Here is a 55243-nt window from a genome sequence, read left to right as displayed (position 1 = left end):
TCGACGCTCGGCCCCGACGTGACACCCAGCGACCGGACGACGCTGACGCCCGAAGAGCGCGACCTGGTGCTGGAGATCCAGGGCGGTCTTCCCATCTCGGAGACCCCCTACGCCGACGTCGCCGCGGCGCTCGACGCGGAGCCCGAGTGGGTCGTCGAGACGATCAAACGGTTCGATCTGGAGGGGAAGGTTCGGCGCGTCGGCGTCATCCCGAACCACTACGCGCTCGGCTACACCGAGAACGGAATGACCGTCTGGAACGTCCCCGACGAGCTCGTCCCCGAGGTGGGTCCCGAGATCGCCTCGCTCGACTTCGTCACGCACTGTTATCAGCGTCCGCGCCACGAGGGGGTGTGGCCGTACAACTTCTTCGCGATGACTCACGGCCGCAGCGAGGAAGAGAGCCAGCGGCGCATCCAGGAGGTGCGCGAGAAGATGAGCGAGTTCTGGAACGTTGGTGAGGAGCAGTGGGACTCACTGTTCTCGACGCGCATCTTGAAGAAGACAGGTATCAGACTCGCGGACCGCGCGGAGGCCAACACGGAGTAGATGATCCCACTCGTTCACGACCTCTCCGGAGAGACGGTGCTCGTCTTCGGCGGCGGTCCCGTCGGCGCGCGGAAGGCCCGCCGCTTCGCCCGCGAGACGCGGACGGTCGTCGTCAGCCCCGCGTTCGTCGACCGCGAGTTCGGCGACGCGGAGTTGGTCAGAGCCGCGCCCGACCCTGCCGACGTCGGCGACTGGGTCGAGCGGTTCGAGCCGGCGGTCGTCGTCGCCGCCACGGACCGCGACGACGTCAACGAGGCGGTCGAACGGGCGGCCCGCGACCACGGTACGCTCGTCAACCGCGCCGACCACAGCGGCGGCCGCGACGCCAGTAGCGTCGTCGTCCCGGCGACGGTGGAGGACGACCCCGTCACCGTCGCCGTCTCGACCGGCGGCGCGAGCCCCGCCCTCTCGAAGTACCTCCGCGAGCGGATCGAGACCGAACTGGCGGGGGCGGGAGAGATGGCGGAGCTGACGGCCGACCTTCGAACGGAGTTGCGAACGCGGGACGTCTCGCCGACGGAACGGCGGGACGCGGTCCGCGCGGTTGTGCGGTCTTCACACGTTTGGAAGGCTTTACGTACGGGGGACGCAAATGCCCGCGAAGAGGCAGCGCGAGTGATCGGAAACGAGTTCGGAATCGAGATAGACGGCACGCGAGGTGAGAGACAGTGAGATACGCTGGTGTCATCACGGGTGTGACTGTCTCGCATTCGAACGCGACGATCGACGAGATCGAGGCCGCGTGTCGGGAGGACGAACGGACGTTCGTCGAGCGCCTCCTCGCCCGCGACGGCGTCGACGAAGCGTTCGTCGTCCAGACCTGCAACCGGGCGGAGGCCTACGTCGTGACGTCGAAAGCGGCGCGTGGGCGACAGATACTCGCGGAGTTCGCCCCCGACGTCCGCGACAGCGCGGTCGTCGAACTGGACCACGAGGAGAGCATCCGCCACCTGATGGGCGTCGCCGCGGGACTCGACTCGCTCGTCATCGGCGAAGACCAGATCATCGGGCAGTTGAAGACGGCGCTGGCCGAGGCCCGAGCGGTCGGCGGCATCGGCGAGATGCTCGACGAGACGCTGACGAAGGCGATCCACGTCGGCGAACGAGCGCGGACCGAGACCGCCATCAACGAGGGCGTCGTCTCGCTCGGCAGCGCGGCAGTCGAACTCGCCGAGCAGACGCTCGAACTCGACGGAAAGACGGCGCTCGTCGTCGGTGCGGGCGAGATGGGGACGCTCGCCGCTCGCGCGCTCGACGGCACCGGCGTCGAGCGGGTTCTCGTCGCCAACCGGACGGTCCCACACGCCGAACACGTCGCCAGCGAGATCGAGACCGACGCCAGCGCGGTCGCACTCGACGCGGTGCCGGCCGCTACGGCGACCGCCGACCTCGTCATCACCGCGACGGGGAGTCCGACCTACGTGCTCGACGTCACGTCGCTGACGGAGGCGGGCGAGACGCTCGTCATCGACCTGGCACAACCCCGCGACGTCGACCCGACCGTCCGGCAAGTCGACGACGTCACCTTCCACGACATCGACACGCTGGAGGCGGTCACCGAGTCGACTCGCGAACGCAGAGAGACCGAAGCCGAGAAAGTGTACGAGATGATAGACGAGGAGTTCGATCGCCTGCTCGACGCCTACAAGCGGAAGCGGGCCGACGACGCCATCAGCACGATGTACGAGAGCGCCGAGGCCGTCAAGAGCCGAGAGGTGGACACGGCGCTGTCGAAACTGGAGGCACAGGGAGAGCTCACCGACGAACAGCGCGAGACGGTGACGGCGATGGCGGACGCGCTCGTCGGGCAACTGCTCTCCGCGCCGACGAAGAGCCTCCGAGACGCCGCCGCCGAGGACGACTGGACGACCATCCAGACGGCGATGCAGCTGTTCGACCCGGAGTTCGGCGGCGACGTCCCCGAACTCCCCCGCTCGGCGACGCCGCGCGAGGGAGCGCCCGACGAGATCCCCGAAGGCGTCGACCGACCGGACCGACTGCTCGATCACCTCTCGAACGACTGATCGGGGACGGGGACCGAGACGACGAGCCAAAACTTATCCGCTCTCCGAGAGAATCGCCACGGTATGGCAGACCGATTAGACGACGACGAGATCGAACAGCGGCTTCCCGACGGCTGGGAGCGAGACGGTGACGAGATCACCCGGACCTACGAGTTCGACGACTATCTGAAAGGCGTCTCGTTCGTGACCGACATCGGCGAGGTCGCAGAGGAGGAGTTCCACCACCCGGAGATCGTCGTCGGCTACAAGGAGGTCGAGGTCCGACTGACGACACACGACGCCGGCGGCATCACCGACAAGGACATGCGCCTCGCGGACCTGTTCGACGACGAGTACTGACGCCGGACCATGACCGCCGAATACGTCTTCCGCGTTCGCTTCCGACTCGACGCACCCGACGTGCGACTCGACCCTCGGGAGTTCGAGACCGTCCTCAGACTCCCCGCTACCGACCCGGAGAGCGAGGACGACCCCGACGGCTGGCTGTTCTTCAGGGACAACCTCTGGCACGGCGAGGCCAACGACGAGCGGCATCTCCGCCAGACGGCCTCGGAGCTCCTCGGCGTCGACGTCACGAGCATCAGTTTCTCCGAACTGGCGATCGACGCGGCGGAGCTCGAGACGCTCCGTGCGGTGATCGCCGAGAACCTCGAGGAGTTCAACGCCGACGACGTCGACGAGGTGCTCCACAAGTATCTGGGGAGTTCGATCCGCGTCACCGACTGAGCGGCGACGAACGTCACGGCGGCAGGAAGCGACCCGACCCGACTCCAAGCGGAGTGGGCCGGTGACCCGCCGCCGCTTCTCGACGAGAGACAGCGGCGCTCGAGAGCGAACAGTTTTGACGACACGCTCGCTGCACCGTGGTATGCCCTCCGCGAGACCGCTCGTCGCACTGCTCCTCGTCGCCTCGCTCGCCGGCTGTCTCGGCGCCGACGCCCTCCTCTCGCCCGCGCCGTCCGTCTCGGTCGAGAACCGATCGGATGTGCGCTACGCGGTGACCGCGACCGTCGTTCACACCGACGATCCGGTCGGGACGCTGCTGCTGCAACTCGGCTATCGAGACGGGAGGACGTCGGCCGTCCCCTACCACGACCACGCCGTCGGCAACGACTTCGCCGTCCCGGCGAACGTCACCGAGGTGACGGTGGTCGGCGCCGAGCGGTCCTGGAAGACCGTCCTCGACCCCGGCGCGACAGCCGAGACACGCCTGACCGACTGGACCGACGGCGACGTGGTCGTGCTCACCTGGACGCGGCTCGACGACGGGACGGTGACGAAGGTGACGACGGTGCCGTGTCGCTCCACCGGCGTGGAGTACAGCGGACACGTCGACAGCGCCGCCGGTACCGGCGGAGCCAGCACCAGCTGTTGAACGGAACGCGTGCTGTCGAACGGCGTGTGTGCCGTCGAACGGCCCGTGTACTCGATTCCGAGTGAACTCCGTCGACACAGCCGGAAAGCACATACCGGCCCACCGCCTAGTTCAGTCTCCCTATGGTCGTCGACAGCTACGACTTCTGGCTTTTCGACCTCGACGGGACGCTCGTCGACGCCGAGTGGTCCTACACGCGCGACGTGTTCGACCGCGTCGGCGATCGACTCGGCCGACCGTTCACCGACCGCGAGGCCGAGGTGCTCTGGCACGGACTCGGCGGCGCTCGCGACGACCAGCTCCGGGAGTGGGGGCTCGAGCCGACGGAGTTCTGGCCCGCCTTCCACGCCGAGGAGGACCCGCAGATCCGCGCGGAGGCGACGTACCTCCACGAGGACGCCGCCGACCTCGTCCGGTCGCTCGAGACGCCCGTCGGCGTGGTGACGCACTGCCAGTCGTTTCTGACCGACCCCGTGTTACAGCATCTCGACATCCACGACTGGTTCGACACCGTCGTCTGCTGTACCGACGAGTTGGGGTGGAAGCCGGACCCGACGCCCGTCCGCCACGCCATCGAAGACCTCGGCGTCGACGGGGAGAGTACGGGCGTGCTCGCCGGAGACGGAGCCAGCGACGTCGGTGCGGCCTGGAACGCGGGTCTCGACAGCATCCACGTCGAACGCCACGACCCCGCCCGCCGCGGGCAGTGCGTCCTCGGCGACTACCGGGTGCAGACGTTCAGCGACCTCGGCGAGTGAGCGACGACCTCGCTACAGCGGGCGGATCGCCACGTCGCCGTCGCTCGTGACGGCGAATTCGTACCCCTCGTGCGGGAAGCGTACCTGGACGCCGGACCGTTCGTGACCCGACGGCGTCGGCCCGAGCAGATCGGCGAGCGCGTCGGCGTCGATCGCATCGAACAGCGGGACGTCGGTCCCTGCCGCCGTCACGTCGAACGCTTCGACGGCTTCGAGGACGGTCGTCCCGAGCTCTTCGGCGTCCGACCAGTCGTGGCGACCGACGATCACCCACTCGTCGCCGAGTCTCGCCGCAGGCGCGTCGAACGAACTCGTCGCGTCGACTCCTGCCGACGCCGAGCGGTCGCCGACGACCGCCCCGAGCGTGTCGCCGCTCGACTCGACAACCTGTCTGGCTCGACGCTTCACGAGTTCGATCTCCGCGACGCCCGACTTCTGGACGTAGTCGGTGACGTTCGCCGTGACGGCGTCCGCCGCGACGAGGTCCCACTCCTTGCCCGTAAAGAGAATGATCGGAACGTCGACGTCGACGTCGCGAGCCGCCGAGATGAACGGCGTCCCGTCGGCCGAGACCACGAAGTCGCTGACGACGCAGTCGACCTCGTGCGTCCGGAGCAGCCGGAGGCCGTCCTCGACGGTCGGTGCGGTCAGCGTGTCGAACGACGCCTCCCGGTCGAACAGCTGCTCGGAGAGTTCGAGGAACTCCGGGTCGTCGTCGACGTGTAGAACGGTGCACTGCGCGGTCATACCCTCCAGATGGTCGGGCTGTAGCTTAAATTACTCGTTTAACTGTATGGCAACGAATATATTGTTCAGAGGGAGGGAGTCGGTGGGCCGACGCGTACCGGTGTACATCTCAGGCGTCGCAGGTCAGCGCGTCTCGTAGCCGTCGAGCGCCGCGACGAGGCCGTCGACCTCGTCGAGCGCCGCCTCCAGCGCCCGGACCCCCGGTTTGTCGATGCGGGTCGGGTTCGCGCTGACGACGACGTCCTGCCTACCGAGCGAGACGAAGCCGAGTCCGAGTTTGGCTGCGGTCGCCCGCAACCCGAGTCCGACGTCGGCGCCGCCCGTCTGGACCTTCCGTGCGGGGCTCTCGTGGGCCTTGACCGTGAGGTCGAAGCCGTCGACGGCCTCGACCAGACTGTGCCGTTCGACGCCGCGTCGCTCGGCCAGTTCGGCCAGTGCGTTCCCGAGACTGGTTCGGAGTCCGGAGTTGGTGTCGCGGTTGACGAAGCGCAGGTCGCGGTCGACGAGGTCGGCGAGCCCGGTGACGTCCGCCGGGTTGCCCGCGGGGACGACGAGCCCCCACTCGCGGGTCCACCCGCCGAGGTCGACGGCGTCGACGTCGCGGTCGACGGGGCCGGCGGCGACGGCGACGTCCGGAACGCCGTCGCGGAGACGACGCAGCCCCTCGCGGCTTCCGACGGGGAGGTAGCGCGGGCTGTCGAGTCGGTCCAGCAGGCGCGACAGCGCCGGGTCGTCCTCGCCGACGCCGAGCAGCGACGGCGGTCTGACGTCCGGCGAGAACAGGCGGACGGTCACCGTCTCGCCCTCGGCGAGATAGCTCGTGTCCGGCGGCACCTCGACGACGCCGTCGGCCTCGACCAGACTCGTCGTCGCACCGCTCCCCTTGTCGACCGGGTAGACGAGCGTCTCGCCCGCGTCGGCGGTCCCGTCTGCGTCGTCGCCGTCGCCCGTCTCCGGCGGGCCGCTCTCGACGAGGCCGACCGGCATCAGTCGCATCCGGCCCTCCTCGTACCGCTCGCGGACGGCCATCCGCCCGGTGACGGTCGCCGTCCGCGGTTCGGGGAGCCCGGCCGCCCGCCGAATCGCAGGGGCGACGAACGTCCGGAAGATGGTGAGCGCCGAGACCGGATAGCCGGGGAGGCCGACGTAGGCCCCGCCGCCGAGCGAGCCGACGAGCATCGGCTTGCCGGGCTTGACGGCGACGCCGTGCAGGAGCAGTTCGCCGCGGTCCTCGATGACGCGGTAGATGACGTCGACGGCGCTGGCGGAGGTCGACCCCGAGGAGAGCACGAGGTCGCACTCGTCGGCCGCCTCCAGCAGGATGCGCTCCATCTCCTCGTAGTCGTCGCCGGCGTGGGGGTAGAGGCGGGGTTCGCCGCCCGCCTCCTCGACGCCCGCGGCGATGGTGTAGCTGTTGACGTCGTAGATCTGCCCGGCCCCGCTGTCGAGGTCGCCGCCGGGACGGACGAGTTCGTCGCCGGTCGAGACGATCCCCACGGTCGGTCGTCCGCGGACGGGTACCTCGTCGACACCGAGCGCCGACAGCAGGCCGATCTCGCGCGGCGTGATCCGCGTCCCAGGGCCGAGCGCCCGCGACCCGGCGGCGATGTCTGCACCGGCCAGCATCACGTGGTCGCCGGGGGCGACGGCCGTCCGGATCAGGATCTCGTTCTCACCCCGTTCGTCGGTCCGCTCGACCATCACGACGGCGTCCGCGCCCGGCGGCATCACCGCACCGGTGGAGATCTCCGCACAGCTCCCCTCGCTCACCTCGACGTCCGGGCTCGCGCCGGCGTGGACCTCACCCGCGAGCTCGAGCGCGACGGGGTCGGCCTCGTCGGCCCCGAACGTGTCGCTCGCCCGGACGGCGTAGCCGTCCATGCTCGCCCGGTCGAAGCCGGGGACGTCGAGTTCGGCGTCGAGTCGCTCCGCGAGCACTCGCCCACGAGCGTCGTCGAGCGGCACGGTCTCCGGCTCCGGGTCGAGGTCCAGCGAGGCGATGGCGGCGTGGGCCTCCTCGGGCGGAGCGAGGTCGCGGAACTCTTTCCGTTCACTCACGCCGACCACTCCCAGTTCTCGACCGCGACGGTCTCACCCTCGGCGATCCCCTCGCGTTCCTCCGGGACGACGACCCACCCGTCGGCGAGGGCGACGCTGGAGAGGACGCCCGATCCGCTGGCGCGCGTCGGCGTCGCGCGCCGTTTCGGTTCGTCGTCTCCCTCGCCGTCTCCGTCCGATTCGTCGACCTTCACCCGGACGAACGTCCGCGTCCCGGGGTCGCTCGTCACCTTCCGCGTCAGCGTCGCCTCGACGGTCGGGTGGTCCTCGAGGGGCAGCCGGCCCAGCCGCTTGAGCACCGGTCGGAGGAACTGCACCGCGTTGACGATGCAGGCGACCGGGTAGCCCGGCAGCATCAACACGGGCGTCTCTTCGACCACGCCGAGCGCGACGGGGTGACCCGGTTTCAGCGCGACGCCGTGGACCAGCACCTCGCCGAGTTCGTCGACGACCTCGGGCGTGTAGTCGCGCGCGCCGACGGAGGAGCCGCCCGTGAGCACGACGACGTCCTTCGTCAGGTCGCGCTGGATGGCCGCCCGGAGCGCCTCGGGGTCGTCGGTGACGACGTCGCGGTACGTGGGGACGCCGCCCCACCGGGAGACGAGTTTCGAGATGGTGAGACCGTTCGTCTCGATCACTTCGCCCGGAGCGGGGTCCGACTGGACGAGTTCCTCGCCGGTCGGGACGACGCCGACGGTCGGGTAGTCGTAGACCGCCACCTCGCGGATGCCGACGGACTTGAGGAGACCGAGGTCGGAGGGTCTGAGTCGGTGGCCCGGTTCGTACAGCGTCTCGCCCTCGGCGACGTCCTCGCCGACGGGGCCGACGTTCTCGCCCTCGGCGACGGCGTCGAACACCTCGATCTCGTCGCCGACGGCGTCGGTCTGTTCGATCATCACGACCGCGTCGGCCCCGTCGGGGAGTTCGCTCCCCGTGTGGACGCGGACGGCCTCACCGGGGACGACCTCGTCGTCGCCCTCGCGCAGGACGCTCGGCGAGCGGTCGGAGGAGTCGAACGTGTCCTGTGCCCGGAGGGCGTAGCCGTCCATCGCCGCCCGCTCGTAGCCGGGGACGGGGTTCGGCGCGGTCAGCGGTTCGGCGACGGTTCGACCGTCCGCTCGTTCGAGCGGGACGCGGTCGGTCCGCTCGTGTGGCGTCACCGCCTCCAGCAGCGTCTCGCGGGCGGCGTCGACGCGGGTTCGCTCTTTGAACCCGGCACGTCGTAGGTCGTCGTGGCTCATACGCGGGCGTTGCGGCCCGAAGGTGAAAGCGTCTGCCCTCGCGGAACCGCCGTCGTGACGACGCGGTCGCCGACGAGGGTGGAGACGGGTGACACGGAGCCACACACCGGAAACTGCCTCACCTACCGCGGCCTTTTTCGACCCCCGGCCCCAAGCACCGCCCATGTCAGCACTGCGTGACGCGCTGCGCGAACTCCCGGAGGCCGTCTTCGCGGACCTGCTGGAGAGTGACGACGCGTACCTCATCGTTCTCGATCTCCCCGGTGTCTCGGGTGAGACCGCTGACATCAGCATCGAGAACAACAAACTCGTCATCGAAGCGCGTCGTGAGAAATCGCTCCCCCCCGAGTTCCGCTACGTGCGCGAGGACCGCTCGCTGTTCCTCGACGCCGAGATCCCCCTCCCGCCGGACGCGACCGGTGCCGGTGCGGACGCCGACATGGAACGCGGCGTCCTCGAGATCAGACTCCCGAAGCGCGAGGCCGCCCCCGAGCAGACGATCCACATCGAGGACGCGTAAGTCCGGGGTGGTTAGCCTGGTCAATCTCCGTGCCTACTGGCGGTTCCTGCTCGTCTTCTACCAGTTCTTCCCGCTCATCGTCGCCTACACGCGTGACCGCAAGCGGTTCGTCCTCTTCGGCAGTTCCCGACGCGTCGACTCGGCGACCCGGACCCGACGAGCGGAGGTGCTGCTCGACTCGCTCTTGACGCTCGGGCCGACGTTCATCAAACTCGGCCAACTGCTGTCGACGCGGCCGGACATCCTCCCGCCGGAGTACGTCGACGTGCTCTCCAGTCTCCAAGACGAGGTGCCGCCCGCCGAGTGGGACGAGGCCGAACAGGTGCTCCGGGAGGAGCTCGGCCCCGTCGACGAGGTGTTCGACGACTTCGACAGAGACGCCATCAGCGGGGCCAGCCTCGGTCAGGTCTACCTCGCCGAGTACGGCGGCCAGAAGGTCGCGGTCAAGGTGCGTCGGCCGGGCATCGAGGAACTCGTCGAGGCCGACCTGCGCGTGATCCGGTGGTCGCTCCCCCTCGTCCAGCGGTTCATCGGACAGGGACGCGCGTTCTCCCTGGAGAACCTCGCCGACGAGTTCGCCAAGACCATCCGTCAGGAGATGGACTACAGCCGCGAAGGCCGGATGCTCGAGGAGATCCAGGCCAACTTCGCGGACAACGACGACATCCGCATCCCGAGCGTCGTCGAGGACGTCTCCAGGCCGCGAGTGCTCACGATGGAGTATCTCCCGGGCGTGAAGATCACCGACCTCGCGACGCTCGACGAGATGGGGGTCGACCGCCACGAGCTCGCCGAGCGGCTCCAGCGCATCTACCTGCAGATGATCATCGACGACGGCGTCTTCCACGCCGACCCCCACCCGGGGAACCTCGCCGTCGACGACGACGGCGCGGTCATCTTCTACGACTTCGGGATGAGCGGCCGCGTCGACTCGTTCATCCAGCGCAAGATCGTCGAGTTCTACATCGCCGTCGCCAACCAGGACATCGACGGAATCCTCGACACGCTCATCGAGATGGGGACGCTCTCGCCGGACGCCGACCGGCAGGTGATGGCCGACGTGATGGAGCTGGCCATCGCCGACGCCCGCGGCGAGGACATCGAGCAGTACCGCGTCAACCAGATCATCGAACAGGTGGAGTCGACCATCTACGAGTTCCCGCTCCGCCTGCCGCGGAATCTGGCGCTCGTCCTCCGGGTCGCCACCGTCGTCGAGGGCGTCTGTGTCACGCTCGACGAGGACTTCGACTTCATCTCGGTGGCGACGGAGTATCTCTCACAGGAGGGCTACCGCGAGGAGACGGTCAAACAGGTCGCCGGCGACGTCTCCGAACAGCTGCAGGCGACCTCCCGGTCGCTCGTCCGCGTCCCGCCGAAACTGGAGCGCGTCCTCGACCGGGTCGAACGCGAGAACCTGACGCTCGACGTCCGCATCGACGACACGAACCGCGTGTTCGACAAACTCGCGAAGCGAATCGCCTTCGCCATCTTCGTCGCCGTCGGCATTCTCTCGTCGGCGATCCTCTATGCGTTCGGCGGGTCGTGGGAACCCGCGGCGGCCGTCGCCGCGCTGACGCTCCCCGTCGTGTTCCTGCTGTACCGCTCGTTCCGGTCGAAGAAGGGACTGCGCGCCAGCCCGCAGTTCACCCGACAGAACCTCAGACAGCGCCGGGACGACTGAGGTCGAGCGTCACGGCGACGGTCGGACGCTCACAGCGTCTCTTCGAGTCGTTCTCCCGCTTCGATCCCGTTCCAGAGCGCCGCGGCGACGCGCCCGTCGCCGACGACCCAGTCGCCCGCGAAGAAGAGATTCGTGTCCTCGGCGCTCCGGACGACCTCGTCGAGTGCGCCGTCGTCCGGGAGCGCGTACCGCCATCCCTGGTCGTCCACCCAGTCGGGGTCGTCGAGTCGCTCGTCGTCAAGCAGCGCCGCGACCGTCTCGGCGACGGCGGGTGCGACGTCGTCCAGCGGGTCGTCGTAGTGTTCGGTGGACCACTCGGGACTCATCTGGACGACGAGGAGGCTCTCGCCGTCGGGGACGTGCCCCGGCTTGCACTCCTCGCGGGAGAGCCACCCGACCTCGTGTTCCTTGTCGGTGTTGACGAGCGCGTAGTACGGCGTGTCGAGTTCGAAGGGGTAGTGGAGCACGACCGTCCGGACCGTCCGGTAGTCGACCGCGCCGACGGCCTCGATGAGTTGCGGGAGCCGGTCGTCGTTCCACTTCGCCTCCGCGAGGAGACCGGCGGTCTGCGGTGCCGGGGGCGTGAGGAGCAGTCCGTCGAACGGGCCGTAGTTCACTCCCTCGGTGTCGGTGAGATACCAGCCGTCGCCGCGCTCGAAGGAGGCGATACGGGTCGGCTGGTCGACCGTCGCGTCCGTCCGGGCGAGCAGTCGTTTGGCCAACTGGGTGATCCCCTCCGTCCACGTCCACTTGTGGCTGTCGCCGCGTTGCTCGTCGCCCTCGCGGATCCGGCTGTCGGCGTCGAACGTCCAGACGGGTGCCTCGACGTCGACGAGCCCCTCCTCGCCGAGCTCGCGCAGGAGCGCCGTCGTCCGGTCGTCGGCCCCCTTGACGTAGTTGGCGCCGTGGTCGTACCGACACCCCTGCTTGCGGCGGGTGGCGGCGCGGCCACAGACCCCGCGACTCTTCTCGAAGACGGTGACGTCGACGTCGCTGTCGCGGAGGGCGTACGCCGCTCCCGATCCGGCAGCGCCCGCGCCGACGACGGCGAGCGAACGGCTCACTGCTCGACTCCAGTGCGTGAAGGTCCGGTGGTCGTGCTCATCGCTCGTCACTACGGCCGGACGACTCAAAAACGGATGCAACCCGGCACCGAGGGGAGACGACGCTCCCGCCGCTCACCTGCCGGGTCGGAGGCGGACCACGACGGTGGTCCCCTCGTCTCCGGTCTCGAACGCGAGCGACCCGCCGACGCCGCCGACGACCCAGTTGACGAACCAGAGACCCAGCCCGCTGCCGTGGTTGAGCGGGTCCTCCTCACCCCGTTCGATCACCGCGATCTCCTCGGGCGGGATGCCGGGACCGTCGTCCGCGATGCGGATCTCGACCGGGTCGGTCGCCGTCTCCGGGGTGTCCACGGCGAGCGAGATGCGCGGTCGGTCGCTCTCGGTGTGGTCCGCCGCGTTCTTCAGGAGTTGGTAGAACGCCTCGGTGAGCGACGGCGACCCCAGCGCGGTCACCGACGCCGGGACGTCGAGGTCGACCGTCACCGACGGGTAGGTTCGTTCGAACGTCTCGAGCGCTTCTACCAAGAGTGCGTCGACGGCGACCGGTTCGACGTCGTCGACCTCGCCGACGATCTGCTCCATCTTGCGTGCGGTGTCGCTCAACTCCGAGAGCTCGCTCGCCGTCTCCGCGACGACGTCAGCGTACTCCCGGAGTTGGGAGTCGGCGTCGACGCGGGCGGCGATGAGGTCGGCGTACCCGCCGACGATGTTCGATCGGGTGCGGATGTCGTGGCGGAGCACGCGGTTGAGCACCGTGATCCGCTGCTTCGAGCGCTGAAGCGTCTGGTGCTGTCGTTCCTGCTCTGTGACGTCGACGCCACAGTCGACGACGTACTCGACGCTCCCGTCCTCGTCGAAGACGGGCGCGGCGTTCAACGAGAGCCAGCGTCTCCGACCGTCGGCCGGTTCGATACCCCGCTTCACGCCGTAGACGGGACGGCCCGTCTCGAAGACGTGGTCGCTCAGGAGCTGTGGCTCGTCGAGCGGCGTCCCGTCGGCGTCGAGCAGCGTCACGCGCTCGCTGTCGGTCAGTCGAGTGACCGAGTCGACGCCGATCGCGTCGAGCAGTCGTTGGAGGTGGCCGTTCTGCTGGACGACCTCGCGGTCGCTGTTCATCACGAAGATCGCGACCGGTGCGGTCTCCAGGACGCGAGCGAGCAGCTCCCGTTCCTCGTCGCGCTGTCGTTTCATCCGCTGCCGTTGTCGCCGCGTCCGTCGTTCCTGCGTGACGTCGACGCCCCGCGACACGATCGCGTCGACCGACCCGTCGTCGGCGAACGCGGGCCACAGCGAGACGTGGAGCCACCTCCCGTCGGCGAACGCCCGGTTCTGGACCTCGAGCTGGGCGAGTTCGCCGTCGGCGGCGGTGGCGAGCGCCTCGCGGATCCGTCCGCGTGCGGCGTCGGACCAGCCGGGGAGTTCCGGGAGCGACTGGCCGACGAGTCGCCGCTCTTCGACCTCCAGCGACTCGAGCGTCGTCCGGTTGACGCGGAGGATGGTCCCGTCGGGAGCGAGGAGACTCACCATCCCCACCGGGTCGCGGAACAGCGCGTCGAACCAGCGACCGGTCTGAGAGACGTCCGGCGGTTCCCCGCCGAGTCGAGTCGAGTCGCTCCGGCAGTCGTCGTCCACTACAGGGGAAGGGACGGTGACGTCGTATAAGTTTATCTCTACTTTCGCTACTAATATTTAGTAGAGACCGGACGAGCGAGGCGTCGGCCGTGACGGTCCAGGGACGTCGAAGCAGGTGATAGAGCGGGGTCCGTCGGCGACGAGACCCGGACGTCGAAACGGGTTTGAGCGAGCGCGCCGTCTATCGTCTCGTGACATACGACGCGGTCCTCTTCGACAACGACGGCGTGCTCGTGACGCTCGTCGAGTACGAGGTGCTCCGTCGGGCCGCCGCCGAGACGTTCGCCACCCTGAACGTCGACCCTCGTCCCGACCACGTCGACGACATGGCCGTCGGCGTGACGCCCGACGCACTCCAGCGGGTGTGTGAGACGTACGATCTCGACCCGACGGAGTTCTTCTCGCTGCGCGATCGACACTCCTCACAGCACCAGCAGGCAGAGATCAGGGCCGGACGCAAGACGCTCTACGACGACTTCGAGGCGGTACAGCGTCTCGACCATCCGCTCGGTATCGTCAGTTCGAACCAACAGGAGACGGTCGACTTCCTGCTCGATCACTTCGGCGTCGGTCACCTCTTCGAGACGGCGTACGGCCGCGAACCGACCCCCGAGAGCCTCCACCGCAAGAAGCCGAACACGTACTATCTGGAGCGGGCGCTCGCCGACGTCGAGGCCGACACTGCCCTCTACGTCGGCGACAGCGAGACGGACCTGCTGGCCGCCCACGACGCCGGACTCGACTCGGCGTTCATCCGACGGCCTCACCGGGCGGACGCCGACTTCGACACCGAACCGACGTACGAGATCGACAGTCTCGCCGAGATCCCGGAACTCGTGACCGGACGGTGAGGGCGCGTCGAGTGCCCACAACGCATTACCGTTGGGGGTGAGAACCAGAGCATATGGCTATCATTCTCGAGTTCTCCCTCCCCGCGAGTTCGTTCGCGCTCGGAGATGCACTCGAGGCCGCCTCGAACGTCGAGGTCGAACTAGATCGCGTCGTCCCCACCGAACAGCGGACCCTCCCGTACCTCTGGGCCGAAGGCGAGGAGCTAGAGACGTTCGAACGCCACGCAACGTCCGCGTCGACCGTCGAGCAGTTTCGACTGGTCGAGTCGATGCCCGAGCGACGGCTCTACGAGGTCGAGTGGACCGGCGCGGTGACGCGCATGGTCGAGGGAATCGTCGGCGCCGAGGGGACGGTCCTCGACGTCCACGCCGCCGGAGACGAGTGGGAGTTCAGACTCCGGTTCCCCGACCGGAGCCACGCCAAGCAGTTTCAGTCCCACTGCATCGAGACCGAGACGCCGGTCGACCTCTCGAAACTGTACGACCTCTCGAAGTCCGGGTTCAGACAGGAGTACAGCCTCACCGAGAAACAGTACGACGCGCTCCAGTTGGCCTACGACCGCGGCTACTTCTGTGAACCCCGCGAGGCGGACCTCGCGGATCTCGGCTCCGATCTCGACATCTCGCCGCGCGCCGTCTCCTACCGCCTGCGACGGGGGCTCGCGGGACTGGTCGAGCACACGATCACGACCCCGATGCAGTCCCCTGACGACGAGCGAACATAAACGCCTGCACAGTCGAAGCAGTCGCCTGTTACGAGTAGACGTGGTAGCCAACCGTGGAGAGCCACGGGCACGACTCTTGCCCGGAGTGGGGAGTCGGCGGTACGTGCGTTTTAGCCTCTACGTGTGTCCCGTCGACGACGTCCCGACGTTCCGTGATGTTCTCCCGTTTTGGCCACTCGGACACCGAACCCGGTCGTCTAAGTGTGACGGCCGTGAGACGACGGTATGGACGAACGGCTCTCTCCGGTCGGTCTCGGGACGATGGGGCTGGAGTTCCCCACCGGCGCCGAGACGGTCGCGACCGCTCTCGACGTCGGCTACCGCCACCTCGACACGGCACAGATCTATCACAACGAGCACGTCGTCGGCGCGGGGATCGCCGGAAGCGACGTCGACCGCGACGAGGTCTTTCTCGCCACCAAGGTCTGGGCCGACAGCCTCACGCCCGACGCCGTCCTCGCGAGCACGCAGGCGAGTCTCGCTCGTCTCGGCGTCGACGCCGTCGACCTCCTCTACGTCCACCGGCCCATCGAGAGCTACGACCCCGACGCGACGCTGCCGGCGTTCGACGCGCTCGTCGACGCCGAGAAAGTCCGCCACGTCGGCGTGAGCAACTTCACCGTCGAGCAACTCGACGAGGCCCGCGAGACGCTCCAGTCGCCGCTCTTCGCCCACCAGACGGAGTACCACCCGCTGTTCCAGCGACCCGACCTGGTCGAGCACGCCCGGCGACACGACTACGCGCTCGTCGCCTACTCGCCGCTGGCGGGCGGGAAGGTGTTCGACGTCCCCGAACTGCAGGAGATCGCCGCGAAACACGACACCACCGAGGCCGCCGTGAGCATCGCGTGGCTCTGTTCGATGGAGAACGTCGTCGTCGTCCCCAAAGCCTCCAGCGAGGCGCATCTCCGCGCGAACTTCGAGGCACAGGAGTTGGCGCTCGACGACGAGGACGTCGCGGCCATCGAAGCCATAGACGAGGAGGTCGAACTCTATCCGGAATGAGTGACCGAGACGACCGAGCCGACGCAGCAGGTGGAGCTGATGGAACCGACGAAGCCGGTGGGATCGACCGAGCCGACGGAGACGATAGAGCCGGCGAGACGATCGAGTTCGACAAACTCGTCCGCGACCGCATCCCCGACCTCGTCCGCGAGAGCGGCGACCGCCCCGAGACCCACGTCGCCGACGACTCGGAGTACCGCCGACGGCTCCGCGAGAAACTGGTCGAGGAGGCCACCGAGTTCCGCGAGTCGGGCGACGCCGAGGAGCTGGCGGACGTCCTCGCCGTCGTCGGCACGCTCTGTCGGGTCGAGGGGATCGACCGCGAGGAGGTCGAACGCCTCGGCCGCGAGAAGACGCAGGAGCGCGGCGGGTTCGAGGAGCGGATCGTTCTCGAACGCGTCCGGAAGTAGACGCCGACGGGCAACGTCTATCCGCCTTCGGCCCCTGTCGTCACGTATGAGTGACTCCAGCGGTGAGAGCCAGCGACTGCCCCAGACCGACGAGGAGTGGCGCGAACGGCTGTCCGACGAGGAGTACCGCGTCCTCAGAGAGAGCGGCACCGAGGCGCGGTTCTCCGGCGAACACGTCGACCGGACGGACGAGGGCGTCTACACGTGCAAGGGCTGTGGGACGGTGCTCTTCGAGTCGGAGACGAAGTACGACTCCTCCTGCGGCTGGCCGAGTTTCTACGCCGCCGAGGACGCGAACATCGAGACGCAGACCGACACCAGCCACGGGATGCGTCGCATCGAGGTCCGGTGTGCCACCTGCGACAGCCACCTCGGACACGTCTTCGACGACGGTCCCCAGCCGACGGGCAAGCGCTTCTGTATCAACTCCGTCGCGCTCGACTTCGAACCGGCAGACGAGTAGCGCAGGCGAGGCTATTTTTGTTCCCGCTGTGAGCGCCCGGTCGTGAGCGACCCACTTCGACTCCTGATCCCGCATCACGTCTCGCCGGACCGCACCGACGACCTGCTGTCGGCCCTCGACGGGGTCGTCCCGGCCGAACACGTCGTCGTCGCCGACACCCCGGCGGAGTCGTTCGAACACGCCGAGACCGTCGCGGGGATCGTCACCTACGATCTCGACGACGACCTGCTCGCGGCGGCGACGAACCTCCGGTGGATCCAGTGTCTCAGCGCCGGCGTCGACCACTACGACCTCGAGGCGCTCCGAGAGCGAGAGATCGTCCTCACCAACTCCTCGGGCATCCACGCCGAACCGATCGCCGAGCAGACGCTCTGCTATCTGCTCATGTTCGAGCGCGGGCTCGTACAGGCGACCCGCCAGCAGGGGCGCGGCGTCTGGGAGCGGTTCGAGGGCGGCGAGCTGCGCGGCAAGACGCTCGGCGTCGTCGGCGTCGGTGCCATCGGGGCGCGAGTCGCCGAACTCGGCGCCGCACTCGGGATGACCGTCGTCGGGACCAAGCGGGACACGAGCGAGTGTCCCGCCGCCGTCGACGACCTGTTCGCCGCCGCCGACTACCACGAGGTGTTGCGACGGTCGGACTACGTCGTCCTCGCCGTCCCGCTCACCGAGGAGACCCGGGGACTGCTCGGCGGCGAGGAGTTCCGCCTCATGTCGTCGGACACCGTCCTCGTCAACGTCGCCCGCGGCGACGTCGTCGACGAGGCGGCGCTCACGGAGGCGCTCCAGAACCGCTCCATCAGGGGGGCCGCACTCGACGTGTTCGAGACCGAACCGCTGCCCGCCGACTCGCCGCTGTGGGACCTCTCGAACGTCGTCGTCACGCCTCACATGGCCGGGTCGACGGCGAAGAAACCCGAGCGGTGGCGGGAGCTCATCCGAGAGAACTACGAGGCGCTCGCCGCCGGCGACCTCGACGCGATGGTCAACCGCGTGGTGTGAGTCGCCCGATCCCAGAGCTGACCGTCGGCAGCTACTTCAGCCACCAGCGCAGGTCGTTGACGCGCAGTTTCTGTCGGACCGGCAGTTGGTGGACCGACTCCCGGTCGGGGAACAGTTCGCGGTCCATCTCGTAGCGGTCGTAGACGTCGTCGCGGTCGGGCCACGCGGACTCGAACGGTTCGAGCACCGGCAGTTTCCGGCGGACGAACCGCTCGATCTGGTTGAGCTGCGTCGACGAGTAGGGCTGGCTCGGCGGGCGATGGTGGAAGATCGAGGGGTCGATCCGTTCGAGCGCCTCCCAGAACGTCCGGTCGTGGCGGTGTTCCGGCGGCGTCTTCAGATGCCACTCCAGCAGGTCGACGTCGGCGGCGATGAACGACTCGTAGTAGTTGTCCGCCAGATGCGTCCGGAACGGGAGTACGGGTTGGTTCTTGATGACGAGGAGGTCCATCGCGTTGTGGACCGAGTCGGTCCGCGACCAGCAGTGCTCCAGCTCCGTCCCGAGTCGTCGCCGGAGGAAGTCGTAGGGGTCGTCGACCGTGATGTCGCCGAACAGGTCGCCGACGGCGTCGGGGATGCGCTCGCTCGCGTCGGGGAAGAATCCGAGCGTGTCGAGCAGCGAGTCGACGGGGTTGGGGTTGGGGTGGAGCCGTTTCGAGGGGAGTTTCGACCCGAACAGTTCGACGCCGTCGCGTTCGAGGAAGTACCCCTTCAGGAGCGTGTCGAACAGCGCGCCGTGGTACATCGACGCGACGTCGAACTCGTCGTCGTACCCCGCGTGGTGGATGTGGAGCGACTCTTTGATCCCCTGTGCACACCGGATCTTCTCGTCGCCGCCACGGAGATAGCGGTCGTCGGGTGCCAGCACGTCGTGGGCCGCGCCGTACTGTGCTGCGACCTTCCGGGCGGCGCGGACCTCTCGCGACCCGGGCCTGCCGACGGTGTAGCAGTGATCGATGTCGAGTTTCGAGAGCAGGACGCGCGAGTCCTTCCCTCCCGAGAGCAGCAGTCCGCGCGGTCCAGGCAGCCCCGCACGGCGCGTGATCGCCTCCTCGAGTCGCGTCGCGAGTTCGTCGACGTAGTCGAAGCTCCGAGGGTCGTAGGTGAACCGCGAGAGTTCGGCCGTGTCGCTGGCGGTGAGATAGCCGTCGAACGGGACCCGGTTGATCTCCTCGAACACCGTCGACGTCCCGAGGACGGTCCCGAGGTGGAGGAACTCGAGGACGGAGTCGCGGTCGACGGCCGAGTCGTCGACGAGTCCGGTCAGCGTGCTCGGGTCGGTAGAGAACACGCGGACGCCGCCGACGTCGGCGTAGAAGCACTCCCAGGAGCGAAGCGGGTCGGTGATGACGACCGTCTCGTCGTCGTGGTCGATGACGACGAGATACGACCCGTTCAACCCGGTGAGTGCGGCGAACCCGTGGCGAGCGTACCGCTCGAGGAGCCACTTGGCCGTGTTGTCCGTCCCCGTCGGCGGGATCAACTCGCCGAAGACGACGCACATCCCCTCGGAGCCCTCGTACAAGGCGCTCCGGGTCGGATGGTCGAGCGACGAATCGCGGATTCCCACCGTCGCGTCGTCGCCCGACAGGACGTCGTCGAAGGACTCTGCCGACCGGAATCGGTCGAACGCGTCGCGGTTCCCGAACACGCCGAACAGTTCACGGTTCATCTGTGTCTCCGTCGTCGCGGTCGCGGTCGTCGTCGCGTTCGACTCGAAACTGCTACTCATCGGACGTCACTCCCGTCGGAGTCTCCGTGGCCCCGTCGGTGGCGACAGTGTCGGTACTGGAGGTAGAACGTGTGAGAGCGGCGTGAGCACGTCGTGTGGCGGGCATGTTGAGTATCGTCAAGAGCGAGTAGAGCACGGTCTGGTTGTTGGTTCCGTCGAGGTGGTCGTCGTAACACCGCACTGCTCCGTCGAAGTCGAAGAACTCGAAGTCCTCGAGGAGTCGTCGGCGCTCCGAGAGCGTCTCCTCGGTGAACGACTGCGCGCGGATGAGTTCCTGACGGTTCGGCCACGGCGTGTGCGTCAGATGCGGCTCCGGCGGCGACTCGTCGCCGACGTGCTTCCGCCAGAAGCCGTAGACGTTGTCTCCGAGGAAGGAGACGGGGAACGGATACTTCAGCGGGACGCCGGTTCGAGCGTGCGGGATCGCCGCGAGCGCGGGATCGAGTTCGGTGACCGCGGCGTCGACGAGGTTGCGACGCAGGAGGTGGCGAACCGGGATCTTCTGGGCGAGTTCGAGCAGTCGGTTGTCGAGGAACGGCGTCCGGTAGGGACGCATCTGCATCAGCGTCCGCGAGAAGACGGCGTCGGTGTCGCCACCCATCGGGTAGAAGTCGCCGTACATCACGAGATCCTGGAGCGACCCGTAGCGGACGCCGTGGCTGACGACGCCGCCGTCGTCGTGTCGGATGTTCGACCCCAGCACCGACCGCAGCGACAGCGACTCGTCGAAGTACGGCAGCGGTTCGACCGCGTCCTTCGTCTGGAACTCGATGTACTCGTCGATCGAGTCGATCGACCGACGCAGGGGGAGCGACACCGTCCCGAGGTCACCGACCGAGAACTGGTACGTCGCGAGGGGGTTCCCCCCGAACAGCATATCTGCGTAGAGGCCGGCGACGAGGACGTCGCACTCGGCGACGATCTCGTCTTCGAAGCCGGAGAAGTACGCTTGGTCGAACCAGCCGCTGAAGTTCGACAGCGAGGGTGCCTCCTCCAGCAGCCGAGCGTCGTACTCCTCGTCGCGTTCGAGGAGGCGGAACTCGTCGCCGCTGATCGTCGCCGCGCGTCGGGCGACTCTCGCCTCGCGGCTCATGAAGTCGGCGTTGTGGAAGGCGGTCGTCGGCTGGTCGATCGCCGCCTGGATGAGTCGCGAGTCGCTGCCGCCGCTCAAGAGCAGTCCGTAGTCGAGGTCGTCGTCGGTCCACTCTTCGAGCACTTCGGTGACGGTGTCGACGAACTCGTCGAGGTACGCCGAGAACGGCTTGTCGACCGGCTCGTACGAGGGCGTCCAGTAGGTCCACGTCTCCGTCGACAAGTCGTCGAGGTCGACCGTCACGACGGAGGCCGGTGGGAGCTCTTCGATCCCCGTGAGCGGCGTCTTCACGCCGAACACGCGGCGGAGTTGGAGATACTCGTAGAGGTAGGGGAGATCGAACGTCGCGTCGACACCGGGGTAGGTCGTGAGCGTCTGTGACGCCGACGAGAAGACGAACGTATCGTCGTCGGGACGAGTGTAGAAGACGGGGCGAGTCGCCAGTCGGTCGGTGACGAACGACAGCGTCTCCTCGGCCGCGTCGTGGACGACGAGCGCGTAGTCACCGTTGAGTCCGGCGACGAACCGCATCCCGAGCGCGTCGTAGAGACGCGCACAGAAGTCGGCGCTCCCGCCGCGACCGTTCGAGCGCGCGACGTGCTCGGAGCCGGTGTCGTAGCCGTAGACGTCGCCCCAGACCCAGATGCGGACGTCGCCGTCGGCGGCAGTCGCTGGCTGCTCGCCCGCGAGCACGGAGTGGAACGACCCGTGGAGGGTGAACTCGCTCTCCTCGACGGCGACCCGCGTCTCCTCGTCGCGGTGGCTGACCGACTCAGTGAACTCGGGCGGGAGCGCCGCGTGGTCACCGAGTGCGCCACAGATGCCGACCATTACAGATACCCCAACTCCTTGAGCTGATCTTCGACCCCGTCGTCGAACTCCATATCCTGTTCGTCTGCGGCGGCGGCCGACTTGTATTCTTCGAGTGACGTGTCGAACAGCGCGGTCACTTCCGGCGGCGGCCCGCTGTGGGTCGCGACCTCGCGCTGCCACGACGGGCGGTCGGCGTCGAGTTCGTACTCGACGCAGTCGCCGAGGGAGTCCCACTCGAGTTTGGTCTCGCCCTCGTAGGCGACGCGGATCATCCGGTTCCAGAAGGCGTGGTCGGCCTCCGAGAACTCGTGGCCCCACGTCCGGTCACCGTGACCCAGCAGGCCGATCGTCTCGGCGACCACGTGGTCGTGCCCGAAGTCTTCGGGAACCGGTTCGTCGGCGGCGAGTTTCGGGATCAGGTCCGTCAGGTGGATATGCGAGACGTAGTCGGTGATCTCGCTGGCGGAGCCGTCGGGAGCGTTGATGATCTCACAGGGCGTGTGCTGGATGCCCTCCGACATGCTCCCCGTGTGGTGGAACAGGCCGTCGTCGGCGTCGTAGCCGAGGTTGTGACCGTGGTCCGAGATGACGACGAACGTCCACTCCTCGTCGCTCTTGGCCATCAGTTCGACGACGAACTGCGAGACGACGCGGTCGAGGTAGTCGATGGAGGCCGCATAGAGCTGGCGGTAGTTCTCGGTGTACTCGGGCGTCGCCGCCTTGTCCTTGTTGAGTTCCCACTTGTCCAGTTTGCGCGAGCTCCAGTCGTTCGGCACCGAGTGCAGCGACTGGTCGTACTGGAGGAGGTTCCGCAGCGGCGTGTGCGCGTCCATGAAGTTCGCGAAGAAGAAGACGGAGTCGTCGGCCGCGGTCGCCCGCTCGGTCGCCGTCTTCGTGATGTTGCTCGCGCCGTCGTCGACGACCTCCGGGACGGGGAGGTCTTTGACTGTGTGGCCGACCTGCGACCAGACGCCGTTGGCGACGCTCTTGAGCGGTTTGTCGTGTTCGGCGCAGGCCTTGAGGAAGCCGAGGTAGCGTTTGACCGCGTTCGGTTCGTCCGTCGACTTCATGTACTCCTGGACGACCATCCCGTCGGTGAACAGCGTCTCGTTCGTGTGCGAGCCGATGGAGAAGTCGTAGAACTCGTCGAACAGCGTGTCGAACCCGAACGTCGTGTTGATGTAGGAGTTGGCGCTCAGGCCGACGGTGCGGTGGTCGGGGAGGTCGCCGAGGAACGTGTCGTCGACGTCGAACTGACCGAAGTCGAACGAGGCGTCGAAGCTCTCGGAGTGGACGCCGTGTTCAGAGGGGAGCTCGCCCGTGAACAGGCTGGTGTGACTCGGCGTGCTCCAGGAGCTGGCGGCGCGACACTGCGTCATCGAGGTGTCCGACAGCGCCTGCAGCCGCGGGGCGTACTCGTCGAAGTAGTCCTTCCGAACGGTGTCGAGGACGATGAGGCCGACGTTACGCATGGCTGGGCCTCCTGGGGGAACGAAGGAGCGGTGCCCGGACACTCACTACCGTCGACGTGGTTCGAGAGGTGAACCGAGAGGTCATCGACCCCACGTTGACGCGGAGGGGGCTTTCCTATACAGTGCATAATCCCACTTATGGGGTCTGTATCGGCGTGAGACCGTAAAGAAGTCAACTTTCTAATGTTAATTAAGATACTGTTTCGACAGGAAAATCGCGTCGGGAGTCGGCGACCGATGAGGGTGGTAGAAAGAGGCCACGCGAACGTTTATGCCGAGCCAAAGACAACTACTTCAGATAGACAAGTGATACCATGGCACAAGAGACGTACCTCGCGAGCGCACTGTTGACGGGGCTGTTCGTCGCCCTCGTCGCCGTCGCGATCCTCCGTCTGCGCACGTGGGAACGGTACACCGTGCAGGTACCGCGCGCGCGAGTCACCGCCACCGCCGACAGACCGACACGGAGGCTCACGGGGACGACCACGACCGCCGAAGACGAAGGCGAGTTCACCGTCCCCGGCGAGCGGGTCGCGGACCGTCTCGTCCACAGTCAGGCGACGTGGTATCTCGGGTTCGTGCTCGTCGCACTCGGGTTCGGTGCGGTGACGCTGCTCGTGCTGAACGGCGACCTCGCCGCGGCGACGACGATCATCCTCCTGTTCGGCCTCGTGCTCGGTCTCTACCTCCCCGTCGGCCTCTACGTCGTCTTCCGCAACCTGGGGCACGCGAGCGCCCGAGCAGTCGCCGAGACGGCCGTCGTCCTCGGTGCCGTGCTCACCGTCGTCATCGTGGCGAACCTCGTGGGACTCGGCTGAGAGCGATGTCGACGCTCGCCGCACCCCGTCTCGGCGACCGACTCGAGGCGACGCTCCGTCGTTGGGTCGTCGTCGTCGCCGTCGAACTCCTGCTCGTCGCGGGCTACTTCTGGGTGACGGGAGCGGAACCGACCAGTATCCGAATCGTCCTCTACCCCTTCGTCTGGCTGAACGTCGGCGTCTGGGCGGTGAACCGAAGCCGACCACCGACCGCGAGCCGGCGACGGCGACTCGTCGCGGGCGTCGTCGCGAGCGTCTACTTCGTGGCACTGGCGTACGCGGCCGGTCTCGTCGCCGTCGGCCACAGCCCTCCAGCGGCGGTCGGAGTGTCGCTCACGGCCGCCTCGCCGGGGTGGGGACCGATCGTCGCGTACACGTCGCCGCATCTCCGACTGCTGTTCGTCCCGTTCCGCGTCGTCGGCTACCTCGCGCTGTCGTATCTCCTCTACGTGGCGACGCTCGACGTGACGACGGCGGCCGTCTCCGGCGTGATCGCGTTCGTCACCTGCGTCGGCTGTAGCTTCCCGCTCTTGGTGGCGGCAGTCGGCGGCGTCGGCGGCGGGAGCGCCGGTCTCGTGACGGCGGTGTCGGCCTACTCGTTGGACCTCTCGACGGCCGTGTTCGTGCTCGCGGTGGCGTTGCTCTCGTGGCGACCGGGGAGTCGGTGACGGACGGCGGACGGGGTCAGGTGATCGAGTACGCTGCCGCCAGCGTCAGTCCCAGCGCGGCGACGAGACCCGTCACCATCAGATACGTGATCGACCGCGGTTCGAAGAGCAGATGCTGGTAGTAGCCCGCGACGAGCAGCGCCTTCACCGCCGAGAGCGCGAGGATGAGCCAGAAGCCGAGCCAGTAGCTCAGCCCCGCGAACTCGACGAGCACCTGTGCCGTCGCCATCACGAAGAGGACGACGTAGATCACCGCGTACAGTTTCGTTGATGTCATGTGTGGACCTCACAGGATGTAGAACAGCGGGAAGAGGAACAGCCAGACGATGTCGACGAAGTGCCAGTACAGCCCGAAGTACTCGACTGGTCGTTCGTCCTCCAGATACGCCCCTTGGAGGGCTCTCACGACGAGGAACCCGAGGACGAGCAGGCCGAGGACGACGTGGGCGGCGTGCAGTCCCGTCGTCAGGTAGAACGTCGACGCCTGCACGCCCGAAGAGAACGTCACCCCCTCGTGGAACAGCTCCAGCCACTCGATCCCCTTGTTGACGAGGAAGGCGACGCCGAGGACGAACGTCAGCGACAGGGTCGCGACGAGTCCCGTCCGGTGACCCTTCCGTGCTGCGACGAGCGCCAGCACGACGCTGAAACTGCTCGTCAGGAGGAGATACGTGTTGACGAGGCCGGGAACCGGGTCGTGGGGGACCGGTTCCCACCCCGTCCACCCCGCGGCGAGTCGGATGAAGATGTACGACCCGATGAAGGCGCCGAAGAGCACGACGTCGGAGGCGAGGAACACCCAGACGCCGAGTTTCGTCCGCTCGACGCCCGCGAACGGCCACCGCTCGGCGACGGCGGGTTCGCTGGTGTGGAACGACTCGCGGCCGAACTGGACGAGCGCGAGCGCCAAGAGGAGCGTCCCGAACAGGGCGACGCCGGCGTACCCCATCCCGGCGACGCCCTCGGGGAACGACCCCTGTCGGAGCGCCGAGAGGCCGAGGAAGGCGAAGAACGCGCCGACGGCGACGACGAACGGCCACGGGCTGGCGTGGCTGTCGTGGTCGTGTGCGACGCCGCCGTCGGTCGCACCGTCGCCGGCCGCCGCGCTCGTCGGGGAACCGCCGGACGTGGACGACGTCTCGAACCGCAGCATCCCGGTGGCGTAGCTGGGTCGGCCGGGGAAGTTCTCCAGCGGCGGCGGCGAGGGGACGGTCCACTCGGCGCTCGTGGCGTACTCCCAGGGGTTGTCGGCCGCCGTCTCGCCCGTCGCGAGGCTCCGATAGAGGTTGTAGAACATCACGAGGAACGACGCGCCCAGCAGGAACGCGCCGACCGTCGCTAGTCGGTGCCACGGCGTGAGCCCGGGGTCGTACTCGTAGGCCCGTCGCGGCGTCTCCCACGCGAGAAACAGCGGGAAGTAGAGGAGGTTGAAGCCGACGAAGTAGAGCGCGAAGTGTACCTTCCCGAGCAGTTCGTCGTACATCCGCCCGGTGATCTTCGGGAACCAGTAGTAGATCGCTCCAAAGAGCGCCGTCGCCCCGCCGACCATCACGTAGTGGAAGTGCGCGACGACCCAGTAGGTGCCGCGGAACTCGTAGTCGAGGACGACGGCTCCGAGGAAGACGCCGGTGATGCCGCCGATGATGAACAGGACGAGTGCGCCGAAGCCGAACAGGAACGGCGTCGTGAATCGGACGCGGCCCTTGACGAGCGTGTAGATGAGCGCGAACACCATCAGGTCGAACGGCAGCGAGATGCCGATGGTGGTCGCCATGAACAGCGTCTTGATGGGGAGGTTGATGCTCGTCAGGAACATGTGGTGCATCCAGACCATGAAGCTCTGGACGGCGACGAGCACCATCGCGGCGACGAACCACTTGCGGCCGACGAGTCGTCGTCCGGTGAACGTCTGGAACATCTCGGCCATCGCCCCCAGTGCGGGGAAGAAGACGATGTACACCTCGGGGTGGCCGAAGAACCAGAACAGATGCGCCCAGAGGAGCGACCCACCGGCCTCGGCGGCGAAGTAGGTCGTCCCGAGCAGGCGGTCGGAGGTGAGGATGAGCAGCGCGGCGAGCAACGCCGCGAAGGCGAAAAGCATCATCCAGACGGTGAGGAGGATGGACATGCTGAAGAGCGGTAGTTTCATCAGCGTCATCCCCTCCGCGCGCATCCGGTGGATCGTCGTGATGAAGTTGACCGACGAGGCGGTGATCCCGATGGTGAAGAGAACGAGCGCGAGGACGACCGTACTCGCGCCGACGTCGGGCATGTAGGTGGCGACGTTCAGCGGCGCGTACATCGTCCACCCGCCCGAGAGCGTGTTCCCCTGGAAGAAAGAGGCGAGAAAGAGCAGCCCGGAGAAGAGATAGAGCCAGTAGCTGAGCGCGTTGAGACGGGGGAACGCGAGGTCCTTCGCGCCGATCTGGAGCGGGACGACGTAGTTGGCGAACCCGAACGCCAGCGGCGAGATGAACCAGAACACCATGAGCAGCCCGTGGGCCGACACCGTCTGGTTGTACGCCATCGCCGAGAGGATGCCCTCGCCCGACGACCACAGTTGGAGTCGGACGAGCAACGCGAGGACGCCGGCGAGGACGAAGAAGAACAGCGAGGTGAGGAGATAGAGGATCCCGACGTCCTTGTGGTTGGTCGTGAGCAGCCACCGCTTGACCGACGTCGCCGGCGGCAGTTCCATCGAACTCTCCTCGTCGCTCGGTTCGAGGAACTCCTCTCTCACCGTCGGTGTCCCGCCGTCCGTCTCCGTTCCACCGTCCGTCACCCCTCCGCCGTCCGTCCCTGTCCGACGCTCGCGGGTCACGCCGCCACCTCCGTCGTCGCGTTCGTCTCGGTCGCGTTCGTCTCGGTCGCGTTCGCATCGCTCGCGTTCTCGGTCGCAGTCGCCTCGGCGGGCGTGGTGTTCGCGTACCACTCGTCGTACGCGTCGGGTTCCATCACGACGACCGGCGCGTTCATGAACGAGTGGCCCGCTCCACAGAGTTCGTAGCAGTTGGCCTGGTAGGTGCCGGTCCGCTCGGCGGCGAACCACGTCTCGGTCGTCTGGCCGGGGATGGCGTCCATCTTCACGCGGAGCGCCGGGATCCCGAAGTTGTGGAACACGTCCTCGGAGGTCACCGAGAGTCGAACCGTCGTATCCACGGGGACGCGGAGTTCGTTCGACTCGTAGCCGTTGGGGTAGACGAACCGCCAACCGAACTGATAGCCCTCGACGCGGACGTCGACGGCGTCGTCACCTTCCTGTGCGGAGACGTTCTCGACTTCGAGGAGCGCACCGTACGTCCAGACGATGAGCGAGACGACGATGATCGCACTCAGCGTGAACGAGAAGAGGAGTTTTCGCCCGCCGCCGCTGTCGCCCGGGAGTTCACCGAGCAACGGTCGGTCGGACACCTCCTCGCGGTGCTCGCCGTCGCGGTAGCGGTAGGCGTTGTAGCACATGTAGCCGACGACCACCACCCCGACGACCGTCCCCAAGACGAGAAACACGCCGAAGATCTCGGCGAACACCGCGACCCGCGACTCGCTCGGGAACCCCCCCTGCGAGTGCAACAGTGTGATTGCTGTGGGTATCATCGTCGCCACACTCATCTTTGTTAATTGTTGTCATGGATGCTTTACTCTTTGCACGATGAGTGTCGTGAGATGACGAAAAACAGGACGTTCGTTCGAAAGTGACAGTCCCGGCGATACGGACGAACGTTAATACCGTTCGTGTGGTAAGTAGTAACATGGTCGATACACCCACCGAGTACGACGAATCGTTCGAAGAGATCGAGGTCGAAGACGACGAGTTCGATCGGTTGATCGGGATCGTCGGCGACGGTGTCATCGGGGCCGCGGGCGGGTTGGTCGGGACGGCGATGATGACCGGCGTGTTGCTCATCGCCGAGTCCGTCGGCGTGTTCTCCAGGGAGTCGTTCGCCGAGCTGGGCGGGTTAGCCGGGTTGGAGGCGTTCGGACCGGCGATCGTCATCGGTTATCTCGTGTTCCTCTTCAACGGGATGGTTCCGTTCCCGCTGCTGTTCGCGGCGGTGATGGAGTATCTCCCGGGCGAACGGCCGCCGGTGAGCGGGATGGCGTTCGGAGCCATCCTCTGGACCGGGTTCGTCATCGTGTTCTACGAGGGGTTCGGTGGACTGGGACTGGTGCTCTACATCGGGTTGACGCTCGCGGCCCACCTCGCCTACGGACTGGGGCTGGGTCTAGTGTTCGAGTATCTCTCGACCCGGCCGGACTCGCTGGTGTGAGAGACCGCGGCTCGGCGACGACGTTTTTTGCGGTCGCGGCACGACGTCCGTCCGTGTCCAGTCCTATCTCTCCCGAGGTCGAGCGCCTCCTGACGAGCGAACCGCTCATGGCGCATCTGGCGACCAGCGTCGACGACAGACCCCACGTCGCGCCGGTGTGGTACCACTACGACGACGGCGTCGTCGAGGTGTTGACGACGGGCCAGAAGCTACAGAACGTCAGACAGAATCCGAAGGTCGCACTGTCGATTCAGAAAGACGAGGGTGGGCAGGCCCAGTGGCGGGTGACGCTCCTCGGAACGGCAACCGTCGTCGACGACGACGAGGCGACGCGCGAGGCCATCTCCCGAATCAACCCGAAGTACGGCGTCGACCTCGACGCCTGGTCCGACAACGTACTCGTCCGTATCGACGTGGGGTCGGCGTCGTCGCGGGCGTACTGACGGTCGGCCGCGGTGTTTGGTGCTACCGCGGGCGTACTGACGGTCGACCGCGGTGTTTGGTGCTACCGCGGGCGTACTGACGGTCGGCCGCGGTGTTTGGTGCTAACCGCGGACGTACTGATCGTTCGAACTCCTTTACTCGGGGTTGCGCGCGACGACGACCTCCGCGGCGTGCTGGTGTGGTTCGCCGCCGGAGTCGTCGTCGAAGACGAACGCCTCCTCGTGGCAGAGCTCCCAGTCGTCGTAGTAGCCGCGGAGTTCACCCGGGTCGTAGCTGTACTCGTTGTCCCCCCAGTCCGGCGCGGGTGGGACGTCCGGATGGTCGACGAAGGCGAAGATGCTGTGGAGGCCGCCGGCCGCAGTCTGCGACTTGAAGTGGCCGAACTGTCGCTCGCGGTTCTCGGGGCGGACGTACTGGACCGTCCCGATGGAGTAGACGGCGTCGACGGGAGCGCCGAGCGAGAGGTCGTTCACGTCCGCCGCGAGCGTGTCGAGTTCGACACCCCGGTCGGCGGCCAGCCGTTCGGCCTTGGCGAGCGCGTTCGGTGCGACGTCGACGGCGAGCACGTCGACGCCGTGCTCGGCGAAGTACACCGCGTCGCGGCCCTCGCCAGCACCGAGATCCACGAGTCGGGTCGAGTCGGAGTCGTCGAGAGATCGGAGCGTCGTCTCCGCGAGGTCGTTCGGGTCGGTCCCCCAGTAGTAGCCGTCGCCGGCGTACATGGCTTGAAGCTCCTCATACTGCATCTGCCAGAAGAAGCGAAGCGGCCCGCTTCGGTCTTTCCGTTTTCAGTCCGCGGTACTCGGCGTGGTCGTCTCCGCCGACGTCGACTCCGGCAGTCCGAGCCCGGTCGCAGCGACGGCGAACAGCACGAGCGGCGAGAGGATGCCGAACAGGTAGTACGGGGCGTAGGCAGTCGTCGCGACGCCGGTGACCTCCGCCATGTAGACCGCCCCGGCGTGCCACGGGATGAGCGCGCCGGTCGGCGTCCCCGCCGACTCGATGGCTTGCGAGAGGTCCTCGTTGTCGAGGCCGTACTCGTCGTAGACGTCCCGGAGCGTCAGCCCTGGGACGACGATGCTCATGTACTGCTGGGCGGTGAGCACGTTCGTCAGGATGGCTGCCGCACCGGTGCCGGCGACGAGGCCGCCGACGTTCCGGACCGACCGCGCCAGCTCGTGGGCGAGGACGGCGAGAACGCCCGTCTTCTCCAGCAGACCGCCGAGCGAGAGCGCGGCGACGACGACGGTGATCGTCCACGCCGACCCGGTGAGTCCGCCGCTGTCGAGCAGGCCGTTCACGAGCTCGCTGCCCGTCTCCGGGGCAGTCCCGTACATGAACACTTCCCACGCCTCGACGAACCCCGCGCCCTGCAGGACGATGGTGGTGAAGACGCCGGCGAGCACGCCCGCCACGAGCGTCGGCAGCGCCGGGTACTGGCGCAGCGCCAGCCCGAAGGTGACGACGAGCGGGAGGAACGCGAGCGGCGAGAGCGCGTAGGACCCGGTGAGCGCGGTCTGGATCTCCGACACCGTCCCGCCGGTCGCACCGCCGCTCGCAACCTGCAGGCCGATCACCACGTAGACGGCGGCAGCGAGGCCGAAGGCGACGAGGGTGCTGGCCCGCATCGCTCGGATGTGGTCGTAGAGGTCGGTGTTGGTGACGCCCGCCGCGAGGTTCGTCGTGTCCGACAGCGGCGACTGCTTGTCACCGGCGTACGCGCCGGAGAGCACCGCACCGACGGTCATCGGCGCGGGGATGCCGAGCCCCGACCCGATACCGACGAAGGCGACGCCGAGCGTCCCGACGGTCGTCCACGACGACCCGATGGCGAACGCGACGACGAAGCCCAAGACGGCGGCGACCGGGAGAAACACCTGCGGACTGAGCAGTTCCAGCCCGTACGACATCAGCGTCGGAATCGTCCCGGCGCTGACCCACGTCGCGATGAGCGCGTAGATGACGAAGATGATGAAGAGCGCCTGTCGGCCCATCAGGAGGCCCCGGGCGAGACCGTCGCCGATAGCGTCCCACGAGAGGCCGAGACGGTGACGCGCGAGGACGGCGACGAAGATAATACTCCAGAGCAACGGCACGTGCGGGTCGAGTTTGAGTACGGCCGACCCGACGCCGAGGAAGAGCACGACCGCCAGGACGGGCAGGAGCGCCGTCCGGAACGACGGTCGACGCTCGGGGTCGAGGTCCTCGAACGTGAGCGGCGTGATGTCGAGTGCTGCCATCGACTCGGTGTATGCACATAGGGCATAAAAACTCGTCGTATTATGCACAATGGGCATGCAGTACGTTGCCGACGCACACGGGTCGCCGTCACAGAGTCGCTCCGAGAGACAGGTCTCCGCGACGGCGCGACAGCGGACGAGTACGCGGTGCGGCGGCGTCGACCGGCGAACGAAGGGAGAGACGAGAAGAGAGGAGACGAGAAGAGAAGGGAGTGGTCCGCAGTCAGTCGACGTTCAACAGCCGCTGCCGAAGCCCTGCGTGACGTAGATGCGGCCGTCGGAGACGACGGCACCGATCCCCTCGACCAGCCAGCCGTCGTCGAGGATGTTCTCCCGGTGGCCGGTGCTGTTCATCCACTGGGTGACGACGTTCTCGGCGACGGCGTCGACGTCCTCCGAGCGGAGCGACCGATAGAGGATGTTCTCGCCGAGCCCACTGCAGGAGACGCCCTCGTCCTCGTAGTGGTCGGCGAAGCTACTGTCACCGGGCGCGACGTGCGAGAAGAAGTCGCGGTCTACCATGTCCTGACTGTGTGCGCGGGCGGCGGCCGCGAGGTCGGCGTCGTAGCCGAGGTCGCTCAGTCCCTCTGCGCGACGGCGAGCGTTGACCTTCTCGTGGACGCGGCGTTCGACCTGCGCGGCGAAGGAGTCGGGTCCGTCGCTGCCGCCGGTCTCACCGCCGTCGCCGCTGGAGTCGTCGGAACCATCGTCGCTCGACTGCGGCCACTCGCCCTCGTAGCCGACCGTCTCGCCGTCGACGACGACTGTGAGGCCACCGTCGGCGTTCAGGTCCTCGACGTCGCCGGCGAAGGCGTAGCTGTCGGTGCCGCCCTTCACGTAGCCGCGCGCGCGGCCGCCGGCGACGCGGTCGCCACCGTCGATGCTCGCGCCGTTAGCAGCACTGCTCGACAGGAGACCGCTCACCGACAGTTCGTAGTCGACGCGCGACGACGCGTCGTCCTTCTGAATGGACACCATCCGGAGCGGGTCCGGGTCGACGCGCGACCCGTCGACCGTGACGTCGGGGTCGCCGTCCGACCAGAGGCCGACGAGTTCGCCCGTGAACGTGTAGGCGTCCTTCCCGCCGCGGACGTAGCCGCCGGCGACGGCGGTCGACTCCAGCCAGTCGCTGTCGTTCCGCGAGGCCCCCTCGGCCGTGCTCTTTCCCGTGATCTCACCGGTGACGGCGAGGTTGTACCACTGGATGTCGTGGCTCTCGGTGCCGTCGACGACGACGACCGATTCCTCGTGGTCTGCGGCCGCCAGCGACGAGAAGCCCGCGAGGCCCGTCAGTGCCGTCGCCGTCCGTACGAACGTCCGTCTCGTGTAGTCGCTTCGTGTCATGGGTTTCAGGCAAGCGTGCGTTCGGAATGGCACACTGACTGGAGTTCGAGAACATCTGCATATATTAGTTTTGAATTGAAGAAGTTATTTAATTATTATCAGAACTAGTTATCAGAATAAAGCAGACATTCTTAAGAAACAGAATTCGGTCGGTCGGAACGGAGTCGGTCTGTCGAACGTCGATGCAGGAGAGTCAGTGCGTCAGCACCAGCAGTCGGTCGTCGGTACGGACCAGACAGATGGGGCCGTTCGGCGCGCTACCGAACGTCACCTCGGAGTTCTCGGAGACGAACAGTCGGTCGAACGGCCGGTCACAGGCCGGACAGTGACAGTTCTCTCGGTTCTCCAGATACATCGTCTCGCGGTCCTGCCGCACGAGTTTGAGTTTCGTCCGGTAGTCGTGGACGTCGAACCCCTCCGAGACGTCGAGTCGGGTCATGACCGCCGAGACGGCGGGCGGCGAAAAGTAGCTACGGGTCCCGCGACTCGGTCGTCCCCGTCGGCATCGCCTGGTTCTCGGCGTCGACGAGGTTGCCGAGTCGGTCAGTCCGCGTCGCGTCGAACTGCGACTGACAGCGCGCGACCCACGAGTCGTCGCGGTCGCCGTCGGCGGGGGTCGTCGGGGCCGTCCGGTCACCGGTCGAGCGGTCGATAGTTGGCTGGTAGGTCGGTTCGGCGTCGGTGGTGTCGGTCCGTCGGGTCGCGGTCGTCGGGTAGGTGTGTGTGCTCACAGTCGGGTTCGTCGATGGCTGCAGTCGGTCGTACGGCGATACTCGTGGGAGTGAAGAATCAGACGCGTACGGGTACGACCGACATGATGTACCTCTCTCTGTGCACCGAACTGTAATGAAAGTTACTGTAGGAACAGCGTTTGCGGTCGGTCACCGTTCGTCGCCTCGGCTCGGCTCACAGGACAACCCGTAGCGTTTTGTCTAGCCTCCTCATCGCTCGACACATGTCGACACACACCGACCGCGTCGTCGTCGTCGGAGCGGGCGTCTCCGGTCTCGCCGTCGCTCGCGAACTCGCGTCCGACTACGACGTCGTCGTCCTCGACAAGGGCGGCGTCGCCGCCGACACCAGCTCCCGCGCCTCCGGGATGATCTCGCTCTCGCTCGAACCGTTCCCCGACGGCTGGGCCGACTTCGCTCTCGAACAGTTCCGCGCGCTCGACGGACGGGGCGTCTTCTCGTTCACCGACCGAGAGACGGTGCGACTGGTCCCCGAGTCGAACGCGGCGCGGTACACCGAGGAGGCTCCCGCGGGCGGCGAGTTCCTCGCACGCGACGACCTCGAGGCTCGCTATCCGGACGCCTTCGGCGATCTCTCGGGTTACGGCGGCGGACTCGTCTACGAGGGGACCGGCTATCTCGACGCGCTGGACTACGCGATGACGCTGAAGTGGCTGGCCGAGGAGGCCGGTGCGGGCGTCTTCCGCGACCACGAGGTCACCGGCCTCCGCGTCGACGACGGCGCGGTCGTCGGCGTCGAGACGGAGTACGGCCCCGTCGACGCCGACCACGTCGTCTACGCGACGGGGTGGAAGACGCGCGAACTCCTCGCCGACCACGTCGAACTACCGGTCCGGCCGCTCCGTTGGAACGCCGTCGTCGTCGAACCCGACGACCCGCTCTCCGACTCCTTCCCGCTCGGATCGGAGCCGACGATGCGGGTCTACTGGCGACCGACGAAGCGGGGAGACGTGCTCGTCGGCGGCAACGAACACCTCCTCTCGGACCCGGAGGGGACGCCGATGGGCGTTCAAGGGTCGTTCCGCGAGACGGTGATGGAGGACGTCGCGTCCCTGCTCGGCGTCGACGGTGGGACCGTCCGGCGGGAGGACTGCTGTCCGACGGCCGACTGTGCGTCGCCCGACGGGTTGCCCATCGTCGACGCGCCCGCCGACGCCCCCGACGGTCTCGTCGTCGTCACGGGACTCCACGGCCGCGGCGTGATGCTGTCGCCCGTCGTGGGCCGAGCGGTGCGCTCGCTCGTGACGGGCGAGGCCGCGCCGTTCCCGACGACGCAGTTCGAACTGGCGCGCTTCGAGGATCGGTCGGCGACGTTCGAGTACCGAAGTCACTGGTCGTGACCGGCGCGACCGAGGTGATTCGACTGCCGAAATCGACCCGGAGCCGATGACCGCAGGTCCAACAGTTATTATCGGCCTCTCCCTCTGTTAGCGACATGGCTTCGACGCCCTCCGTCTCCTCGCTTCGCCTGTCTCGCCCCGAACTCGCGGTGTTCGTCTCCGGCGTCGCCAGCATGGGGCTGGAGATTCTCGCCGGCCGGATGATCGCCCCGGAGTTCGGCAGCAGCATCTACACGTGGGGGAGCATCATCGGCGTCTTCCTCGCCGCGCTCAGCCTGGGCTACCACCGCGGCGGCAAACGGGCGGCAGTGCACGCCTCCAACCGGCGGCTGGTCGGCGTCTTCCTCGTGTCGGCGCTCTACGTCGCCGGACTCATCCTCTTCGGCGACGTGCTGCTGCAGGCGACGTCGACGCTCCCGCTGCCGAGTCGGTTCGCGTCCATCCCGGGGATCGTCGTCCTGTTCGGTCCACCGACGTATCTCCTGGGGTACGTCAGCCCCTACGCCGCGGAACTCTCCGGACGCTCCGAGATCGGGGCGGCCTCCGGCCACGTCTACGCCGTCGGCACCGTCGGCAGCATCGTCGGCGCGTTCGCGACGACGTTCCTCCTCATCCCCGCGCTCAGCATCAACCAGATCGCCCTCCTGTTCGGTCTCCTCTCCGTCGGGACGGCCGTCGCCATCGCGTCGCCGACCGTCGACCGCGACGAGGCGCTGTGGAGTCTCGGCATCACGGTCGCACTCCTCGTCGCGGCGGCGACGGGGAGCGTCGGACTCGGCGTCGGCGGCAACGTCGTCTACGAGACGCAGACCGCCTACCAGGAGCTCCGCGTCGTCGACTCCGGCGACACGCGGACGCTCTACCTCGACGGCCAACCGCACAGCGCGATGGACAAGAGCGACCCGACGCGCCACGTCTTCGACTACACCTCCTACTTCCACGCGCCGTATCTCTTCGCCGACGACCCCGGCGACATCGACCGCGTGCTGTTCGTCGGCGGCGGCGGGTTCACCGGACCGCGAGTCTTCCTCGACACCTACCCGAACGTCACCGTCGACGTGGTGGAGATCGACCCCGAGGTGGTCGACGTCGCCAAGGAGTACTTCCGCGTCGAGGAGGGAGAGCGGCTGAACGTCCACACGATGGACGCCCGACAGTACCTCCAGCAGACCGACGAGACGTACGACCTCGTCGTCCTCGACGCGTACAAGAAGGACAAGGTGCCGTTCCAGTTGACGACGGTGGAGTTCATGCAGTTGACCGCCGACCGCCTCGACGACGACGGCGTGCTCGTTGCGAACGTCATCTCCGCGCCCAGCGGCCCGGCCTCGCAGTTCTACCGCGCCGAGTACAAGACGATCCGAGAGGTGTTCCCACAGGTGTACAGCTTCCCGACGGTCGGCGGCGTCGTCGTCCAGAACATCGAGGTCGTCGCGACCAAGCAGGACGTGCGGCTCACGCAGGCGGAGCTCCAGACACGGAACCGGGAGCGCGACATCGGCATCGATCTGTCGGCGCAACTCACCTCGTACCGGACCGACGAGCGGACCGGCGACGTCCCCGTCCTCCGCGACGACAAAGCGCCGGTCGACAGCCTGTTGGACCCGATGGTCGGCCAGCGGTACGTCGTCGAGGAGACAGACGCAAACGGGAGCGTCGCTGCCGAGCGGGTGACGACGGAGACGCCCGGGTGACGACGGAGACGCCCAGCGGACGGACGGCGGCCGTCGACTCGGCGTATAGCGGTTAACGGAAACCTCCGTACATCCCCTCAAACTACTTCCGACTGCATACACGACGTATGCACATGAGCACGTCCATTCGCGTCTCTGAGGAGACAAAGGAGAAACTGGCGAGGCTGAAGCGTGAAGACGAGAGTTGGGACGAGTTCCTCGACCGATTGGCGAACGAGGGATCGGGGATGAAGGCTGGCGCGTGGAAGGGGACTGACAAAGCCGAAAAGGCGCGCGAAGCGATCAAGCGTTCCCGAGAGAGCTACGAGCAGTGACCGTTCTCGATTCGTCAGTCATCATCGATTATCTCGACGGGGTCGAGGAAGTCGTCGAGTTCGTCGACGAACAACCGGTCTTGGCCACCTCCAGCATCTGCATTTACGAAGTTCTCGCTGGTGAAGTGTTCTCAGCAGGTGAGACCGACCTCGTCGGCGCGCGTGAGAACTTCGGGCGAGTCACTGCTCTCGACTTCTCCGAAGAGGTCGCGTTTGAAGCCGCCCGGATGCAGAACCGCCTTCTCGAATGGGGCAACCCGATGTCGCCACGTGACCTCATGATTGCGGCTACTGCTCGGTCTGAGGGGAAGGAACTGGTCGTCTCCGACGCTGACTTCGAAACAGAAGGTCTCCGTGAACTACTCCCAGTTCGGAAATTCGACCCGTAGTAGCCTCTCAAAGTACTGTCTGGGCGTGTCAGCTTTCACAGCCGCGTCCAACCATCGGAATCGTTGTCAGAGGCGGCGCGCGAGAGACAGAGGGATGAGTTCAGCAAGTCGGTTCCCGTTCGCTTCGGTTCCTCAACAGTGAATCTGTCGGTAGGTTGCTCTGAGTATCTATCGATGGTTACGAGCGCTGTCGCCCATCACAAGTGATTTCGTAGTTGTCTCGGTATTCGTAGCTGTGTCCCCCTCTCGCCGTGTTTTCATCACCGGTCTGACTCCCGGCCTACTCGCTGTCGCAGGGTGTTCCGCTCCCCTCCAGCGTTCTCGAACCCGTATCGGGGAAATCGTCCTGTCGAATATGGACGACAGGGCCCATACAGTCCGAGTACAGGTTCAGTCTTCAGGCGAGACGCGTTACACCACGAGCAAAGAGATACCGCCGTCGAACGAGGAACAACCCGTCATTACTCCCGCGGATGGACTGCCGACTGAACTCGGAAAGTACACGGTCTCCGCTACTCTCGATGGGGGAGAAGATTCGATAGCGAGAACGTATCCAACGAAGGGCGGTGATTGTTATTCGGTGACCGTTCTCGCGTTGGGACGAACGGACGGTTCCGGGATATGCCGTCCGAATCGGAGTTCGAAGGGTGCAGTCCGTAAGAGTCTATGCTTGTAGTGATTAGCGGAAGTCCTCGTACTTTTCGACCTCACACGTTGCCCACCTGCTAGAATCAGCGTACAAGACGTAGAGGGTGTGTTTAGTAAAGGCCAGAGAGCAGACACGCCTTATTCCATTTGGAAAACAGTAGTCGAAATGTCGAACAAAAAGAGAGCAGGAACAAGAATTGCAATGCCAATCGAAATGAACTGTGATACTGTAATGAAGTTACTCCAGAGCCCAGCAGTCGGCTCCTGAGTTGCATTAATCAGCAATGCAGAGACGAGAAATAGCAATGTCAGATTATAGTAGTCTACTCTTTCCATGCGTTCTGTATATTGTCAGCATAAAAACGCCTATTGGAGCTTTGATGAGGTCGTGTCATCCAATCACCTCCGAATGAGTTGTGACCGACTTGCGCGCAGTATTCAGCACAAGCGAGAAAACCTACTCGAGATGCGACAATCGTGATAGTGTTCGTCCCTTCGTCGAAGATTAGGCATTTTCGTCTATCCACTCGCAGAAGGCGTCGAAATCGTGTGCTCCGGCGCTTTCGGCGATACTTCGGAGCGTTCCGGTACGGAGTTCGCTATGCAGTGGGACGGTCACCTCTCGGCGGTCCTCTTCATTCGTCGGGTGTTCGTAGTACAGTTGGGCGTGGTCGCCGGTCGTACGCCGCCACTCGAACCCACCGACGTTGACCAGCACCTTCACGACTTCCGTTCCAGAGAACGTTCGCCGCCCCATCAATTAGTCGAGGATGTCCGGCGGTTCCTGATCGCCAGTGGTGTTGTTCTCCGGGTTGATTCCCAGTGCACGAAGTTCTTCGTCCGTCGGTTCGCGGCCACGTTTCCCGGTGTGGACTGCGACAGCGTCGTCGAGGTTGTCTAGCGCTTCTTCCCTAGACTCGCCCTGTGTGGTCACGCCCGTATCGACATCCTTCGCGATCCACCAGCCGTCCTCTTGCCAGAGACGAATCTCGCCATCGTTGGCGTCGCCATTCCGAGTCGAATTGGCCATCTTACCTCTAGTTGCCGGATGAACCGTATAAGCATTCGGCATACCACTCTGGATACGAAGATGGAAACGTGGTTCTTTAGCAAGGCGTTCAAACTCGGGTGAGCGTGATGACCGACTTTCGCGCTCTATTCAGCACGCTGTTTCTGACGAACTCCGAAGAGCGTCTCGAATGGAAGTCTGAACTCTTCTGCTAGCCCTCTTACTCCGGATGGCGGACGATGAAGACGTCGTACTGCGGATCCTCCGACAGCGGGTTGCCGACGCTGGTCAGCGGTGCGGAGACGCGGCCGGCGTTCTCGCTGCCGAGGAAGAGGACGCTCGCGTCCACCTCGGCGGCGACCTGTCGGATCGTCCGGACGACGTCCATCGCCGTCGTCGCCACCGGGTCGTCGTTCTCGACGAGTTCGCTCCGGTGAGTCGCCTCGGGGGCGATGTCGTGGATCTCCTGTCGGAGTTTGCGGCTGATTACCCCCTCGTCGAACGTGTCCGAGGGGTCGAGCCAGCCGCGTTCGCGGGCGACGTCGGCGTCGTCGGGGATCACCGTCAGCGCGAGCAGTTCCTCGCCGGTGTACTCCGCGTACTGTTTCGCGCGAGTGAGCGCCGCACGCGAGAGCACCGAACCGTCGAACGGGACGAGCAGAACCATGTCACCGCTTCACCACGACGGGGCAAGAAACTAGCCCCCGTCCCGACCCTCGACCCCCCACATCTTCATCTAAGCGCGACTGGATGCTACGACCATGGAGTGGCGCACACTCGCGGGAGTCGGGCTGTCCACCGCCGGTCTCCTCGGCTACGTCGCCGGCATCTACGTTCCGTACCCCGGGCGGGCGTTCTCGATCACGGCCGTCATGGTCGGTGTCACGCTCGTCGCGATCGGCCATCAGACGAGAGCGAGCGGGGAGCCATGAGCCTCCACGCGATGGTGTACACCAGCGACGGCGTCGAACGGTACGACGACGTCGACGCCGCGCTCGGTGCGCCCGGCGAGACGTGGGTCCACGCCGACGACGCCGAACCGGACGAGATGCGGACGCTCAGAGACCGCTTCGACATCCACCAGTTGGCCGTCGAGGACGTCCGCAACGAGCAGGCGCGGCCGAAGACCGAAGAGTACGAGACGCACACGTTCGTCCTGCTGAAGACGGCGCGTCTCAGCCAGCGCGACGACATTGCCTTCCACAAGGAAGTCCGGACGAACCCGGTCGGCTTCTTCGTCGGCGACGAGTGGCTGGTGACGATGTCGACCGTCGACGTCGACGTCGTCAGTCCCGCCGCGTCGCGGTGGACGAACGACGGTCGTCGCTTCGCGAACCGTGGGACGGACTTCCTCGCCTACCGCATCATGGACGCCGTCGTCGACGACTACTTCGACGTCCTCGACGAGATCGAAGACGACATCGAAGCCATCGAAGAGCGCGTCCTCGAGGAACCGGACCCGCAGCTGCTGGAAGAACTCAACGCCGTCCGCCGCGACCTGCTCGCGTTCCGCAAGGTGGCGTGGCCCGCCCGCGAGGCGATCGCGTATCTCTCGCGGGGCGACATCCCGCAGGTCGCAGAGCGAAACGAGAAGTACTTCCGCGACGTCTACGACCATCTCGTCCAGGTCGTCGACCTCATCGAGACCTACCGCGACCTCACCGGCGGCTCGCGCGACATCTACCTGAACACGGTCTCACAGTCGACGAACGAGGTGATGAAGACGCTCACCGTCGTCGCGACCATCTTCATCCCGCTGACGTTCGTCGTCGGCGTCTACGGGATGAACTTCGCGGACACGCCCTACGCGATGCCGGAACTCTACTGGACGTTCGGCTATCCAGCGACGATGCTCGGGATGGGGATGCTCGCCGGGCTGCTGCTCGTCCACTTCCGACGACAGGGGTGGATCTGAACACGCTCGTGTCCGAGCGTGCGGCGAGAGCCAGCCTCGGTCCGTCTCGTCAGTCGTCCGCGGCAGGGACGTCGTCGACGGTGTCTGACTGGTCGTCGTCGTCGCTCCCCGACGTCTCCTCGTCGGTGTCGACGTCTGCGGGTGTCACGTCGTCGTCGGACTCCTCGTCGGCGTCCGCCCCGCGGGGGAAGTTGTCGATGGTGTCCGCTCGGAACGCCGACTCGTCGAACTCATACTCGTCGTCGAAGAACTCCATCAGCGTCCGCGTGTCCTTCATCGCGTTCTTGAGACACGTCGAGGCGCCCGGCGACGGCGTGATGTTGAAGATGATGTCGTCGCCGACGATCTTCGCCTCGCCCATGTCGAGTGACTTCTCCTTCGTGTCGACGATCTGCGGGCGGACCCCGCCGTACCCCTTCGCACGCTCGATGTCGTCGAGTTCGACGCTCGGGACGACCTTCTGGACGTGCGGGAGGAACGCTCGTGGGCCGACATCGGGGAGGTCGTACACGAGGTTCTTGAGGACGTACGGCAGCAGGATGCGGTCGGAGAGGATGTTGGCGTAGCTGAGGAACGCCGCCGCGTTCAGGCCGAACACGTCGAGGAAGTCGCCGACCGTGGAGATGCGACCCCGCTCGAGCGTCGGCACGAGCTTCGCGGTCGGGCCGAATCGGGTGATACTGGGGTCGTGGACGTCCGCGTCGCCGTGAACGGCGGCGAACGGGAGCTTCTTCATCTGCAGCGTGTACACCTTCCCGTTCAGGAGGTCGTCGGCGAGGAAGAAGCTCCCGGCGACGGGGAGCAGCACCTTGTCCTCGCCGTAGCCGAGCTCCTTCGCGATCTGGAGGCTGTGTGACCCGGCGGCGACGACGGCGACGTCACAGTCGAACCGGCCCTCACTCGTAGCCATCGTGTACCCGTCGAGCGTCGGGGTGATGTCGGACACTTCGGTGCCAGTGTAGACGTCGACGCCCGTCTCGTCCGCTGCGCGCTCGACGAGCGACTTCGTCACGCCGCCGTAGTCGACGACGTAGCCGTCGGGCGTCTGGAGCGCACGCATCTCGGTCCCGGGGTCGCGCCCCTCGACGACCTTCGGTTCGATCTCGGCGATCTCCTCGCGGCCGATCGACCGGAGCTTCGGGAAGAGGTCGCCGAACCCCTCGTCGTGGTAGCGGCGTTCGAGCGCGTCGACCTCCTCGTCGCCGACGCCGAGCACCATCTTGCTGCGCCGGTCGTGGAGGTCGCGGTCGGCGTCGTAGTTCTCCAGGTAGCCGGCGAGGATCTCCGCGCCCTCTTTCACCTCTTCGGCCTTCTCGAGGGTGTAGTTGGTCTCGATGTCGCCGAAGTGGAGCGTCTGGGAGTTGTTCGTGCTGTGGGAGTTGATCGCCGCGATCTCGGATTCCTTCTCGATCAGTGCGATGGAGTCGATGTCGGTGAACTTCGCAGTCGCGTACAGGAGCGACGCACCGCTGATACCGCCACCGACGATAACGAGGTCGTACTTACCAGACATAGTTGATCTCTTCGGACCGCTATCTCGACTACCTCGCTCCTCACGGATAACTGGTCTTCTTTGGCGCGTTTCGTTCGACGATCGACGAAACGGCGGTCGACAGTCGAGTGTCGACCGGCGTCTCTGGCGCTACTGTCTCGAGTCGTACTCCTGATAGATGACGTGCCCGCAGGACTTGCAGTATGAGGCGTCCGGGTCGTGGTAGGAGAGTCCGCAGTTCGGACACGTCACGTTCACCAGCTCTCGATTCGCCCACTCGCGGACGATCTTCCCCGCTTGCCACGGGACGAGAACGATCGCCGCGACGATGCCAGCAACCGTCACCCAGCGGCCGGCCCCGGTCGCAGGAGTGATGTCGCCGAAGCCGACGGTCGTCAGCGTCACGACCATGTAGTAGAAGGCGTCACCGAAGGTCTCGACGCCCGGGTTCACATCCACCTCGGCGCTGTAGAACAGTCCCGCGGCGACGAAGAACAGCGACAGTACGGTCAACAGGAGTTTGACGACGCGGAGCGTCTCGGCGGAGACGACGCCGAAGAAGAACTCCTCGTCCCGCGTGAGCCGATAGAACCGAAGCACTCGGACGACGCGAACGGTCCGGAGGAAGCCGATGTCGAGTCCCACGACCGCGGTCGGTAAGAACACCAACGACAGCGTCGGGAGGATCGACAGCAGGTCGGCGACGGTGTACGGGTCGGTGAGTTCGTCGACTCTATCCCGAGCACCGTAGATCCGGAGCAGGTACTCGACGGTGAAGACGAACACGACGATCTCCTCTAACCGCCACAGCAACGACTCCGTCGCTGGTGAGAAGGAGTACGTTTGGAGGACGAAGACGCCAATGAACACCAGGTTCAGCGACAACAGTCCGACGTCGACGAATCTGCCCAGTGAGGTTCTGTGGTCCAGCAGATAGAACTGCACCTGCTCGCGAAACCCCTGTGGTGCTCTCGGCGACGCGCGACCGTCCATACACCGTCTCGACGACCGAGTGACGGATAACCTCTCGGACCGTGGTCTCTCAGAGAGCGATCACGGGACTCAGCGACGACTCGGGACTGGACGGCGACTGTCTCCGCAGAGCGGACGTGGCCACAATCCTTACCCGACCGCCAGCGAAACACTCTCCCGTTACGTCCATTTAGAGACACATCACACCGACGGTGCGGATGCAGAACACCGAGACGTCGACGGGTTCGATCGAACGGTCGAACGGTCGACGTGAGCCGTCTCCGGCCGACTACACTCGGAATTCGGCTGTCGGTCGTGACGGTTCCCTCACCTCGTCTCGTGTCGCATCCAGCAGTGAGTCTCCGACGGTGTAAGTCGCAGAACGGACACGTACGACGCAAGACACATGTATACACTACTCCGCGGACGCACCGTCGGCGACGAGGGATCGAATGGCAACTGACGGCGACCGGATCCTCGGCAAACTGCAGGTCGAAGTGTTCCACCCCGACACCGACAGAGAACCGGGTGACGACAACGTCCAGCGGTTCGGGCTCGACGTCCACCCGGTGGTGTTTCCGGTCTCGCTGGCGATAATCGTCCTCTTCATCGCGCTCACGCTCGGGCTGGGAGACCAGGCCGCAGCGATCTATCAGGGAATCTTCGACTTCGTCAACAGGACGTTCGGCTGGTTCTACGTGCTGGCGGTCAACGTCATCATCCTCGCGCTCGGCTTCTTCGCGTTCAGCAAGTACGGGATGATTCGCATCGGCGGTCCCGAGGCCGAAAAGGAGTTCGACGACTTCGAGTGGATGGCGATGCTGTTCAGCGCGGGGATGGGGATCGGTCTCCTGTTCTTCGGCGTCGCAGAGCCGATGGAGCACTTCGCCTCCGGCGGCGGGTCGTTCTTCGATCTCGGTGAGAGCACCGCCGCCGCCGGCGGTGCCGCCCTCGGTATCACCTACTTCCACTGGGGACTGCATCCGTGGGCCATCTACGGACTCGTCGGACTCGGATTGGCGTTCTTCTCGTTCAACCGCGGCCTCCCGCTGACGTTCCGCTCGATCTTCTGGCCGCTGCTCGGCAAGCGGATCTACGGCTGGCCGGGACATCTCATCGACCTCACGGCGGTGTTCGCGACGCTGTTCGGGTTGGCGACGGCGCTCGGACTGGGCGTCAAACAGATGAACACCGGTCTCGCCTTCGTCGCCGCCAACTTCTTCGGAGCGGGCGTCCCGACCACCGTGTGGGTCCAGATCTCGCTCATCGCACTCATCACGGCGGTCGCGACGCTGTCGGTCGCGGCGGGTCTCGAAGGCGGGGTCAAGCGGCTGAGCAAGGTCAACGTCTATCTGATGTTCGCGCTGCTCGGCTTCATGATCCTCGCCGGACCGACGCAGTTCGTCCTCGACGCGCTCGTCGGCGGACTCGGCGTCTACCTCGGGAACTTCCTCGAGTTGAGCTTCTACACCGAGTCGTTCGCCGCCGGCGACCCGACCTGGCAACACACCTGGACCATCTTCTACTGGGGGTTCTGGATCGCGTGGTCGCCGTTCGTCGGCCTGTTCATCGCCCGTATCTCGAAGGGGCGGACGATCCGCGAGTTCATCGGCGGCGTGTTGGTGATCCCCTCGCTGGTCTCGTTTCTCTGGGTGGCGACGTTCGGCGGGTCGGCCCTGTTCGTCGAACTCCACCGGCAGACGGGGGGGATCGTCGGCCCGCTCACCGAACAGGGGCAGGCGGTCGCGCTGTTCGAACTGCTGTCGTTCTACCCGTTGACGCTCGTCAGCGCCGTCGTCGCGACGCTGCTCCTGGGAACGTTCTTCGTCACCTCGTCGGACTCGGGGTCGCTCGTCATCGACCATCTGACCGCCGGGGGGAAACACGACGTCCCGAAGACCCAGCGAGTGATGTGGGCGGTCACCGAGGGTGCCGTCGCTGCCGTGTTGCTGCTCGGAAACGGGTTGAACGCGCTCCGAACCGCCTCCATCACGACGGGCTTGCCGTTCGCGGTGGTGCTGTTGCTGATGGTGTACACGATCTACCTCGGACTCGACCACGAACTGGAGATCCTCGAGTCCGAGGCGTTCAGCGACAGAGTCGAGGAGATCTCCGAAGACGACGACGTCGAGGTGAGCAGAGAGTCCGGCGAGATCGTGACCGACATCCAGACGCCCGAGGAGTCGCCCAGCGACTGAGGGAGTCGGCGCAAACGCCGCCGCCGACGCTACGCGTCACCCTGTCGGGACAGTCGTTCGAGAACCGGTGTGGCGACGGTGCCGTGGACGACGACCGACACGAGGACGACGAACCCGACGAGCGCCCAGATCGTCTCCGACTGCCCGAACGTCTCCTCGTTGAGCGCGTAGGCGAGATAGTAGAACGACCCGATGCCCCGGATACCGAAGAACGCGATCGTCGCCCGTTCGTCCCACTGAATCGGCGCGCCGAGGAGACCGATCGTTCCCGCGAGCGGTCGGAGGACGAACACGAGCGCCAGTCCGACGGCCACCAGCTCCCACGTCAGGGGTGCTAACAACCCGGTCACGAGCGCCCCACCGAACAGCGTGAGCACGACCGCCATCGCGAGTCGCTCCGTCACCTCCGAGAAGTCGTGGAGCGCCTGGTTGTAGTCGTGCGTCCGTTCGTAGTGTCTGATGACGAGCGCAGCTACGAAGACGGCGATGAACCCGTACCCCTGGACCAGCTCCGTCACGCCGTAGATCAACAAGGTGCCGCCGAGCGCTTCGGTCCCCTCTACTGCCTCTGCGAGGCGCGACACCGGTGAAAAGCCGAACAGGACCTTCGCCAGCAGGTAGCCGAGTACGAGTCCCATCACCACGCCGACGACGATCTTGTACCCGACGTACATCCCACCCCACTTGCCGACCCAGTCCGTCCCAGCGAACCCCGACCCGGCGACGAGGATCGCGGCGTACGTGAACGGGAACGCCAGCCCGTCGTTCAGGCCCGCCTCGGAGGTGAGTCCGAACCGGACCTCGTGCTCGTGCTCCCGTTCGTCGTACTCCTCGTCTGCGGCCTCTCTCCCCTCGCCCGGCGGGCCGACCTGCACGTCGGAGGCCAACACGGGGTCGGTCGGTGCGACGACCGCCCCGAGGAGCAGCGCCGTCGCAGGGACGAATCCGACCGCCCACCAGCCGAGAACCGCCGCCACGCCGATCGTGAGCGGCATCGTCACCACCAACAGTCGCCACGTCGTCGACCACGTCCGTACCGAGAACGGTCGGTCGATCTTCAGCCCGGCACCCATCAGCGAGGCGATGACGACGAACTCCGCGAGTTTCTCGGTGATATCACCGTACGCCAACGGATCCGGGTCGGGGAGCCCGAGCGGCAGCGAGAAGGCGATCGCCCCGATGGCGACGAAGAACAACGGCGGGGAGAGCGCTCGCTCTGCCAACAGCTCCGGCAGAGCTGCGGCCGCGATGACCACGACTCCCAGTACAGCGAGGCCGACGACGTAGGGTTCGACCATCGACTGTGGCTGACACGCCAACGACCCTTAGGTAACTTGGCCGCGAAAATCGTCATTCGGCGACTAATTTCGTTCTCAGAACGGATTCGTTCTGTGAAGAAGGCGAAGACGTCCACGGACAGAACGCAGGCCTCGGCACTCACCACTCGGACCCTCGTGACAGCAGACCGATGAATACAAGCATCGTGCTTATCAGACTTCGAGCAGTCGTTTGATACTGTGATCCGAAGACAGTTTCTCACCGCAGTGAGTGGAATCGCTGTGGCCGGCGTCTCTGCCGGCTGTCTGGGTGGCGAACAGAACGCAGAGACCGAGACTACGGCGTCGAACGAAACGACGACCGGAACTGCTACATCAGAGGACACGACGACGGCGAACGAGACGGCGGAGACGACCACCGGTGAAGACGGGGCGACCGACATCGAAGGGGAGATCGCCGACGCACCGACCGCACTCGAGGTGACGAACCGGACCCTCTACGAGACCGACGGGGCGGTCGGTCTCCGCGGAACGATCGAGAACACCGGCGACGAGGTCTACCAGTGGGTCGAAGCCGAAGTGACGCTGCAGGACGACCAGGGGGAGGTCCTCTACGAGTTCGTCGACGAGAGCGAAGAGGAGTTGACCGAGGGCCTGAAACCCGGCAAGACGTGGCAGTTCGACGTCGCCTTCGAGGAGGCCAACATGGCCGAGGTACGGACGTACACGCTCGACCTCGAAGGGAGGACGGAAGCACCGACGAACGGGAACGCGAGTACGCAGGCGAACGGCAGTAGCAGCCAGTGATCAGTTCGAGAGCAGCGGTCTCTCGGATCGAGTGGCCTCGGCACTCATAGGGCTCGTCACCACCGGATGCCGAGTCCGGTTCGGAGCGGTGCCGTCGTCATCGGCCACCCACCTCTCGGCCCGGGAGCGAGAAAAGTTGCTCGGACCCCCGACGACCCGAACGGCGTCAGTCGAGCAGTCTGACTGCCGCGTCGGCGACGACGTTCGCCACCTCCACCACCTCGTCGGTGTAGACGAACTCGCCCGCGCCGTGGATGTTTTCTCCATCCGGGCCGAGGATGACCGTCGGCAACCCCGCGCGATCGCCGAGGTAGTTGAAGTCACCGACGCTGGAGAAGTAGCCGTAGTCGGGGTCGACGCCAGCGACCGCCCGAGTCGCGTCCGCCAGCGACGTCACGAGCGGGTGGTCTTCGTCGGTGACGTACGGTCCGTAGCGGATGTCGTCGGAGGGGGCCTCCCGGAAGCCGATCTCGACGTCGCTCTCCAAGCCGAGCTCGTCGACGACGTTCTCCGCCTGCTTTCGGACGTCTTCCTCTGACTCGCCGACGACGACGTGGCGGTCGACCATCAGGTGGGCTCGTTCGGGGACCGAGAGCGTCTGGCTGCCGCCCTCGACGAACAGCGGGCAGACGGAGCCGCTGCCGAGTTTCGAATGGTCGCCCGTCTCCATCACGTCGAGCGCCTCGGCCAGTCGTCCGGCCTCGACGACGGCGTTGACGCCGGTCTCCGGTTGTGAGCCGTGCGCCGCCCGGCCACGAACCTCGATGTCGTAGAGGAACCGACCGCGCGCGCCGAGGAGGAGCGCCGGGTTGTCGACGTCCTCCTGTGCGAGAATCGGACCGGGTTCGGTCACGATAGCCATGTCGCAGTCGTCGAGGAGGCCGTCGCGAATCAACCGGTCGGTACCGAGGCCGTACGGCCCCTCCTCGTCGACGACGACGGTGAGGAGGACGTCGCCCGCGAGGTCGCGGTCGGCGAGCGCGTCGAAGGCGGTCATGATGGAGGCGACGCCGCCCTTCATGTCGCAGGCACCCTGTCCGTAGAGTTTCCCGTCCTCGATGCGGCCCGAACAGGGGTCTTCCTCCCAGTCCTCGACGAGTCGAACCGTATCGACGTGGCCGTTGAGGAGGAGCGTCGGCGCGTCGGGGTCCGATCCCTCGATGCGCGCGACGACGTTGTCGCCCTCGTACTCGGTGATGTCGGGTTCCGAGACGTGATGGTACTCGGGGTCGTGGCCCCGCTCGTCGAGCCACTCGTAGACGTATTCGACGACCTCGTGTTCCTCGAAGTACGGGCTCGGAATCCGGACGAGTTCCTGGAGGAGGCCGATCGTCTCGTCTGGGGCGACCGTCGGTGCGGGGGCGGTGTCAGTCATCGCTGGCACCTCCGTGGGCGACCGGGTCGTCCCCGCGGACAGCCGGGTCGTACTCGTCGGACGGGACACCGGGGAGCGTCGCGAGGATAGCCTCGACGTCGTGGCCCCGTTGTCTCCCGAGATACCAGTAGAGGCCGAAGACGCCGAGACCGACGGCGACCCACGGAACGTAGATGCCGAGCGACCCCTTGTACGCCTCGGTCAGCAGCGCACCGGAGCCGAGCGCACCGACGAGAGCGGTGACCCAGAGAACGAAGCCGCCGTCGAATCCAGCTTGCGCTGCGAGGTCGGAGCCAGTCACGAGGACGTAGAGCACCGTGATCGAGACGGCACAGTAGGCGATGAGGTAGCTGAACGTCGCGATCGCGATCGCCTGGTCGAGCCCCGAACTCCAGAAGGTGAGTGCCGACGCGACGAGGTAGAGCGTGATGAGCGACCAGTGCGGCGTCCCGAACCGGTCGCTGACGGACGAGAACATCTTCGGGAACACCTCGTCCCACGCCCACGAGTAGGGCATCTTGATACCCGCGGCCATCACGGCGTGGACGCTCGACGCCGTCGCGAGCAGTCCACCGATCGCGACGATCGCGGTGCCGCTCTCGCCGAGGAACACCTCCGCCGCCGTCGCCAGCGGCCGTGCGGAGTCCGCCAGTACGGTGTAGTCGCCGACGACGCCGTAGATGACGGCGGCCGTCCAGACGTAGAGGACGATGAGGATGGCCGTCCCGCCGGCCATCGCCAGCGGCAGGTTCCGCGAGGGGTTCTTCACCTCGGCCCCCATCTGCCCGGCGACGGCGATCCCGATGTACGCGTAGAACAGCGGGACGGCGGCGGCGAAGAAGCCGTCAGCCCCGCCGGTGAAGAACGGCTGGTAGTTCGCGGTGTCGATGCTCGCCGTCCCGGGGACGACGAGGACGAGAATCGAGAGGATGAGGAAGGCAAAGATGGCGTTCTGCGAGACGCTGTACCCCTTCGAGCCGACGAGGTTCACGAGGAAGAGCACGGTCAGGAGCCCGAAGCCGGCGAGTGCCGGATCGACCGAGGGGTAGAACACCTGTAGATAGCTCCCGAACCCCAGCGCGAGAACCGCGTCGGCGGCCATGTAACCCAGCCACTTCGACCAGGTGACCAGAAAGCCCGGGAGGCGGTTGTCGAACGTCCGGGAGACGTAGGCGTACGACCCTGCGGCGGCAGGGAAGATCGTCGCCATCCAGCCGTAGTTGAGTGCGATGCTCATCGCGAGCAGTCCCGAGAGGACGACGACGAAGATGACGCTCGGACCGGTCGTGCTACTGGCAGTTCCGAGCGTGACGAACAGCCCCGCCCCGAGCGTCCCCGCGACGACGGTGCTGACCGCCCCGAACAGTCCGATGTCTCGCGAGAGACTCCGACTGTCGTTGACCTGTTGTGATGACATGCTTTAGCATATCATTACTCCCTCGTATAGCTACCCTCCCTCGTATGTGAGGTCACACCGAGAACGAGTCGTCGAGACGTCAGATCCGCCGCGAATCGTGGTCGACGCGAACCGGCGTCAGCGTTCGTCGTCTGCGTCGCCGCCGAGCAGTTTCGACTCGGCCTTCCGGAGATGCTCCAGCAACGTCGCCTTCGAGATGTCGAGTTCGTCCGCGAGGTCGCCCGCCGACACCTCCCGCGGCCACTGGTAGTAGTTGCGCCGACGGGCGAGGTCGAACACCTCGCGTTGCCGCTCCGAGAGATCGTCGGTCCGGAAGATGCCCGACCCGCTCTGCGGTGCCGTGATGAGTTCGACGCGAACGTCGGCGTCCATCTCCTCGCGGATCTCTTCGAGTCGCTCGTGGACGGTCCGGCGCGACCCCTGGACGAGCACGGTCCAGTACTCGCGGCCGCCCTGCATCCGCACCGGTTCGTCCGGGATGAACCCCCGCGAGACGAGCGCGTCGTTGATGCTCTTGTCGAGGTCGTAGCGGACGACGATTCCCCGACTCGCCGCCCCCGGAACCGACCCACCGTCGCCGTGTCCGTGGCCGTCGTCGGTCTCCCACACCGACTCCGTCAACGGCGAGTCGCGAATCGCTGCGACGAGCTCGTCGAGCGCCTCGGTCGTGTCGGCGTAGGCGGTGAACCGACCGGTCGCCACCCCGTCGATGGCGTGGACGCCGTGACCGAGCAACCCGGCGTCGGTGGCGTCGGTCACCTCGAGCGTCCAACAGTCCGGATGCCAGATGTCCAGACTCACCCGCACGCCGTCCGGCCCTTGCGCTGCCATCTCTTCGAAGAGAAGGGTGACGAGCGTGCAAAAACCTGTCCACCCCATCATGCGAGGGAGGTGTGTTTTGGGCCACGCTATGGTTCGGACTAGCATGAACCTCTCTGACGCGTTCGACGCCCCCGCCCCCGCGATCGTCCTCGCGGAGGGTGCCTTCGGGAGTCCCCACGGAAAGACCGCCAACGGCGTCGTCCGGCACGGCGAACTGTTCGACGCGAAGGCGGTCGTCGATTCGACGGCCACCGGCGACGACGCCGCAACCGTCCTCGGACGCGACGACCCGGCACTCGCGGCAGTTCCGGTCGTCGACTCGGTCGCCGACGCGCTCGACCACGCACCCGACGCCGAGGCGCTCGTCGTCGGCGTCGCACCGGCCGGTGGCCGACTGCCCGAGGCGTGGGCCGACGACGTCGAACGCGCCATGCGCTCGGGCTGTGACGTCGTCTCCGGACTCCACACCTTCCTCTCGGAGGACGAGCGCTGGTCGACGCTGGCCGCCGACTGCGGCGTCCGTCTCTTCGACGTCCGCAAACCGCCCGCTGGCGACGACCTCCGCGTCGCCGACGGCCGGGTCGACGACCTCGACACGCCCGTCGTCCTGACGGCGGGCACCGACTGCGCGGTCGGGAAGCGGACGACCACGTTCGAGCTCTACCGAGCGGCCCGTCGCGCGGGAATCGACGCCGGATGGGTCGCCACCGGACAGACCGGACTGATGGTCGGGGCGGACCGCGGCGTCGTCGTCGACCGCGTCCCCGCCGACTTCGCCGCCGGCGTCGTCGAGTCGCTGGTCTGTGAGGTCGCCGCCGACAGCGAGCTCGTCTTCGTCGAGGGGCAGGGTGCGCTCTCACACCGCGCGTACGGCGGCGTCTCGCTCGCGCTGCTGCAGGGGTCGTGGCCCGACGCGGTCGTCCTCGTCGACGACCCGACCCGCGAGCGTCGCGACGACTTCGAGCAGTTCTCGGTTCCCGAGGTGACGTCTGAAGCCGCGTTGGTCGAGTCGCTCTCGGAGGCGACCGTCGCGGCCGTCTCGACGTGGGGCGATCCTGGCGAGGAGCACTATCCGTATCCGACCGGTAACGTCTTCGACGAGGACGGTCCCGCGACGCTACTCTCGGCAGTCGAGGCGGTTCTCGGCGACTGAGCGAAAAGAGAGATCCGGTTCGAAAGTCGATCTGCGGCAGCCGTGTCTACCGCAGTTCCGTCGATCGCACCGTCGTCAGCACTCGCCGGGGTCGACCGTCGGCCCGTCGGTCGACTCGTCGTCCTCGTCTATCTCGTCCTCGTCAGTTTCGTCACCGTCGGTCGACTCATCGCCATCGGTTGACTCATCACCGTCAGTCGAGTCGTCCCCGTCGGTTTCGTCACCATCAGTCGAGTCGTCGCCGTCGGTTTCGTCGCCATCGGTCGAGTCGTCGCCGTCGGTTTCGTCGCCATCGGTCGAGTCGTCGCCGTCGGTTTCGTCGCCATCGGTCGAGTCGTCGCCGTCGGTTTCGTCGCCATCGGTCGAGTCGTCGCCGTCGGTTTCGTCGCCATCGGTCGAGTCGTCGCCGTCGGTTTCGTCGCCATCGGTCGAGTCGTCGCCGTCGGTTTCGTCGCCATCAGTCGAGTCGTCGCCGTCGGTTTCGTCGCCATCGGTTTCGTCCTCGTCAGTCGAGTCGTCGCCGTCGGTTTCGTCCCCGTCGGTTTCGTCCCCGTCGGTTTCGTCACCGTCGGTCGAGTCGTCGCCGTCAGTTTCGTCGCCGTCGGTCGGATCGTCCTCCGAGTGGTCTTCGTCGTCCGGACCGGTCAGGTCGTCTTCGTCGGGTTCGTCGGACTCGGCGTTCTGCGTGAGCGGTTCGCCGTCGATCGTCTCGATCACGATCGTGTCGCCCTCGTCTATCACGCCCGAGTCGGACCCGAGCGTCACGTCGGCGTCGCCGACCGGTTCGGCACCGGTCGCGACGACGAGCGTCTGGCCGGCTTCGATCTGTGCGGTGACCGGGAACAGCTCGGCGTCGTCGATCTGGTCGTCCCCGTCGAAGTCGATCCACGCGTCGTCGAGGTAGACCGTCTCGTCGTCGGTGTTCTCGACGACGACGTACTCGCCGTCGGCGTCGACCTCGGCGATCCGGAGCGGTTGGTGGTCGTCCGCCGAGACGGTCCCGACGGCCGAGGCTCCCGCGCCGGCGACGACGAGGAGTGTTGCGAGCACGAGTGCTCGAACGCGGTTCGACTGCGTCATGTCGTGTCACTTCCTGGCATTGTTTCCTGTCGACGCAGCGGACTGCTGTCGCCGACGGTCTACCCCACGACCGACTGCTGTTTTGTTACTGAGTTGTTATTTTAGCTGTCAGAGAAAGAAAATAATTGACGGAAGAGAACAGAGAGAAAGGTAGCAGACAATGACAGTACGGCTACTTATTAGGTCGATAAAGACGTTCTCTCTGAGCTGAACGAATCGCTCAGCCCGTGTACGGGAGAGAGACGGGAAACTCGAAATGTTACCTTACTCGATACATCTGCTACTGAGACGACTCGATCTTCTCTCGCGCCGCGGCGACCACGAGCGGGAGCGTGATCGTCGCGTCGCCGACGACCGTCGCGTTCCGCGCCTCCTTCTTCAGTTTCCCCCACGACCGCGCCTCGTCGAGCGACGCACCGGAGAGGCCGCCCGTCGCCTCGGGGTCCATGGTGAGTTGGACGGCGTAGTCGTACGCGCCGGGCGTGACCAACATCGTCTGGAGCGTGAAGTTCTTCGGAACGCCGCCGCCGACGAGCAGACAGCCCGCCGTGTCGGCGTCGAACGCGAGATCGGTCAACGGCGTCATGTCCGCGAGCGCGTCCAGCGAGAACTCGGAGGTCTGCGAGTACATCCACGCCTGGAGACCGAGTACGGAGTCCTGGACCGCCGGACAGTAGATGGGGACGTCGTTCTCGTAGGCCGCGGCGGCCACACCGGCGTCCTCCTCGACGCCCTCACGCTCGTTGACCTCGCTGTTTGCGCGGCCCAGTTCGCGGACGAACCGCTCGATGCCGACGGTTCCCTCCTCCTCCAGCACCGGGAACACTTCTTCGCGGAGGTGGCCCTCGAACAGCGCGAAATGTTCCTGCGGGAGGTAGACGTTGTAGATGCGGTCGACCTCCTCGTCGCGGAGCTGTTCGTCGTGTTCGCGGGCGCTCTTGCCGTCTTGGTGCTCCGCGCCGTGGTGGTGTTTCCCGCCGATGGCCTCGATGGCGTCGTGCGTGAGGTTCGCGCCCGTCGTGACGAGCGCGTCGATGTGGCCGTCGCGGACGAGGTCGGCGACGAGCGTCCGCATCCCGGTCGGCACCATCGCTCCGGCCAGCGAGAAGAAGACGGTGCAGTCCTCGTCGGCCAGCATCTCGGCGTAGATGTCGATCGCCTCGTGGACCTTCGCCGCGCCGATGCCGGCCTTCCCGTACTCGTCGCCGAGTTCGCCGACACTCATCCCCGGCCAGACCTGCGTCTGCCCGAGCGGATCGTGGTCGAACGCCTCGCGGTGCGGCGGGACGTAGCCGTCGTGGTCGTGATCCTCGTGGTCGCCCTCGCCGGTCTCGGAGTCGTGGTCGCCGTGGTCGCTCATACCCACGATGCGCGGCGACGAGATTTGAACGCGACGATACCGAGTCGGCGGGCGACCGAGTGCGACGACGGCGGCTTACAACCCGGTCGGTTCGTCGATGTACGTCGTCTCCAGCCCCCACTCCTCGGCGCGCTCCTGCAGCGCCTGCACGCCGAACGTCTCCGTCGCGTAGTGGCCGGCGAGGACGACGTTGATCTCGGCCTCCTGCGCCTCGTGATAGACCTTCTGTTTC

Annotated in this window: 56 protein-coding genes (2 of these 56 running past the window's edge); 28 read left to right on the top strand and 28 right to left on the bottom strand. The window is 66.3% G+C overall.

Annotated elements, in window-relative coordinates; translation table 11 throughout:
- From ahbB to EOHIBHHM_RS12640, 7 genes are all read left to right on the top strand, one after another.
- A protein-coding gene (ahbB, locus tag EOHIBHHM_RS12670) for a siroheme decarboxylase subunit beta (RefSeq protein WP_497251107.1) crosses the window boundary here: on the top strand, window positions 1-549 show its 3' portion. Its footprint begins 513 nt before the window's first position; the window shows 549 of its 1062 coding nt (coding positions 514-1062); the start codon falls outside the window, past its left edge; the stop codon is at window positions 547-549.
- The gene (locus EOHIBHHM_RS12665; RefSeq protein ID WP_497251105.1) at window positions 550-1221 is read left to right on the top strand and encodes a precorrin-2 dehydrogenase/sirohydrochlorin ferrochelatase family protein; all 672 of its coding nucleotides are present in this window, start codon (window positions 550-552) and stop codon (window positions 1219-1221) included. It abuts the gene before it with no gap.
- Window positions 1218-2573 carry a glutamyl-tRNA reductase gene (hemA, locus tag EOHIBHHM_RS12660; protein WP_497251103.1) on the top strand — a complete coding sequence of 452 codons (1356 nt, stop codon included), beginning with the start codon at window positions 1218-1220 and terminating at the stop codon, window positions 2571-2573. The genes EOHIBHHM_RS12665 and hemA overlap by 4 nt, the downstream gene beginning before the upstream one ends.
- Window positions 2574-2636: 63 nt before the next feature.
- Window positions 2637-2912: a 4a-hydroxytetrahydrobiopterin dehydratase gene (locus EOHIBHHM_RS12655; RefSeq protein ID WP_497251101.1), complete on the top strand. Its 276-nt coding sequence runs from the start codon at window positions 2637-2639 to the stop codon at window positions 2910-2912.
- A gap of 9 nt (window positions 2913-2921) precedes the next feature.
- Entirely contained in the window at window positions 2922-3299 is a 378-nt protein-coding gene (lwrS, locus tag EOHIBHHM_RS12650) for an LWR-salt protein (RefSeq protein WP_497251099.1), read from the top strand.
- Between the two features lie 142 nt (window positions 3300-3441).
- A complete protein-coding gene (locus tag EOHIBHHM_RS12645) occupies window positions 3442-3948 on the top strand; it encodes a hypothetical protein (protein WP_497251098.1) in 507 nt (168 codons plus the stop codon).
- A gap of 122 nt (window positions 3949-4070) precedes the next feature.
- Complete coding sequence (locus EOHIBHHM_RS12640) at window positions 4071-4706, top strand: HAD family hydrolase (RefSeq protein WP_497251096.1); 636 nt, start codon at window positions 4071-4073, stop codon at window positions 4704-4706.
- Window positions 4707-4718: 12 nt separating this feature from the next.
- Here EOHIBHHM_RS12640 and EOHIBHHM_RS12635 read toward each other — a convergent pair whose 3' ends face one another.
- From EOHIBHHM_RS12635 to EOHIBHHM_RS12625, 3 genes are all read right to left on the bottom strand, one after another.
- Window positions 4719-5453 (bottom strand): response regulator, encoded by a 735-nt coding sequence (locus EOHIBHHM_RS12635; protein WP_497251094.1) that lies wholly within the window; start codon window positions 5451-5453, stop codon window positions 4719-4721.
- 123 nt (window positions 5454-5576) lie between these two features.
- The gene (locus EOHIBHHM_RS12630; RefSeq protein WP_497251092.1) at window positions 5577-7520 is read right to left on the bottom strand and encodes a molybdopterin biosynthesis protein; all 1944 of its coding nucleotides are present in this window, start codon (window positions 7518-7520) and stop codon (window positions 5577-5579) included.
- Window positions 7508-8752 carry a molybdopterin molybdotransferase MoeA gene (locus EOHIBHHM_RS12625; RefSeq protein WP_497251090.1) on the bottom strand — a complete coding sequence of 415 codons (1245 nt, stop codon included), beginning with the start codon at window positions 8750-8752 and terminating at the stop codon, window positions 7508-7510. The genes EOHIBHHM_RS12630 and EOHIBHHM_RS12625 overlap by 13 nt, the downstream gene beginning before the upstream one ends.
- Before the next feature lie 163 nt (window positions 8753-8915).
- Here EOHIBHHM_RS12625 and EOHIBHHM_RS12620 point away from each other — a divergent pair, with 163 nt between their 5' ends.
- The gene (locus EOHIBHHM_RS12620; protein WP_089820932.1) at window positions 8916-9272 is read left to right on the top strand and encodes an Hsp20/alpha crystallin family protein; all 357 of its coding nucleotides are present in this window, start codon (window positions 8916-8918) and stop codon (window positions 9270-9272) included.
- 7 nt (window positions 9273-9279) lie between these two features.
- Window positions 9280-10953: an ABC1 kinase family protein gene (locus EOHIBHHM_RS12615; RefSeq protein ID WP_497251088.1), complete on the top strand. Its 1674-nt coding sequence runs from the start codon at window positions 9280-9282 to the stop codon at window positions 10951-10953.
- A gap of 29 nt (window positions 10954-10982) precedes the next feature.
- Here the strand turns inward: EOHIBHHM_RS12615 and EOHIBHHM_RS12610 are convergent, their stop codons facing one another.
- Window positions 10983-12017, bottom strand: coding sequence for an NAD(P)/FAD-dependent oxidoreductase (locus EOHIBHHM_RS12610; protein WP_497251086.1), 1035 nt, complete (start codon window positions 12015-12017; stop codon window positions 10983-10985).
- A gap of 114 nt (window positions 12018-12131) precedes the next feature.
- Window positions 12132-13652 (bottom strand): PAS domain-containing protein, encoded by a 1521-nt coding sequence (locus EOHIBHHM_RS12605; RefSeq protein WP_497251084.1) that lies wholly within the window; start codon window positions 13650-13652, stop codon window positions 12132-12134.
- Between the two features lie 191 nt (window positions 13653-13843).
- Between EOHIBHHM_RS12605 and EOHIBHHM_RS12600 the strand changes: the two genes are divergently transcribed.
- The 6 genes from EOHIBHHM_RS12600 (at window position 13844) to EOHIBHHM_RS12575 (ending at window position 18105) form a co-directional block, all read left to right on the top strand.
- A complete protein-coding gene (locus EOHIBHHM_RS12600; RefSeq protein ID WP_497251082.1) occupies window positions 13844-14503 on the top strand; it encodes an HAD family hydrolase in 660 nt (219 codons plus the stop codon).
- Window positions 14504-14556: 53 nt separating this feature from the next.
- Window positions 14557-15228: a helix-turn-helix domain-containing protein gene (locus EOHIBHHM_RS12595; RefSeq protein ID WP_497251080.1), complete on the top strand. Its 672-nt coding sequence runs from the start codon at window positions 14557-14559 to the stop codon at window positions 15226-15228.
- Window positions 15229-15453: 225 nt separating this feature from the next.
- Window positions 15454-16233 (top strand): aldo/keto reductase, encoded by a 780-nt coding sequence (locus tag EOHIBHHM_RS12590; RefSeq protein ID WP_497251078.1) that lies wholly within the window; start codon window positions 15454-15456, stop codon window positions 16231-16233.
- Window positions 16230-16643: a nucleoside triphosphate pyrophosphohydrolase gene (locus EOHIBHHM_RS12585; protein WP_497251076.1), complete on the top strand. Its 414-nt coding sequence runs from the start codon at window positions 16230-16232 to the stop codon at window positions 16641-16643. The genes EOHIBHHM_RS12590 and EOHIBHHM_RS12585 overlap by 4 nt, the downstream gene beginning before the upstream one ends.
- Window positions 16644-16689: 46 nt before the next feature.
- Complete coding sequence (gene msrB, locus EOHIBHHM_RS12580; RefSeq protein WP_497251074.1) at window positions 16690-17106, top strand: peptide-methionine (R)-S-oxide reductase MsrB; 417 nt, start codon at window positions 16690-16692, stop codon at window positions 17104-17106.
- A gap of 42 nt (window positions 17107-17148) precedes the next feature.
- Window positions 17149-18105, top strand: a complete 957-nt coding sequence (locus EOHIBHHM_RS12575; RefSeq protein WP_497251072.1) for a D-2-hydroxyacid dehydrogenase — start codon at window positions 17149-17151, stop codon at window positions 18103-18105.
- A 31-nt stretch (window positions 18106-18136) separates the two neighbouring features.
- Here EOHIBHHM_RS12575 and EOHIBHHM_RS12570 read toward each other — a convergent pair whose 3' ends face one another.
- Genes EOHIBHHM_RS12570 through EOHIBHHM_RS12560 form a run of 3 tightly spaced genes read right to left on the bottom strand, consistent with a single transcriptional unit; the run spans window position 18137 to window position 23215 of the window.
- Window positions 18137-19837 (bottom strand): asparagine synthase-related protein, encoded by a 1701-nt coding sequence (locus tag EOHIBHHM_RS12570; protein ID WP_497251070.1) that lies wholly within the window; start codon window positions 19835-19837, stop codon window positions 18137-18139.
- A complete protein-coding gene (locus tag EOHIBHHM_RS12565; RefSeq protein ID WP_497251068.1) occupies window positions 19830-21761 on the bottom strand; it encodes an asparagine synthase-related protein in 1932 nt (643 codons plus the stop codon). Before EOHIBHHM_RS12565 ends, EOHIBHHM_RS12570 begins: the two co-directional genes overlap by 8 nt.
- Entirely contained in the window at window positions 21761-23215 is a 1455-nt protein-coding gene (locus tag EOHIBHHM_RS12560) for a sulfatase-like hydrolase/transferase (protein ID WP_497251066.1), read from the bottom strand. The genes EOHIBHHM_RS12565 and EOHIBHHM_RS12560 overlap by 1 nt, the downstream gene beginning before the upstream one ends.
- A gap of 314 nt (window positions 23216-23529) precedes the next feature.
- On the opposite strand from EOHIBHHM_RS12560, the gene EOHIBHHM_RS12555 reads away from it, so the two are divergent.
- A complete protein-coding gene (locus EOHIBHHM_RS12555) occupies window positions 23530-24033 on the top strand; it encodes a hypothetical protein (RefSeq protein ID WP_497251064.1) in 504 nt (167 codons plus the stop codon).
- A gap of 5 nt (window positions 24034-24038) precedes the next feature.
- Entirely contained in the window at window positions 24039-24701 is a 663-nt protein-coding gene (locus tag EOHIBHHM_RS12550) for a DUF7546 family protein (RefSeq protein WP_497251062.1), read from the top strand.
- 16 nt (window positions 24702-24717) lie between these two features.
- Here EOHIBHHM_RS12550 and EOHIBHHM_RS12545 read toward each other — a convergent pair whose 3' ends face one another.
- The 3 genes from EOHIBHHM_RS12545 to coxB are packed head-to-tail and all read right to left on the bottom strand — an operon-like array spanning window position 24718 to window position 28310.
- Window positions 24718-24978, bottom strand: a complete 261-nt coding sequence (locus tag EOHIBHHM_RS12545) for a cytochrome C oxidase subunit IV family protein (RefSeq protein WP_497251060.1) — start codon at window positions 24976-24978, stop codon at window positions 24718-24720.
- A gap of 9 nt (window positions 24979-24987) precedes the next feature.
- On the bottom strand, window positions 24988-27483 hold the full coding sequence (locus EOHIBHHM_RS12540; RefSeq protein WP_497256991.1) for a cbb3-type cytochrome c oxidase subunit I: 2496 nt from the start codon (window positions 27481-27483) through the stop codon (window positions 24988-24990).
- 35 nt (window positions 27484-27518) lie between these two features.
- On the bottom strand, window positions 27519-28310 hold the full coding sequence (coxB, locus tag EOHIBHHM_RS12535; protein ID WP_497251058.1) for a cytochrome c oxidase subunit II: 792 nt from the start codon (window positions 28308-28310) through the stop codon (window positions 27519-27521).
- 140 nt (window positions 28311-28450) lie between these two features.
- Here coxB and EOHIBHHM_RS12530 point away from each other — a divergent pair, with 140 nt between their 5' ends.
- Both EOHIBHHM_RS12530 and EOHIBHHM_RS12525 read left to right on the top strand, forming a co-directional pair.
- On the top strand, window positions 28451-28969 hold the full coding sequence (locus EOHIBHHM_RS12530; protein ID WP_497251056.1) for a DUF6789 family protein: 519 nt from the start codon (window positions 28451-28453) through the stop codon (window positions 28967-28969).
- 53 nt (window positions 28970-29022) lie between these two features.
- Complete coding sequence (locus tag EOHIBHHM_RS12525) at window positions 29023-29412, top strand: pyridoxamine 5'-phosphate oxidase family protein (protein WP_497251054.1); 390 nt, start codon at window positions 29023-29025, stop codon at window positions 29410-29412.
- Window positions 29413-29547: 135 nt separating this feature from the next.
- Here EOHIBHHM_RS12525 and EOHIBHHM_RS12520 read toward each other — a convergent pair whose 3' ends face one another.
- The 5 genes from EOHIBHHM_RS12520 to EOHIBHHM_RS12500 form a co-directional block, all read right to left on the bottom strand.
- Window positions 29548-30159, bottom strand: a complete 612-nt coding sequence (locus EOHIBHHM_RS12520) for an SAM-dependent methyltransferase (RefSeq protein WP_497251052.1) — start codon at window positions 30157-30159, stop codon at window positions 29548-29550.
- A gap of 42 nt (window positions 30160-30201) precedes the next feature.
- Window positions 30202-31653 carry an arginine/ornithine antiporter ArcD gene (gene arcD, locus EOHIBHHM_RS12515; protein ID WP_497251050.1) on the bottom strand — a complete coding sequence of 484 codons (1452 nt, stop codon included), beginning with the start codon at window positions 31651-31653 and terminating at the stop codon, window positions 30202-30204.
- Window positions 31654-31887: 234 nt separating this feature from the next.
- On the bottom strand, window positions 31888-32997 hold the full coding sequence (locus tag EOHIBHHM_RS12510; protein ID WP_497251048.1) for a CAP domain-containing protein: 1110 nt from the start codon (window positions 32995-32997) through the stop codon (window positions 31888-31890).
- A 193-nt stretch (window positions 32998-33190) separates the two neighbouring features.
- On the bottom strand, window positions 33191-33436 hold the full coding sequence (locus EOHIBHHM_RS12505) for a DUF7385 family protein (RefSeq protein ID WP_497251046.1): 246 nt from the start codon (window positions 33434-33436) through the stop codon (window positions 33191-33193).
- Window positions 33437-33467: 31 nt separating this feature from the next.
- Window positions 33468-33728, bottom strand: coding sequence for a hypothetical protein (locus EOHIBHHM_RS12500; protein WP_497251044.1), 261 nt, complete (start codon window positions 33726-33728; stop codon window positions 33468-33470).
- 224 nt (window positions 33729-33952) lie between these two features.
- Between EOHIBHHM_RS12500 and EOHIBHHM_RS12495 the strand changes: the two genes are divergently transcribed.
- From EOHIBHHM_RS12495 to EOHIBHHM_RS12480, 4 genes are all read left to right on the top strand, one after another.
- Window positions 33953-35089, top strand: a complete 1137-nt coding sequence (locus EOHIBHHM_RS12495; RefSeq protein ID WP_497251042.1) for an NAD(P)/FAD-dependent oxidoreductase — start codon at window positions 33953-33955, stop codon at window positions 35087-35089.
- Window positions 35090-35184: 95 nt separating this feature from the next.
- Entirely contained in the window at window positions 35185-36783 is a 1599-nt protein-coding gene (locus EOHIBHHM_RS12490; RefSeq protein WP_497251040.1) for a spermidine synthase, read from the top strand.
- Between the two features lie 113 nt (window positions 36784-36896).
- Window positions 36897-37097: a DUF7557 family protein gene (locus EOHIBHHM_RS12485; protein WP_497251038.1), complete on the top strand. Its 201-nt coding sequence runs from the start codon at window positions 36897-36899 to the stop codon at window positions 37095-37097.
- Window positions 37094-37486 carry a type II toxin-antitoxin system VapC family toxin gene (locus EOHIBHHM_RS12480; RefSeq protein ID WP_497251036.1) on the top strand — a complete coding sequence of 131 codons (393 nt, stop codon included), beginning with the start codon at window positions 37094-37096 and terminating at the stop codon, window positions 37484-37486. Before EOHIBHHM_RS12485 ends, EOHIBHHM_RS12480 begins: the two co-directional genes overlap by 4 nt.
- Window positions 37487-38639: 1153 nt before the next feature.
- Here the strand turns inward: EOHIBHHM_RS12480 and EOHIBHHM_RS12475 are convergent.
- From EOHIBHHM_RS12475 to EOHIBHHM_RS12465, 3 genes are all read right to left on the bottom strand, one after another.
- Window positions 38640-38891, bottom strand: a complete 252-nt coding sequence (locus tag EOHIBHHM_RS12475; RefSeq protein WP_497251034.1) for a type II toxin-antitoxin system HicA family toxin — start codon at window positions 38889-38891, stop codon at window positions 38640-38642.
- 3 nt (window positions 38892-38894) lie between these two features.
- Window positions 38895-39164, bottom strand: coding sequence for a type II toxin-antitoxin system HicB family antitoxin (locus tag EOHIBHHM_RS12470; RefSeq protein ID WP_497251032.1), 270 nt, complete (start codon window positions 39162-39164; stop codon window positions 38895-38897).
- Window positions 39165-39363: 199 nt separating this feature from the next.
- Window positions 39364-39810, bottom strand: a complete 447-nt coding sequence (locus EOHIBHHM_RS12465; protein ID WP_497251030.1) for a universal stress protein — start codon at window positions 39808-39810, stop codon at window positions 39364-39366.
- A 94-nt stretch (window positions 39811-39904) separates the two neighbouring features.
- Between EOHIBHHM_RS12465 and EOHIBHHM_RS12460 the strand changes: the two genes are divergently transcribed.
- On the top strand, window positions 39905-40075 hold the full coding sequence (locus EOHIBHHM_RS12460; RefSeq protein ID WP_497251028.1) for a hypothetical protein: 171 nt from the start codon (window positions 39905-39907) through the stop codon (window positions 40073-40075).
- On the top strand, window positions 40072-41058 hold the full coding sequence (corA, locus tag EOHIBHHM_RS12455) for a magnesium/cobalt transporter CorA (protein ID WP_497251026.1): 987 nt from the start codon (window positions 40072-40074) through the stop codon (window positions 41056-41058). The genes EOHIBHHM_RS12460 and corA overlap by 4 nt, the downstream gene beginning before the upstream one ends.
- Window positions 41059-41107: 49 nt before the next feature.
- Here the strand turns inward: corA and EOHIBHHM_RS12450 are convergent, their stop codons facing one another.
- Together EOHIBHHM_RS12450 and EOHIBHHM_RS12445 are read right to left on the bottom strand one after the other, a co-directional pair.
- Window positions 41108-42571, bottom strand: coding sequence for an FAD-dependent oxidoreductase (locus EOHIBHHM_RS12450; RefSeq protein ID WP_497251024.1), 1464 nt, complete (start codon window positions 42569-42571; stop codon window positions 41108-41110).
- Window positions 42572-42700: 129 nt separating this feature from the next.
- Window positions 42701-43543: an ion transporter gene (locus tag EOHIBHHM_RS12445; protein ID WP_497251022.1), complete on the bottom strand. Its 843-nt coding sequence runs from the start codon at window positions 43541-43543 to the stop codon at window positions 42701-42703.
- Between the two features lie 431 nt (window positions 43544-43974).
- Between EOHIBHHM_RS12445 and EOHIBHHM_RS12440 the strand changes: the two genes are divergently transcribed.
- Window positions 43975-45720, top strand: a complete 1746-nt coding sequence (locus EOHIBHHM_RS12440) for a BCCT family transporter (RefSeq protein ID WP_497251020.1) — start codon at window positions 43975-43977, stop codon at window positions 45718-45720.
- 29 nt (window positions 45721-45749) lie between these two features.
- On the opposite strand, the gene EOHIBHHM_RS12435 is transcribed toward EOHIBHHM_RS12440, so the two are convergent.
- Complete coding sequence (locus EOHIBHHM_RS12435) at window positions 45750-47018, bottom strand: cation:proton antiporter (protein WP_497251018.1); 1269 nt, start codon at window positions 47016-47018, stop codon at window positions 45750-45752.
- Window positions 47019-47279: 261 nt separating this feature from the next.
- Between EOHIBHHM_RS12435 and EOHIBHHM_RS12430 the strand changes: the two genes are divergently transcribed.
- A complete protein-coding gene (locus tag EOHIBHHM_RS12430) occupies window positions 47280-47804 on the top strand; it encodes a DUF3426 domain-containing protein (RefSeq protein WP_497251016.1) in 525 nt (174 codons plus the stop codon).
- A 166-nt stretch (window positions 47805-47970) separates the two neighbouring features.
- Here EOHIBHHM_RS12430 and EOHIBHHM_RS12425 read toward each other — a convergent pair whose 3' ends face one another.
- The 3 genes from EOHIBHHM_RS12425 to EOHIBHHM_RS12415 form a co-directional block, all read right to left on the bottom strand.
- Window positions 47971-49179 (bottom strand): M20 family metallopeptidase, encoded by a 1209-nt coding sequence (locus EOHIBHHM_RS12425; protein ID WP_497251014.1) that lies wholly within the window; start codon window positions 49177-49179, stop codon window positions 47971-47973.
- On the bottom strand, window positions 49172-50596 hold the full coding sequence (locus EOHIBHHM_RS12420; RefSeq protein ID WP_497251012.1) for an APC family permease: 1425 nt from the start codon (window positions 50594-50596) through the stop codon (window positions 49172-49174). The genes EOHIBHHM_RS12425 and EOHIBHHM_RS12420 overlap by 8 nt, the downstream gene beginning before the upstream one ends.
- Before the next feature lie 117 nt (window positions 50597-50713).
- Complete coding sequence (locus tag EOHIBHHM_RS12415; RefSeq protein WP_497251010.1) at window positions 50714-51427, bottom strand: helix-turn-helix domain-containing protein; 714 nt, start codon at window positions 51425-51427, stop codon at window positions 50714-50716.
- A gap of 94 nt (window positions 51428-51521) precedes the next feature.
- Here EOHIBHHM_RS12415 and EOHIBHHM_RS12410 point away from each other — a divergent pair, with 94 nt between their 5' ends.
- Window positions 51522-52571 (top strand): N-acetyltransferase DgcN family protein, encoded by a 1050-nt coding sequence (locus EOHIBHHM_RS12410; RefSeq protein ID WP_497251008.1) that lies wholly within the window; start codon window positions 51522-51524, stop codon window positions 52569-52571.
- Window positions 52572-52646: 75 nt separating this feature from the next.
- Here EOHIBHHM_RS12410 and EOHIBHHM_RS12405 read toward each other — a convergent pair whose 3' ends face one another.
- The 3 genes from EOHIBHHM_RS12405 to EOHIBHHM_RS12395 all read right to left on the bottom strand — a co-directional run.
- Window positions 52647-53651 carry a lamin tail domain-containing protein gene (locus tag EOHIBHHM_RS12405; RefSeq protein WP_497251006.1) on the bottom strand — a complete coding sequence of 335 codons (1005 nt, stop codon included), beginning with the start codon at window positions 53649-53651 and terminating at the stop codon, window positions 52647-52649.
- Between the two features lie 280 nt (window positions 53652-53931).
- Window positions 53932-55011, bottom strand: coding sequence for a deoxyhypusine synthase (locus EOHIBHHM_RS12400; RefSeq protein ID WP_497251004.1), 1080 nt, complete (start codon window positions 55009-55011; stop codon window positions 53932-53934).
- Window positions 55012-55086: 75 nt separating this feature from the next.
- Window positions 55087-55243, bottom strand: the end of a protein-coding gene (locus EOHIBHHM_RS12395; RefSeq protein WP_497251002.1) for a Nif3-like dinuclear metal center hexameric protein. 611 nt of this gene lie beyond the right edge of the window; 157 of the gene's 768 nt are visible here — the last part of the coding sequence; its start codon lies beyond the right edge, outside the window — the gene reads right to left on this strand; it ends in the stop codon at window positions 55087-55089.

Source organism: Halogranum roseipondis (assembly GCF_059695585.1).
This window is presented reverse-complemented; position numbering and strand designations above follow the sequence as displayed.

Excerpts from the sequence above, each read along its gene's own strand:
- EOHIBHHM_RS12520 (WP_497251052.1), bottom strand. The coding sequence starts at position 30,159 with ATGCAGTATGAGGAGCTTCAAGCCATGTACGCCGGCGACGGCTACTAC.
- EOHIBHHM_RS12405 (WP_497251006.1), bottom strand. The coding sequence starts at position 53,651 with ATGACGCAGTCGAACCGCGTTCGAGCACTCGTGCTCGCAACACTCCTC.
- EOHIBHHM_RS12440 (WP_497251020.1), top strand. The coding sequence starts at position 43,975 with ATGGCAACTGACGGCGACCGGATCCTCGGCAAACTGCAGGTCGAAGTG.
- msrB (WP_497251074.1), top strand. The coding sequence starts at position 16,690 with ATGAGTGACTCCAGCGGTGAGAGCCAGCGACTGCCCCAGACCGACGAG.
- lwrS (WP_497251099.1), top strand. The coding sequence starts at position 2,922 with ATGACCGCCGAATACGTCTTCCGCGTTCGCTTCCGACTCGACGCACCC.
- EOHIBHHM_RS12640 (WP_497251096.1), top strand. The coding sequence starts at position 4,071 with ATGGTCGTCGACAGCTACGACTTCTGGCTTTTCGACCTCGACGGGACG.
- EOHIBHHM_RS12590 (WP_497251078.1), top strand. The coding sequence starts at position 15,454 with ATGGACGAACGGCTCTCTCCGGTCGGTCTCGGGACGATGGGGCTGGAG.
- EOHIBHHM_RS12435 (WP_497251018.1), bottom strand. The coding sequence starts at position 47,018 with ATGGTCGAACCCTACGTCGTCGGCCTCGCTGTACTGGGAGTCGTGGTC.
- EOHIBHHM_RS12635 (WP_497251094.1), bottom strand. The coding sequence starts at position 5,453 with ATGACCGCGCAGTGCACCGTTCTACACGTCGACGACGACCCGGAGTTC.
- EOHIBHHM_RS12530 (WP_497251056.1), top strand. The coding sequence starts at position 28,451 with ATGGTCGATACACCCACCGAGTACGACGAATCGTTCGAAGAGATCGAG.
- EOHIBHHM_RS12425 (WP_497251014.1), bottom strand. The coding sequence starts at position 49,179 with ATGACTGACACCGCCCCCGCACCGACGGTCGCCCCAGACGAGACGATC.
- EOHIBHHM_RS12485 (WP_497251038.1), top strand. The coding sequence starts at position 36,897 with ATGAGCACGTCCATTCGCGTCTCTGAGGAGACAAAGGAGAAACTGGCG.
- EOHIBHHM_RS12550 (WP_497251062.1), top strand. The coding sequence starts at position 24,039 with ATGTCGACGCTCGCCGCACCCCGTCTCGGCGACCGACTCGAGGCGACG.
- EOHIBHHM_RS12420 (WP_497251012.1), bottom strand. The coding sequence starts at position 50,596 with ATGTCATCACAACAGGTCAACGACAGTCGGAGTCTCTCGCGAGACATC.
- EOHIBHHM_RS12445 (WP_497251022.1), bottom strand. The coding sequence starts at position 43,543 with ATGGACGGTCGCGCGTCGCCGAGAGCACCACAGGGGTTTCGCGAGCAG.
- EOHIBHHM_RS12400 (WP_497251004.1), bottom strand. The coding sequence starts at position 55,011 with ATGAGCGACCACGGCGACCACGACTCCGAGACCGGCGAGGGCGACCAC.
- EOHIBHHM_RS12495 (WP_497251042.1), top strand. The coding sequence starts at position 33,953 with ATGTCGACACACACCGACCGCGTCGTCGTCGTCGGAGCGGGCGTCTCC.
- EOHIBHHM_RS12545 (WP_497251060.1), bottom strand. The coding sequence starts at position 24,978 with ATGACATCAACGAAACTGTACGCGGTGATCTACGTCGTCCTCTTCGTG.
- EOHIBHHM_RS12470 (WP_497251032.1), bottom strand. The coding sequence starts at position 39,164 with ATGGCCAATTCGACTCGGAATGGCGACGCCAACGATGGCGAGATTCGT.
- EOHIBHHM_RS12475 (WP_497251034.1), bottom strand. The coding sequence starts at position 38,891 with ATGGGGCGGCGAACGTTCTCTGGAACGGAAGTCGTGAAGGTGCTGGTC.
- EOHIBHHM_RS12655 (WP_497251101.1), top strand. The coding sequence starts at position 2,637 with ATGGCAGACCGATTAGACGACGACGAGATCGAACAGCGGCTTCCCGAC.
- EOHIBHHM_RS12625 (WP_497251090.1), bottom strand. The coding sequence starts at position 8,752 with ATGAGCCACGACGACCTACGACGTGCCGGGTTCAAAGAGCGAACCCGC.
- EOHIBHHM_RS12450 (WP_497251024.1), bottom strand. The coding sequence starts at position 42,571 with ATGTCTGGTAAGTACGACCTCGTTATCGTCGGTGGCGGTATCAGCGGT.
- EOHIBHHM_RS12555 (WP_497251064.1), top strand. The coding sequence starts at position 23,530 with ATGGCACAAGAGACGTACCTCGCGAGCGCACTGTTGACGGGGCTGTTC.
- EOHIBHHM_RS12465 (WP_497251030.1), bottom strand. The coding sequence starts at position 39,810 with ATGGTTCTGCTCGTCCCGTTCGACGGTTCGGTGCTCTCGCGTGCGGCG.
- EOHIBHHM_RS12410 (WP_497251008.1), top strand. The coding sequence starts at position 51,522 with ATGAACCTCTCTGACGCGTTCGACGCCCCCGCCCCCGCGATCGTCCTC.
- EOHIBHHM_RS12565 (WP_497251068.1), bottom strand. The coding sequence starts at position 21,761 with ATGGTCGGCATCTGTGGCGCACTCGGTGACCACGCGGCGCTCCCGCCC.
- EOHIBHHM_RS12620 (WP_089820932.1), top strand. The coding sequence starts at position 8,916 with ATGTCAGCACTGCGTGACGCGCTGCGCGAACTCCCGGAGGCCGTCTTC.
- corA (WP_497251026.1), top strand. The coding sequence starts at position 40,072 with ATGAGCCTCCACGCGATGGTGTACACCAGCGACGGCGTCGAACGGTAC.
- EOHIBHHM_RS12505 (WP_497251046.1), bottom strand. The coding sequence starts at position 33,436 with ATGACCCGACTCGACGTCTCGGAGGGGTTCGACGTCCACGACTACCGG.
- coxB (WP_497251058.1), bottom strand. The coding sequence starts at position 28,310 with ATGAGTGTGGCGACGATGATACCCACAGCAATCACACTGTTGCACTCG.
- EOHIBHHM_RS12460 (WP_497251028.1), top strand. The coding sequence starts at position 39,905 with ATGGAGTGGCGCACACTCGCGGGAGTCGGGCTGTCCACCGCCGGTCTC.
- arcD (WP_497251050.1), bottom strand. The coding sequence starts at position 31,653 with ATGGCAGCACTCGACATCACGCCGCTCACGTTCGAGGACCTCGACCCC.
- EOHIBHHM_RS12595 (WP_497251080.1), top strand. The coding sequence starts at position 14,557 with ATGGCTATCATTCTCGAGTTCTCCCTCCCCGCGAGTTCGTTCGCGCTC.
- EOHIBHHM_RS12570 (WP_497251070.1), bottom strand. The coding sequence starts at position 19,837 with ATGAGTAGCAGTTTCGAGTCGAACGCGACGACGACCGCGACCGCGACG.
- EOHIBHHM_RS12585 (WP_497251076.1), top strand. The coding sequence starts at position 16,230 with ATGAGTGACCGAGACGACCGAGCCGACGCAGCAGGTGGAGCTGATGGA.
- EOHIBHHM_RS12665 (WP_497251105.1), top strand. The coding sequence starts at position 550 with ATGATCCCACTCGTTCACGACCTCTCCGGAGAGACGGTGCTCGTCTTC.
- EOHIBHHM_RS12560 (WP_497251066.1), bottom strand. The coding sequence starts at position 23,215 with ATGCGTAACGTCGGCCTCATCGTCCTCGACACCGTTCGGAAGGACTAC.
- EOHIBHHM_RS12415 (WP_497251010.1), bottom strand. The coding sequence starts at position 51,427 with ATGGCAGCGCAAGGGCCGGACGGCGTGCGGGTGAGTCTGGACATCTGG.
- EOHIBHHM_RS12645 (WP_497251098.1), top strand. The coding sequence starts at position 3,442 with ATGCCCTCCGCGAGACCGCTCGTCGCACTGCTCCTCGTCGCCTCGCTC.
- EOHIBHHM_RS12510 (WP_497251048.1), bottom strand. The coding sequence starts at position 32,997 with ATGACACGAAGCGACTACACGAGACGGACGTTCGTACGGACGGCGACG.
- EOHIBHHM_RS12490 (WP_497251040.1), top strand. The coding sequence starts at position 35,185 with ATGGCTTCGACGCCCTCCGTCTCCTCGCTTCGCCTGTCTCGCCCCGAA.